At 40.7% G+C, this 48,682-nt stretch carries 43 protein-coding genes (1 of these 43 running past the window's edge); 21 read left to right on the top strand and 22 right to left on the bottom strand.

All coding sequences use genetic code 11. From position 1 onward, the window contains the following. The first annotated feature begins 213 nt into the window (after positions 1 to 213). Together Q0688_RS25400 and Q0688_RS25395 are read left to right on the top strand one after the other, a co-directional pair. Positions 214 to 549 (top strand): VOC family protein, encoded by a 336-nt coding sequence (locus Q0688_RS25400; protein WP_299084108.1) that lies wholly within the window; start codon positions 214 to 216, stop codon positions 547 to 549. Positions 550 to 574: 25 nt separating this feature from the next. Continuing rightward, positions 575 to 955 carry a hypothetical protein gene (locus Q0688_RS25395; protein ID WP_299084105.1) on the top strand — a complete coding sequence of 127 codons (381 nt, stop codon included), beginning with the start codon at positions 575 to 577 and terminating at the stop codon, positions 953 to 955. 59 nt (positions 956 to 1,014) lie between these two features. On the opposite strand, the gene Q0688_RS25390 is transcribed toward Q0688_RS25395, so the two are convergent. Continuing rightward, entirely contained in the window at positions 1,015 to 2,610 is a 1,596-nt protein-coding gene (locus tag Q0688_RS25390) for a diguanylate cyclase (RefSeq protein WP_299084114.1), read from the bottom strand. A gap of 78 nt (positions 2,611 to 2,688) precedes the next feature. Further along, positions 2,689 to 2,892: a hypothetical protein gene (locus Q0688_RS25385; protein WP_299084102.1), complete on the bottom strand. Its 204-nt coding sequence runs from the start codon at positions 2,890 to 2,892 to the stop codon at positions 2,689 to 2,691. Between the two features lie 198 nt (positions 2,893 to 3,090). Here Q0688_RS25385 and Q0688_RS25380 point away from each other — a divergent pair, with 198 nt between their 5' ends. After that, on the top strand, positions 3,091 to 3,249 hold the full coding sequence (locus Q0688_RS25380; RefSeq protein ID WP_299084099.1) for a DUF3012 domain-containing protein: 159 nt from the start codon (positions 3,091 to 3,093) through the stop codon (positions 3,247 to 3,249). Positions 3,250 to 3,358: 109 nt separating this feature from the next. Further along, positions 3,359 to 3,586: a DUF6500 family protein gene (locus tag Q0688_RS25375; protein WP_299084094.1), complete on the top strand. Its 228-nt coding sequence runs from the start codon at positions 3,359 to 3,361 to the stop codon at positions 3,584 to 3,586. A 49-nt stretch (positions 3,587 to 3,635) separates the two neighbouring features. Here Q0688_RS25375 and Q0688_RS25370 read toward each other — a convergent pair whose 3' ends face one another. Then, positions 3,636 to 5,486, bottom strand: a complete 1,851-nt coding sequence (locus tag Q0688_RS25370; protein WP_299084090.1) for a diguanylate cyclase — start codon at positions 5,484 to 5,486, stop codon at positions 3,636 to 3,638. A 274-nt stretch (positions 5,487 to 5,760) separates the two neighbouring features. Here Q0688_RS25370 and Q0688_RS25365 point away from each other — a divergent pair, with 274 nt between their 5' ends. The 3 genes from Q0688_RS25365 to Q0688_RS25355 all read left to right on the top strand — a co-directional run bounded on the left by Q0688_RS25365 (position 5,761) and on the right by Q0688_RS25355 (position 8,310). Then, positions 5,761 to 6,576: an SDR family oxidoreductase gene (locus tag Q0688_RS25365; RefSeq protein ID WP_299084087.1), complete on the top strand. Its 816-nt coding sequence runs from the start codon at positions 5,761 to 5,763 to the stop codon at positions 6,574 to 6,576. Between the two features lie 35 nt (positions 6,577 to 6,611). Further along, complete coding sequence (locus tag Q0688_RS25360) at positions 6,612 to 7,361, top strand: SDR family oxidoreductase (protein ID WP_299084084.1); 750 nt, start codon at positions 6,612 to 6,614, stop codon at positions 7,359 to 7,361. 76 nt (positions 7,362 to 7,437) lie between these two features. Then, positions 7,438 to 8,310 carry a bile acid:sodium symporter family protein gene (locus Q0688_RS25355; protein ID WP_299084082.1) on the top strand — a complete coding sequence of 291 codons (873 nt, stop codon included), beginning with the start codon at positions 7,438 to 7,440 and terminating at the stop codon, positions 8,308 to 8,310. A gap of 49 nt (positions 8,311 to 8,359) precedes the next feature. Here the strand turns inward: Q0688_RS25355 and Q0688_RS25350 are convergent, their stop codons facing one another. The 4 genes from Q0688_RS25350 to Q0688_RS25335 all read right to left on the bottom strand — a co-directional run bounded on the left by Q0688_RS25350 (position 8,360) and on the right by Q0688_RS25335 (position 13,274). Further along, entirely contained in the window at positions 8,360 to 8,740 is a 381-nt protein-coding gene (locus Q0688_RS25350) for a VOC family protein (RefSeq protein ID WP_299084079.1), read from the bottom strand. Positions 8,741 to 8,970: 230 nt separating this feature from the next. Then, positions 8,971 to 9,984 carry an alpha/beta hydrolase gene (locus Q0688_RS25345; protein ID WP_299084076.1) on the bottom strand — a complete coding sequence of 338 codons (1,014 nt, stop codon included), beginning with the start codon at positions 9,982 to 9,984 and terminating at the stop codon, positions 8,971 to 8,973. 5 nt (positions 9,985 to 9,989) lie between these two features. Next, the gene (locus tag Q0688_RS25340; protein ID WP_299084073.1) at positions 9,990 to 11,195 is read right to left on the bottom strand and encodes an alanine--glyoxylate aminotransferase family protein; all 1,206 of its coding nucleotides are present in this window, start codon (positions 11,193 to 11,195) and stop codon (positions 9,990 to 9,992) included. Positions 11,196 to 11,306: 111 nt separating this feature from the next. Beyond that, complete coding sequence (locus tag Q0688_RS25335; protein ID WP_299084069.1) at positions 11,307 to 13,274, bottom strand: choline BCCT transporter BetT; 1,968 nt, start codon at positions 13,272 to 13,274, stop codon at positions 11,307 to 11,309. Between the two features lie 272 nt (positions 13,275 to 13,546). On the opposite strand from Q0688_RS25335, the gene Q0688_RS25330 reads away from it, so the two are divergent. The 3 genes from Q0688_RS25330 (at position 13,547) to Q0688_RS25320 (ending at position 18,464) form a co-directional block, all read left to right on the top strand. Next, positions 13,547 to 16,186: a TonB-dependent receptor gene (locus Q0688_RS25330; RefSeq protein ID WP_299084066.1), complete on the top strand. Its 2,640-nt coding sequence runs from the start codon at positions 13,547 to 13,549 to the stop codon at positions 16,184 to 16,186. A 103-nt stretch (positions 16,187 to 16,289) separates the two neighbouring features. Next, entirely contained in the window at positions 16,290 to 18,263 is a 1,974-nt protein-coding gene (locus tag Q0688_RS25325; protein WP_299084064.1) for a tetratricopeptide repeat-containing sulfotransferase family protein, read from the top strand. A 9-nt stretch (positions 18,264 to 18,272) separates the two neighbouring features. Further along, positions 18,273 to 18,464, top strand: a complete 192-nt coding sequence (locus tag Q0688_RS25320) for a DUF3185 family protein (protein ID WP_299084062.1) — start codon at positions 18,273 to 18,275, stop codon at positions 18,462 to 18,464. 31 nt (positions 18,465 to 18,495) lie between these two features. Here the strand turns inward: Q0688_RS25320 and Q0688_RS25315 are convergent, their stop codons facing one another. The 6 genes from Q0688_RS25315 to Q0688_RS25290 all read right to left on the bottom strand — a co-directional run bounded on the left by Q0688_RS25315 (position 18,496) and on the right by Q0688_RS25290 (position 26,355). Further along, a complete protein-coding gene (locus tag Q0688_RS25315; protein WP_299084059.1) occupies positions 18,496 to 19,236 on the bottom strand; it encodes an alpha/beta fold hydrolase in 741 nt (246 codons plus the stop codon). A 244-nt stretch (positions 19,237 to 19,480) separates the two neighbouring features. After that, positions 19,481 to 19,849 (bottom strand): VOC family protein, encoded by a 369-nt coding sequence (locus tag Q0688_RS25310; protein ID WP_299084056.1) that lies wholly within the window; start codon positions 19,847 to 19,849, stop codon positions 19,481 to 19,483. 240 nt (positions 19,850 to 20,089) lie between these two features. Further along, positions 20,090 to 21,973, bottom strand: a complete 1,884-nt coding sequence (locus tag Q0688_RS25305) for a CocE/NonD family hydrolase (RefSeq protein WP_299084052.1) — start codon at positions 21,971 to 21,973, stop codon at positions 20,090 to 20,092. A 175-nt stretch (positions 21,974 to 22,148) separates the two neighbouring features. Beyond that, positions 22,149 to 22,622 carry an N-acetyltransferase gene (locus tag Q0688_RS25300; RefSeq protein WP_299084049.1) on the bottom strand — a complete coding sequence of 158 codons (474 nt, stop codon included), beginning with the start codon at positions 22,620 to 22,622 and terminating at the stop codon, positions 22,149 to 22,151. Then, complete coding sequence (locus tag Q0688_RS25295; protein ID WP_299084046.1) at positions 22,619 to 25,873, bottom strand: hypothetical protein; 3,255 nt, start codon at positions 25,871 to 25,873, stop codon at positions 22,619 to 22,621. Before Q0688_RS25295 ends, Q0688_RS25300 begins: the two co-directional genes overlap by 4 nt. Before the next feature lie 131 nt (positions 25,874 to 26,004). After that, on the bottom strand, positions 26,005 to 26,355 hold the full coding sequence (locus tag Q0688_RS25290) for a DUF4870 domain-containing protein (protein WP_299084043.1): 351 nt from the start codon (positions 26,353 to 26,355) through the stop codon (positions 26,005 to 26,007). Between the two features lie 344 nt (positions 26,356 to 26,699). Between Q0688_RS25290 and Q0688_RS25285 the strand changes: the two genes are divergently transcribed. Next, positions 26,700 to 29,534, top strand: coding sequence for a pitrilysin family protein (locus Q0688_RS25285; protein ID WP_299084041.1), 2,835 nt, complete (start codon positions 26,700 to 26,702; stop codon positions 29,532 to 29,534). A 122-nt stretch (positions 29,535 to 29,656) separates the two neighbouring features. On the opposite strand, the gene Q0688_RS25280 is transcribed toward Q0688_RS25285, so the two are convergent. Further along, positions 29,657 to 30,031 carry a hypothetical protein gene (locus tag Q0688_RS25280; RefSeq protein ID WP_299084038.1) on the bottom strand — a complete coding sequence of 125 codons (375 nt, stop codon included), beginning with the start codon at positions 30,029 to 30,031 and terminating at the stop codon, positions 29,657 to 29,659. Between the two features lie 299 nt (positions 30,032 to 30,330). Here Q0688_RS25280 and Q0688_RS25275 point away from each other — a divergent pair, with 299 nt between their 5' ends. Beyond that, complete coding sequence (locus tag Q0688_RS25275; RefSeq protein WP_299084034.1) at positions 30,331 to 30,615, top strand: damage-inducible protein J; 285 nt, start codon at positions 30,331 to 30,333, stop codon at positions 30,613 to 30,615. After that, the gene (locus Q0688_RS25270) at positions 30,612 to 30,890 is read left to right on the top strand and encodes a type II toxin-antitoxin system RelE/ParE family toxin (RefSeq protein ID WP_299084032.1); all 279 of its coding nucleotides are present in this window, start codon (positions 30,612 to 30,614) and stop codon (positions 30,888 to 30,890) included. The genes Q0688_RS25275 and Q0688_RS25270 overlap by 4 nt, the downstream gene beginning before the upstream one ends. A gap of 85 nt (positions 30,891 to 30,975) precedes the next feature. Here Q0688_RS25270 and Q0688_RS27715 read toward each other — a convergent pair whose 3' ends face one another. From Q0688_RS27715 to Q0688_RS25260, 3 genes are read right to left on the bottom strand one after another with little or no spacing between them, the layout of a single operon-like run. Continuing rightward, entirely contained in the window at positions 30,976 to 31,689 is a 714-nt protein-coding gene (locus Q0688_RS27715; RefSeq protein WP_367179840.1) for a DUF3667 domain-containing protein, read from the bottom strand. 3 nt (positions 31,690 to 31,692) lie between these two features. Further along, entirely contained in the window at positions 31,693 to 32,379 is a 687-nt protein-coding gene (locus tag Q0688_RS25265; RefSeq protein ID WP_299084029.1) for a LytTR family DNA-binding domain-containing protein, read from the bottom strand. Further along, a complete protein-coding gene (locus Q0688_RS25260; protein ID WP_299084026.1) occupies positions 32,376 to 33,845 on the bottom strand; it encodes a sensor histidine kinase in 1,470 nt (489 codons plus the stop codon). Before Q0688_RS25260 ends, Q0688_RS25265 begins: the two co-directional genes overlap by 4 nt. Positions 33,846 to 34,066: 221 nt before the next feature. On the opposite strand from Q0688_RS25260, the gene Q0688_RS25255 reads away from it, so the two are divergent. The 3 genes from Q0688_RS25255 (at position 34,067) to Q0688_RS25245 (ending at position 38,209) form a co-directional block, all read left to right on the top strand. Continuing rightward, complete coding sequence (locus Q0688_RS25255) at positions 34,067 to 34,942, top strand: ABC transporter ATP-binding protein (protein ID WP_299084023.1); 876 nt, start codon at positions 34,067 to 34,069, stop codon at positions 34,940 to 34,942. Further along, a complete protein-coding gene (locus Q0688_RS25250; RefSeq protein WP_299084018.1) occupies positions 34,926 to 37,973 on the top strand; it encodes a hypothetical protein in 3,048 nt (1,015 codons plus the stop codon). The genes Q0688_RS25255 and Q0688_RS25250 overlap by 17 nt, the downstream gene beginning before the upstream one ends. Positions 37,974 to 38,041: 68 nt before the next feature. Next, the gene (locus Q0688_RS25245; protein WP_299084013.1) at positions 38,042 to 38,209 is read left to right on the top strand and encodes a hypothetical protein; all 168 of its coding nucleotides are present in this window, start codon (positions 38,042 to 38,044) and stop codon (positions 38,207 to 38,209) included. A gap of 56 nt (positions 38,210 to 38,265) precedes the next feature. Here Q0688_RS25245 and lysC read toward each other — a convergent pair whose 3' ends face one another. Further along, positions 38,266 to 39,627: a lysine-sensitive aspartokinase 3 gene (lysC, locus tag Q0688_RS25240; RefSeq protein ID WP_299084010.1), complete on the bottom strand. Its 1,362-nt coding sequence runs from the start codon at positions 39,625 to 39,627 to the stop codon at positions 38,266 to 38,268. Positions 39,628 to 39,847: 220 nt separating this feature from the next. Here lysC and Q0688_RS25235 point away from each other — a divergent pair, with 220 nt between their 5' ends. After that, entirely contained in the window at positions 39,848 to 41,380 is a 1,533-nt protein-coding gene (locus Q0688_RS25235; RefSeq protein WP_299084007.1) for an amidase, read from the top strand. A 9-nt stretch (positions 41,381 to 41,389) separates the two neighbouring features. Here the strand turns inward: Q0688_RS25235 and Q0688_RS25230 are convergent, their stop codons facing one another. Then, positions 41,390 to 41,833 (bottom strand): DUF192 domain-containing protein, encoded by a 444-nt coding sequence (locus tag Q0688_RS25230; protein ID WP_299084004.1) that lies wholly within the window; start codon positions 41,831 to 41,833, stop codon positions 41,390 to 41,392. A 35-nt stretch (positions 41,834 to 41,868) separates the two neighbouring features. Beyond that, the gene (locus Q0688_RS25225) at positions 41,869 to 42,102 is read right to left on the bottom strand and encodes a hypothetical protein (RefSeq protein WP_299084000.1); all 234 of its coding nucleotides are present in this window, start codon (positions 42,100 to 42,102) and stop codon (positions 41,869 to 41,871) included. Between the two features lie 123 nt (positions 42,103 to 42,225). Here Q0688_RS25225 and Q0688_RS25220 point away from each other — a divergent pair, with 123 nt between their 5' ends. Both Q0688_RS25220 and Q0688_RS25215 read left to right on the top strand, forming a co-directional pair. Continuing rightward, complete coding sequence (locus tag Q0688_RS25220; protein ID WP_299083995.1) at positions 42,226 to 43,113, top strand: LysR family transcriptional regulator; 888 nt, start codon at positions 42,226 to 42,228, stop codon at positions 43,111 to 43,113. A 140-nt stretch (positions 43,114 to 43,253) separates the two neighbouring features. Then, positions 43,254 to 43,610 (top strand): VOC family protein, encoded by a 357-nt coding sequence (locus Q0688_RS25215; RefSeq protein WP_299083992.1) that lies wholly within the window; start codon positions 43,254 to 43,256, stop codon positions 43,608 to 43,610. Positions 43,611 to 43,673: 63 nt separating this feature from the next. Here the strand turns inward: Q0688_RS25215 and Q0688_RS25210 are convergent, their stop codons facing one another. Continuing rightward, positions 43,674 to 46,481: a bifunctional aconitate hydratase 2/2-methylisocitrate dehydratase gene (locus Q0688_RS25210; protein ID WP_299083989.1), complete on the bottom strand. Its 2,808-nt coding sequence runs from the start codon at positions 46,479 to 46,481 to the stop codon at positions 43,674 to 43,676. Between the two features lie 188 nt (positions 46,482 to 46,669). Next, positions 46,670 to 47,791 (bottom strand): PQQ-dependent sugar dehydrogenase, encoded by a 1,122-nt coding sequence (locus Q0688_RS25205; RefSeq protein ID WP_299083985.1) that lies wholly within the window; start codon positions 47,789 to 47,791, stop codon positions 46,670 to 46,672. Positions 47,792 to 47,918: 127 nt separating this feature from the next. On the opposite strand from Q0688_RS25205, the gene Q0688_RS25200 reads away from it, so the two are divergent. Further along, on the top strand, positions 47,919 to 48,368 hold the full coding sequence (locus Q0688_RS25200; RefSeq protein WP_299083982.1) for a hypothetical protein: 450 nt from the start codon (positions 47,919 to 47,921) through the stop codon (positions 48,366 to 48,368). A 156-nt stretch (positions 48,369 to 48,524) separates the two neighbouring features. Further along, positions 48,525 to 48,682: the 5' portion of a hypothetical protein gene (locus Q0688_RS25195; protein ID WP_299083979.1), read on the top strand. The gene runs 1,387 nt beyond the window's last position; 158 of the gene's 1,545 nt are visible here — the first part of the coding sequence; it begins with the start codon at positions 48,525 to 48,527; the stop codon falls past the right edge of the window.

The following is a 48,682-nucleotide window of genomic DNA, read 5'->3' as shown; positions in this document are numbered from 1 at the left end:
TTGCTTCATTCGAGCGCCTTGATTAGGTGCTTTTAAATCTCGCTGAGTGATCAATTATTAGGATGAATTGGTATTATTTCACGTCCCCTGTAATCAGTCTATCTTGACCTTTCAACTCACTCTCATACCAAGACAGCGCTTCACTTTTAGGCTATTGTTTTGATACACATTCTTAGTCATCACATTTAACTAAATGAAAAATTAGGAGAAACCATGAATTTTGGTCAATTTTCAGTCAGCTTAACCGTTAAAGATATCGCCAAATCAAAAGCATTTTACGAGACACTAGGATTTACAACCCATCCTGAATGTGGATCTGTCGTCGATAAGTGGCTTATATTGCAAAAAGACACAACAGTCATTGGTTTATTTGAGGGTATGTTTGAAGCTAACATCCTCACCTTTAACCCAACAGATGTGCGCACTATTGAGAAACATCTACAACACAATAACATCGAGATTGACACACCAACTCAAGGAGAATCTGGGCCGACACATTGTGTGTTAAAAGATCCTGATGGCAATGTAATCATGTTCGATCAACATTGATACTTTTTAATAACTGAGGAACCACATGGTTGATAAATTTTATTGTTGGCAATGCAATGCCCAATTGGAAGGCGTTATTCTTCCTATGTCGCGACGAGAAGAGTGCACAACATGTGGCAAAGATATACATGTATGTAAAATGTGTGAGTTTTATGATGAAAATAAAGGCTGCACAGAAGATCGAGCCGAACATCAAAGAGAGTTAGAATTGGCCAACTTTTGTGACTACTTCAAGCCAAGCAAACACAAATTCAAGGCACCCAATTATTCTAAATCTGATCTCGCCAAGTCCAAATTAGCCGCTCTGTTTGGCGATGAATTACCACAACAAAACCTAGATACTGAGCCCCTTTCCGCGGCAGAATTAGCAGAGAAAAAATTACGAGACATGCTGAACAATAATTAATCACCGCTACTTGTATCTCAAATAACCTTATTGTGAGCTGTACTTATAGGCAGTTCAAGCTAGCTACAAATTCGGTTTCTACCCTCTTGCTTACCATGATATAAGGCTTCATCAACTCGCTTAAATAGCGATTCAAAGGTATCTTCATCATTGACCTGAGCAACCCCACCTGTCACAGTGACATTCACACCTATAGGTTGACCTATAGGCTTAGCGTTAATTGCAACTTTAAGCTTATTCGCAATGGCTAATGCCCCTTGCAATTCCGTGTCTGGCAATAAAATGAGAAACTCTTCTCCTCCCCATCTCGACAATTTATCTTGTTCACGAATGCTATCCTTAATTAACTCAGCACCAGTGGCCAATACAATGTCACCTAGATCGTGGCCGTAATTGTCATTAATTTCTTTGAAATGATCATAGTCTATCAATACCAAGCAAAAGGATTCTTGTGAACGACGATATCGCTCAAATGCGGCTTGAATATGTTGATGTAAACCGTATCGATTTAGGGTATTGGTAAGGAGATCGCTACTTGCCCTAGCTTTTAATTCTTTATTGGCTAATTTGAGATCAAGGGTGCGCTGTTCGACTTTGGTTTCAAGTAGCTCACTCATCAGCACCAAGTCAGCGTTTCGTACTTTTAGCTTATCTGAGAGTGTCTCGTTCTTAGAAATTAAATAATTAAACCTGCTATTTGTCACAAAATTCTGACAAAAGATAAATCCAATAATACCGAAACTAAAAAATCGACCTGTTGTTATCACGCCGTTCAGATTTAATATATCGTTAACAGCAAATACAAAAGCAATCAAAGAACCAAGCAGCATAATGCGCGCGCCCCGCAATTTAATATTGATCGCTACCCACATTCTTTGCAATATGTAGCTCATAACAACTAATGCAATAATGTTAAAGATACTTAAAGAGAGACCAAAATAACGAGTAGGGAAAAACAGAATAAATATCACAAAAACAATACACACTATATAAATCAATCGGCAAAACTGAGTGTGAAACACTTTTAAAAAATAAAGTTGATAGAAATACAAAATAGTAGGAATAATTGCATAATAACTAAAGAAATTTATTTTGGTTATCATCACAAACCCACTTGCTATAGAAGGCAATAAAACACTCATGTGATCTAGGGTAAACTCCCTAAGAAACAACAGCATACAAATACATGCAAAGACTACAGGAACACGGTCTTGGGGACGTTGGAAAAACAAAGTAAGAGAGTTGAGCGCAGTTATTAGCAATGATCCAAGCAGAAAAACACTTAGCGCGACCTTGTCTCTATGTAACATATTTAAAGAATCGGCGTCCCCTAGAACAATAGGTTGCCAAATCCCGCCCCAACCAGAATGAAAATTAGATACTTGTATAGTGATAGAGAACTCTTTAAGTCCGTCTGGGATCTTTACTGTGCTATTGCTGTAACTAGGTGAAGCCTCAGATTCAGAGTCGGTCACCACACCACCTAACGCCTTGAGTTCTGAATTCAAATAAAATTTGTAGGCACTTTCTATTTGAGGAATTTGGATTGCCAAATTACTTGAAACTTGTTGCAAGGCTACTTCCAGATGATAGGTAGCAAAACCAATTGCGTCATAGGTTACATCAGATTGATTGGATTGCCAGCCGCCACTCACTTTTATCAAAGCAGGGGGTATGGTTGTTACTTCTATTTGTTCAGGATCAAGTAAGTGCTGCCAATAGAATGACCAATTTCAGGTTAGTGCTAAGGTTTTTCTTTCAGAAAAGTCTGACGGTTGAATTGTTACTATGCCCTCATCGGCAACTTTTGCAGCAGGTTTCAAGGCCACGCCAAAATGATAAAGCAGAGGTAGAAATATCAACATAGTCACAATAAACAAAGCTAAAGACAACGCTTTAGCCCAAACAACCATGTGATGCTTATTTACCTCTTCCATATGCGCCTTTAATACAGCTAGTAACTGATTAACTATTTATGACCTGAACTAGATTAACAATTTGAGTACTTGAATGTTGGAAATCGCTAAGTTATTTTACATACCTTGGTATTTAATTTGATACCACTTAACCTAACTACAATTACATGGCTCCCGTTAAATGGGGAGATCAATAACTGCTTTAAGGAATTACAATTTATGAAAAAATTAATAGGTGTATTTGCGGTCGCTTTATTTTTAACTGGTTGCGCGCCAGAAGTTGGCAGTGAAGAATGGTGTGCAGATCTAAAAGAAAAGCCAAAAGCGGACTGGACTGCTTCAGAAGGCGCTGATTATGCCAAACATTGTATCTTCTAAGACTTTTTAACAGAGTCTAGAAGTGGGTTTAGGATATAGACCCCAAATGTTTGTATCCTAAACTAATTTGTACTTATACAATTGCGGCAGCGTTAACATGAGGATCACCTTGCAACACAAACTTAGAGCCAAAATGATTGAAGTGTGTGACAAAAAAATTGCAGCTAAAGGCCCTTCTGTTGGTTTGTCTTTCTACGCGTTTTTTGCCAACAAAAATGACAACCCAAGGCTGTTAATGGAAGCTGCCACTTGGTGGATTGAAACCCAACAATTAGATCACTTCGAAAAAGCTACTAAAATCAAAAACTTACTTATACCAATTCATCTTAATAATTGATATTAAATAGCGCCATCCAATTCATCATATCATTCTGAATTTCCTTCACTTAACCTGCAACCACCACCCGATTTTTACCTTCAGCTTTCGCCTTATAAAGCGCGTCATCTGCTAGTTTTAATAACTGGTCTGGATTTTTAGCTTGGTTGTAAGTGACTTCAGACACACCAAAACTTGCAGTCAACACTATCTGTTGTTGTTCTGCAAATAACTCAATTTGACTTAATCCATTACAGATTCTTTGGCTAATTTCCTCGGCCCGGGTAATATCAGCACCGTTTAAGATAATAACGACTTCTTCACCACCATACCTGGCAACAAAATCATCTTTACGTAAATTGGCTTGACGTAGATAGTCAGCCATAGCTTTTAAACAGTCGTCACCCACTTGGTGCCCATAGGTGTCATTAATTTTCTTAAAGTCATCGACATCTAAAATCACCAAGGCCAAATTTTTTGAATACGCAATAGCTTGAGAAAATGTCAGCTCTAAATAATTGTCAAAGGTTTGGCGGTTATACAAGCCTGTAAGGTGGTCAGTTTCTGACAACTCCTTAATGCGATCATGTTGAAGTTTCAGATTATCCGCTTTATCTTGCAATTCACGATTGCGAATGGATAGCTGGTTAGTCTTATCAGCGACTTCTTGTTGCAGGTTATCGGTTAAATGCTCAGCCACATCCAACGCCGCTACAAACCTAAAGGAATGATACTGAGTTTGCGCAAACAAAAACAGTAACAACGAATACTCGGCAAGGTATAAACTGTATGCACTCGATAAGGATGCATACACATCGTTTATCACACCACAAACTAACACAACACAGCTGATTATCATTAACGCGGAGTGTTTAGATTTCACAAATAGCGACCTTATGATCAACCAAACCACATACATGCTAAATAACCCTAATGTGATTTGATAATAGAATAGGCTATTGACGAGTTGTTTAAGTGATAATACCAATGAAAAACCTACTACTAACACCATCACTAGGTAGCCTAATTTCACCACTATGTCAGAGAACTTGGCTGGATATAAATACGCAAAAAAGTGAACCGCCGCCACAGCTGGCCAAACAATAGTGATATATTCCAGCCTTAAAAGAAAATCAAAATTGCTAGGGTCACTTAAAAGATAATAAAGGTAATCATTAGATACTGAAGCTCGTAGCAAAATAGAAAACGCAAACACGGCTAATAGCAATAACACGCGCTCTTTGGGGCGAAACAAATAAAATAAAATATTTTGAAATACAACCAGCAAACCAATAGCAATCAGCGCTACTCTTCCTGCCAAATCTGAAAATTGCGACTTTCTAATGGAGTTAAGTTCACTTACTTCAAACTTACCATACATACCGCCTTTGTCGTACAATTGTGTTGATATATAAATGACTAAGGTTCCAGCGTTAGTCTCAAGTGGGAGTTTCAAAATACCGGTTTTAAAACGCATATATTGTGTGGTTTTATCTGTTGAAATTTTCCCCGACTGCCCTAAAAATTGGGTATTTCCAGAATCATCAACCCACCAGGCTTGCCACGCATCGCTGACATCACGCATCCGAATTGCGGGCTCTTTGAAAACGTTATGCAAGTTATCCAGCCTGAGAATATAAGTCCCGTACTTACGCTCTTGTAGGGCTTGTTTATCTACCATAGAGTTAACAAAGTTAGGTAGTTGCACAGTTTTAAACTGAGCTTTAGATGTGGCAATATCGGCCAGAGGTATCCACTCCCCCCAACGTAATGCCCAATCGCCCGCAAGGCTCGTTTTGCCGTTTTTGAATTGATTTTTCACGTCGACTGTAGGAATTGCTTGCGCTGAGAAAATACCTGCACTGAAGGTGCAACTAAAAAAGCAGAATAGTAGCGCAATGAACTTACTTGGCTTCAACATTATCTCACTTACTGTCACTGTTTAAATGATTAGCGTCTGAACAAGTCCCTTTTTCAAAGTTTATTAAGTCATGATAACCCTATAATCACCAAAGTAAACAAGGATTTAAAACAATCATCTTATACCATTAATCCATCCTAACAATTGATATTAGTGGGGTTTTGAACGAATTGAGAAAAAATTCCAATGGGCAGGTTTCAAACCTTGCGCTTAGCACAGGGTTCTGATGAAGTAAGCAAAGTCATAGTAGCCCGTTTGGAGTTGAGACAAATAAATGAGTAAAAATGTATTAATAACCGGAGGTGCTTCAGGTTTAGGTGAAGCGCTGGCATTACAATATGCCAAACAAGGCTTTGAAGTCTGTATTGCCGATCTTAACCCTGATCGTGGTAATAAAGTAGTAGCAGCCATTATCGAAGATCATGGCAACGCCTTTTTTTTACCATGCGATATTACCAGCGAAGCAGATATTGAAACCCTGAAACAACAACTGCAATCTCGTTGGAGCGAAGTTAGCGTATTAGTTAACAATGCCGGTGTGGCCACAGGTGGTGCATTAGAATTTGAAGACTTAGAACAGTGGCAATGGGTACTGAATATCAATGTTTTAGGCATGGTACGTATGTGCCGCGCTTTTGTACCTTGGATGAAGCAACAAGACGGCGGCAAAATAGTGAATATTGCGTCCCAAGCAGGGATTACGCCCGCGCCAATGATGGCCAGTTATAATGCCAGTAAAGCCGCGGTAGTGAGTTTTTCAGAAACCATGCAGCTTGAGTTAATGGATAATAACATTCATGTGAGCGTAGCTTGTCCAGGATTTTTCTCGACAAACTTAGACGAATCACTGCGCAGTAAACAACCTGGAGTGGCGCAGATGGTTAAGAAAATGTTGCATACGTATTCTGATATCACCGCAGCTCAAGTAGCCGCTGCCATCTACCAAGACAGTGAAAACAACAGATTTATGACTATCACCCACAAAGATGGACGCCTTGCATATCGAATCAAGCGTTGGTTATCCCCCACGCGTTATTTTAAGATCATGCACAACCAACTAAAAAACTTTAAACCCCCAACAGATACCTAAGCAAAGAAAATAATAATACAAAGAGAAGTAACAATATGATTAGACAGAATATTTTAATTACAGGTGCCAGTTCTGGTTTAGGTAAAGGCATGGCCGTTGAGTTTGCCAAGATGGGGCGTAATTTAGCCTTATGTGCTCGCAGAGTAGAAAACTTAGAGTCCCTTAAACAAGAGTTATTGGCCATTAACCCTGACATTAAAGTGGTTATTCGCCCATTAGATGTCAACGACCATGAGCAAGTATTTGAGGTTGTTAAAGCCTTTGCAGATGATTTAGGCGGCTTAGATCGGATTATAGTCAATGCTGGCATGGGCAAAGGTGCTTCTTTAGGCACCGGTTATTTTAAAGCCAACAAAGAAACCGCGGTAACTAACTTTGTGTCGGCTTTGGCTCAGTGCGAAGCGGCCATGGAATTATTTCGAAAGCAAAACACTGGGCATTTAGTGACTATATCTTCTGTTAGCGCAGTACGTGGAGCCCGTAGAGCCATGACAGTGTACGCCGCGACTAAGGCCGCTTTAACATCACTTTCTGAAGGTATTCGTATCGATGTGCGCGATACGCCCATAAAAGTCACCACTATTCATCCTGGCTTTATTCGCACTGAAATCAATGCAAAAGTCAAAGCCGTGCCTTTTATTGTGGACTTAGAAACAGGCTGCAAAGCCATAGTGAAAGATATTGAAAAAGAAGTGGCCAATAGTTTTGTACCCAAATGGCCTTGGGCTTTGTTTAGGTATATTGCCCGTATCGCGCCATTAAGCCTGCTGGCAAAAATGAGCTAGAGAGCAAATATTTAGCACAAAAGCGGATCACTTTTGTGCTTTAAAACCTTTAGCTTTAATTAGGAATATCGCGGTAATGACAGAATCCGTTTTAACCCAAATCATCTTGCCTTTAGTATTGGGGCTTATCATGTTTGGCATGGGATTAAGCCTCACTAAGCAAGACTTTTTAGAACTAGGCAAAGAGCCTAAACCTGTGATTGTGGGATTATTCGGGCAGTTAATATTACTGCCTATATTAGCCTTCGCGGTAGCCATACTCTTTGGTTTAAGCCAACATTTAGCTATCGGCATTATGATTTTAGCCGCATGCCCGGGTGGCACTAGCTCTAATATCATCAGCCACTTAGCCAGAGCAAATCTAGCCTTATCTGTTAGTTTAACAGCCGTGACCACCTTGATTTGTGTGTTTACCACACCATTGATTATCCAGTTTGCGGTTAATCAATTTGATCGCAACCCTGCCGAGTCCTTTTCATTATTAAGCACTACGTTAGGGCTGATTTTTATTACCCTACTGCCAGTTCTTTTAGGTATTGTTCTGCGCCACAAATACCCTAAACAAGCGATTCGCAGCGAACCTTTCTTCAGGCGTTTAGCCACTGCTTTTTTGATTTTTATGATTATTGCTATCACCTATCAAGAGCGCGCCAATATTATTGAATCGTTATCTCAAGTGTTATTGCCATCTATTTCACTGAACTTAATCGCGATTGCTGTAGGAGTTGCACTAGGCATTGTCTTTAAGTTTGTAAAACGTGATTGCGTGACTTTGGGAATAGAAGTGGGGGTGCAAAATAGCTCAATGGCGATTTTAATAGCGGTATCGTTTCTAGACAGGCCAGATTATGCCATTGCAGCAGGCGTATATGGACTTGCCATGTATCTAGGTGCAGGTTTGTTAATTTTTGGCGCCAAGCGCGTACCACTAAGAAAACTAAGGGTATGATAGTAATATGGCTGGAGACTCCAGCCATATACAGTTGTCCTTACTGCAGCTAACCTACGCGTTTCATGGCGCAGATTTTATTGCCAGCAGGATCACGAAGGTAGGCTAAATATAACTTCATCTCGCCACCATCACGCACTCCAGGAGGATCTTCACAGGCCACACCACCATTAGCTAAACCTGCAGAGTGCCATGCATTTCCTTGCTCTTCGCTTTCTACCGCAAAACCTAGCGTACTGCCATTGCCATGGCTAGCAGGTTGACCATCAATAGGTACGCTTAATCCAAATACACCCGTTTTAGTAAAATAAAAACAACGGCCTTTAGGATCAATCTTTCCTGCTTCATAACCCAAAGTTCCTAAAATAGCATCGTAAAATTTCTTGGACTCTTGAATTTCTCTCGCACCTAACATCACGTGACTAAACATGTTTTTCTCCGTTGAAAATAATAGTTGTTAGAAGTTTACCTGCTTTTTACTGCGGCAAACTTTTTGATATTTATAATTTGTTGTAAGTTTCATGAACAGAGCATGATGCGTTTAGTGTTTATACCATTCTCCATAAATAAGTGAGCACTTGTTTATGGAGAATGGTATTACACTTTGCTTTTGAAGCACAAAGGCCTGTCGATCTATACTGCAAAAGCATGCAGCAAGAATCAACAAGCCCTGTTTAAAGCCACAAACTCGGTAATCTGCCGATTGACAATCTCGGCTTGATCAACATTTATGAAGTGCCCACTATCTTTTATAATATTTGTTTGAATACAAGGAAGAGCCTGATTCGCACGATTTATACTATCTTGACCATTAAATAAGTCGTTATCTCCTATCAATAATAAAACTGGCATAGGTAGATTAGATAGTTTTTCATTATCGAAGGGCTTCATGTCTAACAGTAAAGGAGATATTGAACCCGATTTAGAGGTTCTAAGAAAATGATCGATATACATACTTTCGATACTTTCTACATGATTAGATAAGGTCGATAAATACTCATCTAATCCTTCACGTTCTGGATTTAATGTGAAAATTAGGCTCGATAAAAGATCGATACTTGGATCTAGCCAAGTAAATGTTTGAGCAGGGCTAAGTAAAACCAAATGATTAAATTTATTGGGATGACTTATGGCTAGATTTGTCGCTATCCACCCACCTTGAGAAGCACCAATAATCGAAGGTTTTTCTAATTCCAACAAGTCAAATACTTCGAAATACCAAGACACTAAAAATTCTATTGAGTCATCACTAGTGTTTAGTGTTGACTTACCTGGTCCCAAAATATCATCAATAGCATAGACTCTAAAATGCTTAGATAACGCTTTAATATTGGGGTACCACATAGTCGAATCAACATTCATACCATGCAGTAAAACCAAAGCATCACCATCTACAGGCCCAGATACAATAACATGTGCTGAACCAGTAGAAGTTGGCAATTCTAGTTCTCGATACGGCGTATCCCATAACGTCAGCAAGCGATTATAAAGCTCAACATTGCTTAACTCTTTAGCCGGGCGAGTTACAAGTTGGTGGTATTTTGAATGGCTATTGTCTAAAGAATAATCTTTGCTAACTTCATCATCGAATTTAGCTTGCTCACACCCAGCAAACAAGCCTAAAAAGCCCCCAAAAAAAAGTAGTATTGATATATGCCTTTCAATCTTGAACATTTAAATTAATCAACAACCCCAAAATGATCTAGTGAGCTTTCAAGGGCCGCCATACCCGCTGGTAAATCAAGTTGTTGCCCAAGCAGATTAAAACTCGCACCAAAAGCATGCAGGGTGCGAAACAAGTTATGAGCGCGGCATTGCTCGCCCATTTGCCCTATCCGCACAATATTGGCGCCAAAAGATCCTGAAATCTCAACCTTATAGCGACTGGACATAGTGTTAAGTAGTTGCTTGCTTTCAATGCCAGTTGGCACTTGAATACCTACCACTGAATTTAACCGCGCCTCTGGTTTAACAAATAGTGAGAGCCCCATGGCTTCGATACCTGCTTGCAGTGCTTGGGAACTACGTAAGTGTCGATCAAATCGCGCTTTTAGGGTTTCGGTGCATACCAGTCGTAGCGCTTCATGGATTGCCAATATCCCAGATACGGGCGCAGTGTAATGGTAGGCTTTTTTATACCAAAATTGATCCGCTAGTTTGGCGTCAAGGCACCAATGTCTAAGCTGATCAGTTCGCGATTGAATATGTTGCCAAGCCTTGCTGGAAAACCCAATAAGTGACACACCTGGTATACAAGATAAACCTTTTTGACCACCTGTTATTACTGCATCAATGCCCCATTTATCCATATCAAATTCCATGGTACTTAAAGTACAAACGGCATCCACTATCACTAAACAGTTGTGAGCTTTTGCAGCGGCCGCTATGGCTGCCAATTCATTGTTACACACAGTACTTGAGGTTTCGCCTTGTACTATGGTCAAAACTTGTGGTTGATGCTGTTCGATATATTGCGCCACTACGCTTGGGTCGGCGCTTTGCCCTTCACCTACCACCAAGCGCACCACATCAGCTTCAACACGCTCAGCCATTTCGGCAAGGCGATTACTAAAAAAACCATTGCATACACTGAGCACTTTACTACCTGGCACCACAAGGTTCGCCACCGCCATTTCCATTGCGGCTGAACCTGGGCCAGCTACCCCTAGGATATGCCCGGTTTCGGTTTGAAACACATAGCGTGACATCAGCTTAACTTGCTCAATGATCTGCGCCATAGTATCGCCCAAATGATTGATAACAATGCCGTTTGCGGCGGCCACTCTGGCTGGAATGGGTACAGGCCCTGCGCCCATCATCAATAAAGGTTCTTCGGGTAAGATACTATCTAAAGACAAAATGCCTTGGGGTGATTTAATTCGCACTTTTATGCCTTATTCAAAATGCTTTGATTTTGTCTTGAGTATACTGAAAACATCCATGTTTCCGATGCTTTTTATGACCTATTATTTGCTAATACATAGCTAAATTGCATATCAACGCAATAGATGTAAAAAGTGTTGATGTTTATGGTATTGATCAATTACATCATTGATCACCCCTTGCTTCGACCAACCCATAATATCGTAATCTTGTCCCCCTTCTGCTAGATGCACTTCTGCGCGGTAATAGCTATGGTCGTCGGTCACTTCATTAGATTCTTCGTTATCTGATGAATAACTAGGCTGTAGGTGTTTAGCGCATTTCACTCCAAATACGAAAGAATGTTCGCTACCATGTTGAACGCTCAAGCTCAACACACCTGAGTCATTCACTATTTCTGATTCAACTTGATTTTTAGCCAATTCTTTCCTGACACTCTCCATCGCAGATCGCACTGTGGTATCAATAAATTGCGTCACTGCTGTTTTGTTTGGAAATTGAATGATAGTGGCAAGACGCTGTTCCCAACCTTCATCTTGACCAATTGGATGAGGGTGCAAATTCATTAACAAACTGGCTTTCTTATGGTTTTCGATACGCAATGCCTTTATTAAGCCGACTAACGAAAGCAACAAAATAATGGCAAAGGGTAAAGCCGTTGCAATGGTCATAGTTTGCAGCGCATTAAGACCACCAACAGTTAACAAAATAGCAGCTACTAGTCCCACCCCCACGGCCCAATAAATACGTTGCCAAATTGGGGTGTCGTTTCTACCGTGAGAGCAGAGCATATCAACCACCATTGCCCCCGAATCGCATGATGTGACAAAGAACACCACCACCATCAAGGTTGCGATAAAACTCAATAGCTGTTGAAACGGGAAGTGCTCTAAAAACACAAACAGTGCCACAGGGGCATTACTGCTGACCATATCCCCTAATTTGTCCACTCCTTGGGTATAAATGAGATCAATAGCCGAATTGCCAAACACTGTCATCCAGAACAAGGTAAAAGCAGTAGGCAGTACTAACACACCCACAACAAACTCACGTATGGTTCTGCCCCGCGAAATGCGCGCAATAAATAGCCCGACAAAAGGTGCCCAAGCTAACCACCAGCCCCAGTAAAAAATGGTCCAACCGCCTATCCAGTCGGTTTTATCGTAGGCAAATAGATTAAAAGTGTTACGCACAATATCTGACAGATAAGCCCCTGTATTTTGCACATAGGCGGTTAGCAAGAATACCGTTGGCCCTAAAATTAAAATAAATAGTAACAAGGCAATGGCTAGCAACATGTTGAATTCGGATAGACGGCGTATCCCTTTTTCTAACCCAGTTGCCACTGACACAATAGCGATAGCGATAATGCCTACCATCAAATAAATCTGTACCGGTATGGATTCTTCAAGCGCAAATAGATAACTTAATCCCGAGTTAATTTGCGCTGCACCTAACCCAAGAGATGTCGCAATGCCAAAGATAGTGCTAACCACTGCTAGGATATCCACTGTATGTCCCGCCCAACCGTAAATACGGTCGCCTATCATGGGATACAAAGCCGAACGCAAAGTCAGAGGTAAATTTAACCTAAAGCTAAAATAAGCCAAAATTAACCCTACTACTGCGTAGATAGCCCAGGCATGTAAACCCCAGTGAAAAAAGGTCATTTTCATGGCCTCTCGCACGGCATCGGTGGTCCCTTGGGGCGCAGTTGGAGGTGACAGAAAGTGCATTACAGGTTCCGCCACTCCAAAAAACATCAAGCCTATACCCATACCCGCGGCAAACAACATAGATAACCAAGTAGGCAGAGAAAAATCAGGTTTACAGTGGTCAGGACCAAGGCGTATTTCTCCAAAACTAGAGAAACCAACATATAGTACAGTAAGTAGAATGACCGCCACCGACACCACATAAAACCAACTGCCGTTATCAATAATGCCTTTTTGCAAATCAGCAAAAAATACATCTGCTGTTTGTGGCGCGATCAATGCAAATACCACTAAGACTAAAATCGACAATGAAGATAAATAGAAAACCGGGCGGTTAAGATGTTGATCTATGCGTGTTATAGCCACTTAATTAAACCTAAATATTTATTTAAACCGCAATATAACCTATCCCTTAATGCTTTTAAACTTACGCATATAGTTAGAGTACTAATCATTAAACTTATACCTCACCTCAGTTGCACCTAATAACACCTTAGAAATCAACATCAAAACCTGATATGCTCATTTATGCTACATTAACAAAAATTTGTATTGAAATTAATTGTTGTATGTATTGGGTCTTTCCGCAGTATTTCCCTTGGCAGTGCATACAAAGAGCTAAAAAGGGCACTTATCAAATGGACAGAACAAAAATTAGCTGTGCCGTATTCGCAGCACTTACACTTACCCCTGCAATCGCACAACAACAAGCCACAAAAGCACAGATAGAAACGATTCAAGTTACCGCTACTAAAAGATCTGAGTCGATACAAGATGTGCCTGTGTCTGTTTCAGCCTTAAACGGCGAAGCCTTAGAAAACCTCGGCGTTGAAAGTTTTAGCGACTACGTAGAATTTCTGCCTAATGTTGTATTTCAGGGTACAGGCCCAGGTCAAAATGAAATTTACATCCGTGGTGCGGCGACCTCTCAAAGCACCATTGCGGTATCTTCGGTGCAAGCATTACAACCTTCCGTTGCCTTTTATCTCGATGAGCAACCGGTTTCTATGCAGGGCAGAAACTTAGACGTTTACGCGGCAGATATGCAACGCGTCGAAGTATTGCCTGGCCCTCAAGGCACTTTATTTGGAGCCAGTTCGCAATCGGGTACAGTGCGCATGATCAGTAAAAAACCCGACCACAGCGGTTTTTCAGCGGGACTGGATGTGAATATTGGCAGTACTAGTGGTGGCGAAATGAGTAATGCCGTAGAAGCCTTTATGAACTTTACCCCAACCGATGAACTGGCATTGCGGATAGTGGCTTACAACGATAAACAAGGTGGCTGGATTGACAATATTCTCAACAAACCAGGAGAAGGTGGCTATATTGGTAGCGCGGTTGTAATTAGCAGGATCTCGGGCAATGTGTTGAGCGACCCACTCAATACCCCTATTGTTTCCCCTAAAAATGACAGCTTGATAGAAGACAATAGTAACGATGCGATATATGCGGGCGTGAGATTCGGCATGTCCTATTTGTTTAATCAAGACTGGTCTTTACTGTTGCAGCATACCGCCCAGTCCTTGGAAACAGAAGGGGTGTTTGCTTACGATCCCAACCTCGACGGTGAGAGCTCTGTTAATCGATTTACTCCAGAAGACAATGACGATGAGTTTGGCCTGAGCACTTGGACCTTAGAAGGTCGTTTGAACAAACTTGAAGTGGTATACACAGGCGGCTATCTAGATCGTGAAATTAACTCAACCATTGATTACACTGGCTATACCAATGGCGGATTATTCTCTGCCTATTATGTGTGCCAATACGGCTCATCAATAGAGGCTGCAGACGAACGTTGCCTAGATCCTACTAAGTACTATAAGGAAAATACCGATACTTCACGTCTTACTCATGAACTTAGGTTCAATACCGACGCCGACAACACTTGGCGTGTCACAGCCGGTATTTTCTACGATGATCAAGAACTCGCCACTGTGGGTAAGTTTAAAATCCCCAACACAGAAAAGTATCCTAATTTAAGCACTACCCTAAAAGGCACTGAAGGCATTAATTCTAATGGTGGGCCTTTCGAATCAGAGATTGGATTTGTAAACGATGTAACCCATACCATCGAACAAATCGCAGTATTCGGGCAAGCAGAGTATGACATTACCGATAAACTCACCGCGACCTTAGGGGTTCGCTGGTACCAAATTGATGACACCTATAAGGGCTCAACTTCTACCGTTGATGTTAGCCGACGGATTCGCGCCTTTGGCACTTTAGATGCTGCAGAATTAGTCGCAGTAGGTGAAGATCCAGCCTTAATTGATCAAGCCATCGCAAGCGGACAATTGGATGTGAGTTTATTAGATAGCAACGGCACATTAACAGTCGATGATACCATTTTCAAAGCATCGCTAGATTACAAAGTGAGCGACGAGATACTGCTTTTTACAACTTATTCCGAAGGCTTTAGGCCACCAGTGACTAACCGTGTAGGTGGAGGCCAAGCAACAAACCAAAATGGTGCCTTTGAAGGATTCAGAATACCGGTTTATTCGACAACCGATAGTTTAGATAATTTCGAACTGGGCATCAAAGGTGACTTTTTAGATGGAATATTAAGGGTCAATGCTACGGCTTATTATTCGGAAATCACCGACTTACAAACCTCACGTTTTGACCCTACTAACATCAGCTTTTTAGTTTTTACTGATAATGTAGGTGACGCCGAAATAAGAGGTCTAGACGCCGATATTACTTGGTTAGCCTCCGACAATTTAGTGATCAACGCTGCCTTTAGTTTTTTGGATACAGAGTTAACTCGTATCAATGCAGAGCTTGCCGGTATAGCGCCTGCAGTTGGCGCTCAACTCCCCTACTCAGCTGAGTTTTCAGGCAATCTTCGCGCACGATATTATTTCGAGCTAGATGCTGGTTACGAGGGCTATGTCAATGGTTCTATTAGCTACACAGGTGAACGCTTAGCTGGAATGGCCATGGACGCCTACGTCACCGAAGACGCGACACAACTGATATACGGAACCGGTTCTAACTTACCAATCCAAAAGGAAGCCGCGACCTATGCAGGTGTGACATATTCAGACTCTAATGGCGAGACATTTGCAGGAGGCCGTTATATTCAGGACAGTTATGCTATTGCCAATGTATCTGTTGGTATCACCAAAGACGACTGGAAAGTCGAACTATATGTAGATAACCTAACTGACGAAAGCGCAGTGTTATATATAGATACCCAGCAATTTACACCTAAGGTTGTGACAAGCCGCCCCCGTACAATAGGATTGAGGCTGTCTTACGATTTCTATTAAAGGTGGTTGCATCAAAAGGCAGGCGTTTAGCTTGCCTTTATTTTGCGCTTAAGACATTGCGTTGTAATCTCGACCCAAGAAATAATACAGGCAGGAGGTAAAGGTGGTAACTAAGGTCAGTGGTCAAAGCATAAAAATTGACAATATCAAACGAGCGCTACAATCAGGCGCTACTGACAAGGCAATATTACTGTCTCAACAAGCGCTTAACACTCAACATACCCCTGCAAATAAAATAGAATTACTGTACCTCTTAGCCGTTGCCCAGCGCAGCAAAGGTATCTTCAATGAGGCAATCAATACAATAAAAACGCTTATCGCTAGCGATCCAAATCATGCAAGAGCCCATCAAGAAAAAGGGTATTTATTGCTTAGTTCTGGCGAAAAACCTAAGGCTGTTAGTGCGTTTAATAGAGCTACCCGGCTTAATCCAGCATTATTATCCAGTTGGCACAAGTTAGTGATTCTGTACTCTGAGTTAAACCATAATGAAGGGCAGAAGTTGGCCGCTGAACGCGTCAGCTACCTTACGCAATTGCCCGCTGAAATCCGTGGCGCCAGAGATTTAATGTATGAAGGAAAGTTAGCCATCGCTGACTCTGTATGTCGGCAGTTTTTGCAACAGCACAAACACCATAGTGAAGCCATGCTGCTTTTAGCTGAAATAGGCATCGCACTCAAGCTCTATCATGAAGCAGAGTTTTTGCTAGAAAGTTGCGTTGAAATACATCCAACACATCAAGGAGCAAGAGCAGAGCTTGTGCAGTTGTTAACTAAACTGGGGAAATTTAGGCCCGCCAAACAACAAGCAGAGCATCTACTGACTAACCACCCAAACAACCATCAATATCTAGCAGCAAAAGCCAGCGCTATGGTAGGTATTGGCGAAGTGTCCTCTGCCATCGAGCTTTATCATCAGGTTATAAATGAGCGTAACGACCGACCGGGAATCCAGTTATTGCTCGGCCACGCATACAAAGCCAATGGCAACATTGCACAGGCAATAACCGCCTATCAGCAAGCCTATCAAATTCGCCCTGACTTTGGTGACGCCTATTGGAGTTTAGCGAATACCAAAACCTATCGATTTACCGAAAACGAGCTATCTCAAATGCAGGCGCAATTAGAGAAAGGCGATATAGAGCAGGACGACAAGGTCCATCTTGAGTTTGCATTAGCCAAAGCCTTTGAAGACAGTAATCAGTTCGACAAGGCTTTTAACTACTATCAAAAAGGCAATGCTTCTAAGAATCAACACTGTCACTACTCAAAGAGCAAGCTAGACGAACAAATTAGCGCCCAAAAAGCCATTTTTAATACAGCATTTTTCGCTGAACATCAAAATTTGGGGGACTCATCACCCGACCCTATATTTATAGTAGGACTACCAAGAGCTGGGTCTACCTTATTAGAGCAAATTCTCGCCTCTCACTCTCAAGTCGATGGCACCATGGAGTTACATAATATTCTTGGCTTAGCCGCAAGACTAAGTGGTAGTAAGAGTGGTTATCCAAAAGTAATCAATGAAATCGATTCCAGCTATTTTGACCGCTTTGGTCAACAGTTTATTCAGGACACCCGTTGCTACCGTCAAGAAGGGGCTTTTTTTATCGATAAAATGCCCAATAACTTTATGCATATTGGCCTGATAAAAACTATTTTACCCAATGCCAAAATAATAGACGCTAGACGTGATCCTATTGCCTGTTGCTTCAGTGGCTACAAACAGTTATTTGCCGAAGGGCAAGAGTTTTCCTATGATCTAGACAATCTTAGGCATTACTACCAGTCTTACCAATCATTAATGTCCCACTGGGATATTGTGTTACCCGGTTTTGTTATGCGGGTACAGCACGAAGATGTAATAGATGATCTTGAAACGCAAGTAAGGCGTATTTTAGATTTCTGTCAGCTGCCCTTTGAATCATCCTGCTTGCATTTTTACAAGACTAAACGCACTATTAAAACTCCCAGTTCTGAGCAAGTGCGCCAACCCATAAACTCGAATGCTAGAGAACAATGGAAGAATTTTGAAACGCACTTATCTCCTTTAATTACAGCTTTTAACGGATCCTAAGAGGAAAATATGAATAACAAAATTATTGGCATAGTTCTAATTGTAATAGGTGTGGCCTTAGGCTTTTGGGGTTATGACGTATATGACTCGGCCAGTTCACAAGTTAGCCGAGCATTTAGTGGTGATACTCCCATAGAAGCATGGGCTGGTATGGTAGGCGGCGTTATTTGTATTGCACTTGGAATTGCTAAGATAAAGTAATACCCAATAATGACTTATACCATATATGGTATTAGTGCAACTGGCTATCGAACCAGTTCACTATGCTTGTTGCAAGATGCGTATCTTGAGCCAACAACGGGTAACCATGGCCCTTTCCTTTATAAGATACTAATTTACTATTCTCATGTAGTGCATATTTAAATAGGTATTGAGCACTAGTAAATGTACCGCCATCACCTTCAGCGGCGATTATCAGTGTTGGCGCATTTGCAAGCACACTTTTATAACGCATGATATTTTCTTCTCGTTGTCCAGAGGAGAAAAAGCTGATGGCCTTAATTGGACGACTTTCTGCTAAGGTGATGGCTTGCGTTCCCCCACAACTTGCTCCAATCACACCAATAATACCGTCCTTTGATACTTTGGCTCTGAGATAATCATAAGCAAGCTGAACGTCTTGAGGCCAGCTAGCAGACATAACTTGCCATGCTTTTCTTCGTTCCTGTTGTGGTAAAGCCTGAAGTTTTTCAGCATCATATTCTTCTGTCACACTGTCGCCAAAACCGCGAAAATCCAAACTCAAGGCATGGATACCTTGCTTAGCAAGTTGCTCGCCAATATTGTCATACATACTTCGATTGTAATTACATTGGTGTAACATCAAAACGCCACGCTTGCTGTTTTTATTACTTTGGAAGTAATCAGCTTTAAGCGTTAAAGCATCGTCTGTTTTCAGCTCTAGTGGCGCTGCCTGTGACGCCACAGTACAGGCGAGTAGCCCTATCGATACAACCTTAATAAATGTATTCAAGAATATTTCCTTTGGGATTTAATGTCAGGATAACCTAGCCCATCAAAAAGCAGATCAAAACATCAATGGGATGAAAGGGAGAAAAGCTAAGACACAATACAAAAGGGGCACAATGCCCCTTGAAATTTTTATTTGACCGGATGTGATGGTCTCCTCCCTAATTCGGCATCTAAGCGTAAGCTATGTGCCATGATTGAATTGAAACATACAATCAAACGGGAGAAGACCATCACATAAGGGTTATTTAGGTCATGCAGAAAAAATTAAGTTTATTGCCATCAAGATCACGGAAATAACCGGCATAAAATCCTTCACCTCTTGGTCCAGCAGCGCCTTCGTTGGTCGCACCTAATTCAAGTGCTTTAGCATGGAGTGCGTCAACCTGTTGTGAATTTTCGGCCAACAACGCAACCATCACACCATTGCCCACTGATGCAACATTGCCATCAAAGGGTTTACTGATGGCTACACTAGGCTGGTCTGGCGCAGTTGCCCAAGCAATAAAAGTGTCAGCTTCCATAAAACGTTTAGCACCTATTTCTGCCAAAAGTTCATCGTAAAATTTGGCACTGGCCTGTATATCGTTTGTACCTAAAGTCACATATCCAATCATGTTTGTTCTCCGTTTTTATTGAAAGAATTAATCCTAAATTTAACAGATACAGCATGACACAAAGAAACTGTATATAACAACAGTGTTTTGTGGGTTATCACATCTGACTTTGGCAAAATTTATAATAGATGTCATCTTCATTTGGCCTGCTCCCGTTTTGATTGTTTATTTCAATTCAATCATGGCACTAGGCTCACACCTAGATGCCTAATTAGGGAGTAGACCATGGGATCAACATAGTTAGTGAGCAATCACTTTATATCCTATCGAGCTAGGATACTGTTCACTGTGATACAACTTATGTTGAGCTTTAACAAAGTCTTCTGGTTTGGCTTCAAAGATATTATCGACATATTTTTGAGGATTCATATCAATAAAAGGAAACATACTGCTTTGTATTTGAATTTGAAGCTTATGACCCCGTTTAATAGTGTGCAATACGTCTAACAGCTCAAATTTAACCAAGGTTGGTTTGTTAGGTTCAAAAGGCTCGGGGGTGCTCATGCTATTTCTAAAACGCCCACGCATTACGCTCCAACGGACTAATTCATGCCTGTTACCCGTTTCTTTATCGACTTTATTTGAAGTTTCATCTTTACCAGGAAACACATCCACCAACTTCACCACAAAGTCGGCAGCACTTTGATCGGTCGATACCCACAAATTAAGGTCGATGGCACCGGCTATGGTTTGATCTTCGGTGGCCACTTCGCTATTAAACACCAAAACATCCGAGCGACGGGCAGTAAAACGTTGGTCTTCTGCCATATAAGGACGATCCCAACCACGGCTAATATTAGCCGAATGAGGTACAGGTTTATTAGGATCGCTTATATACTCGCTAGCCCCGCCCTTTGATTCTTTATGGCTACTAAGGGTTTCATTTGCGCCCATATAAAGCACCACGTCTTTACCTTGCTTAGGTGGCCAGGTATCAAATTCACGCCAGCGATTAGCACCAGTTTCAAACATAGTTGCCTTTGCTAAGGCATTGGCTTTAGTGCCTTTTAGGTTATGTTTAAAAAACGGCAATAAAATATTTTCTTGAAACCACTCGCTGGTGTTAAAGCCAAATTGGGCTTCCCCCATTTTGCTGCCATCGCCTCTATTCCACTGTCCGTGATACCAAGGCCCCATAATAAGATGCACATTATCTTTCTTATTGGCTTTAGACATAGCTTGGTAAGTTTCAAGAGGTCCATATAGGTCTTCAGTATCGTACCAACCGCCTACCACTAAAGTAGCGGGTTTAACATTATTAAGATGCGGCAATACATTACGAGCTTGCCAATATTCGTCATAATTGGGGTGTTCTGTTAATTCATTCCAAAAAGGACGTTCACCGTGAAAATAATCTTTATTCACATTACTTAATGGCCCTAAGTTTCGGAAAAAATCATATCCATCTGGCGTAACGGCTTTCATACGCTCAGCGCCGTAAGCAAATTGACCTTCACGCTGTTTGTCGAATGAATCAAAAAATATAAAGGCCATAGGGGTCACAAAGGCGCCATTGCGGTGAAAGTCATCAAAAAACCAATCCGCTATCGGCGCTTGAGGTGAAATAGCTTTTAGGGCTTTGTGGCTATTGATAGCCGCAACCGAGGTATAATAACCGGGATAAGAGGTACCCCACATGCCCACTTTACCATTATTGTTAGGGATGTTTTTGACTAGCCAATCAATAGTATCGTAGGAGTCGGTGGCGTCGTCGGTGGCCTTTTTGCCTTTTTTATAGGCATCTTGGGGGCGCATATTAACGTATTCGCCTTGGGACATATATTTGCCACGAACATCTTGAAAAACAAAAATAAACCCCTCTTCCTCAAAAATCTCGCTTGGCCCTAATTTGGTTTTATATTTGTCGGTACCATAAGGAGCAACGCGATAAGGGGTGCGCTGCATCATAATCGGATATTCATTCGATTTATCGTAAGGTACATACACAGAAGTGAACAGTTTGACTCCATCACGCATAGGTATTTGATATTCATATTTTGCGTAATGAGAACGAATGTATTCAGCCCGCTTATCGGCTTTTTTAGTATCCGCAGCCTGAGCAAACGTAGCCAGCAAAATGTAGCAACACAGCGCAAACAAGCCCGAAAAAGTTTTTTTATTCATGAAGTTATCCTTTTTTGTAATACTTTATCGACAGTCACAAATATTACTATGAGCTAGATCAATATCCTAGCAAATAAAAATACCATGAAGGAAATAGTGGCAGCCCAAGCTGCCACAGAAAAATGCTGTTAACTACATCAATGCTTTATACCATTCTCCATAAATAACTGAGCACTTATTTATGGAGAATGGTATTAGACGCAGGCTCAAGTACCATAGCTACCTTTGGAATACCGTGGGAAGGCGTCCACTTTTTAAATTCAGTAAAACCATGTTTGTTGTACAAATTAATCGCTGGAATGTTAACTTCTGCGGTTTCGACAATTGCTTCAGTAAACTCGATTTCTGCAAGAATATAATTGATGAGTCTGTCTGCTATCCCTCTTCTAAAATACTTTGGGTCAACCGTTAAACTATGAATTTCTAGATGCTTATCTTCTATGACAATTTCTATAACAGCACCTAGATTTTGTTGCTCGGTGAAACCGTAAAATGCAGTTTTAGAGTGCTGTATATCTTGAGCACTTCGCGTTAGTGGCGGAAAATCAAGAGTACCAATAAGCTCTGCTTCGATTTTATAAGATCGTTGAAAAACTGCAAAAATTTGCTGCGCAACCGCCCTATCTGAATTATCAAGTTTGATTATCATCTAGAAATTTTCAACTCACCTTTATTATATGCTTGACCAGAGTTAGTTACCCTTTTCACTATTTGCATCGAAAAAGATAGCGTAAAGTGCCTATAAGTAAACAACCAAAGAATTAGACTTAGACCACCTCCTAAGATTTCACTCAACTTGATAAAAAATATCCGCTGTAGCGCAGTCAGTACTAGTAACAATATGGCCACCATCTCTAGACTTCCTCCACCACTTTCAGAGTTATTATTGTTAGGCGTTGGTTTATTAGGCACTTGAGGATTAGGTGCTGCATTTATGCTGCGGGAACTATCATAAGGATAGGCGTCTAACCAATCAGTGACACCATCATTGTCGTCATCTTCATCACTCACATCGTCAAAACCATCATTATCTGAATCACGCCATTGGGAGCCATCTAATGGGTAATAGTCATCAAAATCATTGATACCATCATTGTCATCATCTAAATCGGCATTATCACCTATGCCGTCTTGGTCAAAATCAGCATGCTCAGCTCGATGTAGCGGAAAGGCATCTAACGCATCAACCACACCATCTTTGTCACTGTCAGCTTCACCAAGTCGCGCGGTCACAAGCGGCCCGCCTAAACTATTTCTGGTAAAAATAGCTGTTTTTGGTGTCTCACCTTTTATCAATACTTTATTGTTGTTCATTACGACGGGGAAATTTCTAAACCCCGTGCTAGACGGCTGAGTATAGATAAGTTGATTGGTCTTTTTTGTCAAAGAATATTGGCGTAAATGAATTTCAGATGGTGCAGTAGGTTGTTGAAATATTGTGCCGTAGTAAATGTCGTTACTCGCTAGTCCATAGACTTGAAAATCTAAACCTGGCAGTTCAAAAAGGGCTTCAGTCCCCCCTAAGGTTCCATCAGACAACCAAAACTGAACCTTACCTACGCTATCTTTGGCTCCAAAAACAAACGCAGACTCATCAGGGAAGGTGTATAAGCCCTTGGTGTCTCCATAAGAATATCCAACTTGAAAATAGTCAAAAAAAGGCTCAGGCGTATCGCTGTTATTGGCTAGATACCATGCCGACTGCTGTGTATTAAAAATGATCCCATCTTTGAAGTTACCACTAATCCAAAGAGATTGATGGCCATTTGCTATAACCTTCAATTCTTCATTTTTAAAGCGCCATAATTGATACTCAAGTTCAGTATCATAGGTATAACTCGAAAAATAAACTACGTCTGAATTAGCACTTAAGCTGCCAATAGTAGGTGCATTGGTCAATTCAGCGCTGTTGATATTTACTAGCTCTTTTGTTCCTGCAACAGTGCCATCACTTCGCCAGATGCTGCTGCGCAGTTCAGACTCATCTTTTGTAGAATTAAACGAAAAATAGACGTAACTATCACTTTTATACAATTTCTGAATATCAACCTGATTATAAAATTGCTCATTCGAAAAATCGGTCAATTTAATGATGTCACGCCCATCACTTGCCCATAATTGACAAGTTGTGCCATCGTAAGCAATAAAAAATAAAGTATTGTTTAATACTATTTTAGTTGGCGTTCTGGCGTAATCTGCAGAACACCAAGATAAATAAGTATCGTCCGCATCAGTGAGTTGTGTTGTTTGTTGATTCGTAAAGTCATAGTAAAACAGACCGGGATCCCCATTATCTGCATGGTATTCTCTTTGCCACCAAAAAAAGCCTTGTTCCGTTCCTATGCCATCATAAACTTCATTACTTTCTAAATGAGGGATCTGAATTTGACTTTTATCAAGGGTATTGATGTCGTAAGCCCAAAATTCACTTGAGTATGCCCAGTTGTTTTGTATGTATTCACTGTGTTTTAAGGTGGCCACAAACTGATCACCCACATTAAACATTGGGCCTTGTTGCACTTTAGAAATGGCATAGGCTAGGTCATTTACTTGATGTGTACCTTGTTGCGTACCGTCACTTCGCCATAACTCACTACCATTTTGTTCTGTTTTTCCTGAAAAATAGAAAGCCTCATTAAACAAAACTAAACCACCTTGATCGGTCGCTTCTTCAGAAAGTTCAACATCTAATAAAACGGATGTACCTTCATCTGTACCATCGCTAACCCAAATTCTATTGCGAGATCGACTGGTATCCGTTTCATGTATAAATAGTTTGTTCCCTTTGGCAGCAACTATTTTAACTTTGCCTCCTATTTTACCCGTTACATTGTATGTACCCGCCACAGTACCATCTGTCCGCCATAAACTATCACCTCTGGCTGTTCTTTGTTTCCCTGCGAAATAAGTGACATTTCCATGTGAGAACATATTATCGGCTTCAACATCTACGTTTTGTACGTTAGCTTTTCCATTTTGAAATGAAACCAAATACAAATACCTATCGACCACTGCTAATGAATTCGGCAAAGCATGTACAAGATAAGGATGAAGGGTTACACCACCATTCGTTTTAAGATCCAATGTTTCTGCTTGCCCACTTCGCGTTTTTTTCTTGAGCGTGCGCTTACCTTCGTTCACTTTAGAAATGAAATAAATATCATCTTCTAAAACGGCTAACTCATGCTCCAAATCGCGGGAAAGATAATAGTCTGACGCTATTTCTTGTGGATGCCCTTGGGCGTCAGTCATCCATATTTTGGTCGTTCCATCATAATCAAGCGTTGTAAAATATAACGTCCCCGCGATGCTCTTAACACGCCCCAAAATCTCTTGGCAACCAGTAGGACAGAGTTGAATTTGCGAAGTACCTGCAGAGGTACCATCTGTTTTAACCAGTGAAAGCCTTCTATCATTCGATTCAGAGTAAGCATAATAAACAAACTTTCCATTATTAACCAAATCCTTAAGGGGATAATACAACACACCAAAGTCGCTAATTTTTAGTTCATTTTTCCCTGCTAAATCAGCAGCAAATAAGCCATCTTTTCGTAATCTAATAAGCTGATTATTTAAGATTGAAAAACGTTTGAAGCTCCAATATTCATTACCATCAACATCCGTAATGCTTAAGGTTTCACCGGTTTCACTATCAAACCGCAATAAGCGTTTTCGATTTGCATAATCTGATGTTCTTTCGAAACAGCATCCCCTTCCCTGATTTCCAAGCGTTGCATAAAAAAGGTATTGTCCAGCCACATCAAAATATGCAGGTGTACTACTAGGCGCTAAGTTTACGTCCCTATCGGGATCAAGCTCATAAACGGCTTGCTGTGCGACTGCTTGAAAACCTAACAGACTAATAATAAGAGAAATGGAAAAACATATACGAGCTAACATCACTAAATCCTTGACGATACGGTAACCTAAGGGCATAAACGGTTTATTAAAGAAGTAACAGGAACAACACCCGAGTGTCGATCCGGGTGTTAGTAGGTCAACAAAGGATTCTGTAGACCTTGAGAGTCAGGTTATTTAATCAGACGGATTGCAAATGGCACACGATATTGATTTCCTTTAGAGGTGGCGACTGTTCCCATAATGCAAAAAATCAAATGGCAAATGCCTACAATTGGAAAAACAATCACACCGATAACAATAAAACTAAGCACAAAGCCAACCACATACCCAATAAGCACAGTAATAGACCAGTTTAAAGCTTCTTTGGACTGATCATAAATATATGCATCATCGTTTTTGATTAAAAACATAATGAGTCCAGGAATAAAGCCAAAAAACAACGTGCCTATCCACAAAAGCAATGCCATGTTTTTAGAATCTTGGCTGTTAACTACGGTTTTTTCTTCTACATCATTATTCATGTCTCTTCCTCGTAAATTGCCCATAATTCAATCACCCCTTACCTAAACAAGGTAGGAGGAATTTAATACAATATGCCAGCGGAAGTGCCCAAGGCCAAGTAAAATTTTACCTTGAAGCCCAACCTACTTGCATTGTTACATTTAAAAATACAACGTGCTGTACCAACACAACCTTAGGCCCACGCGTTTATATACTTTGGAAAAGGCTAACCTATGGTCAATGGGCACATATGAGGTTACTTGCCCAAATAAAACGACCCGATAAAGGTTACCATTGTTTTATTTACCCACAAACCGTGTAAAAATCATTGCCATTATCTTTCCAAATGAGTTTGTTTATTTACATGAAAAAAGTCACCGCGTATTTATTTTTCTTTAGTTGCGCTTTTAGTTTCTCGAGTCACTTAATTGCCCAATCCAAGGCTGAAAAACCTAACTTACAGGTCAATTATCAAAAGTTTGTATTAGACAATGGTTTAGAAGTGGTATTTCACATTGACCGTTCTGATCCTGTGGTGGCGGTAAACCTTACCGCACACGTAGGTTCAGCACGAGAAACCGCAGGGCGAACCGGCTTTGCACATCTGTTTGAACATCTGTTATTTCTTGAATCAGAAAACTTAGGAAAGGGTGGTCTTGATAAATTATCAGCCAAAATTGGTGGCTCTGGGGCGAATGGTTCCACGTCAAGGGATAGAACTAATTACCTGCAAACTGTGCCCAAAGATGCCTTAGAAAAAATGCTGTGGGCAGAGGCTGATAAACTAGGTTGGTTTATTAATACCGTGACTGTTCCTGTATTGGAAAAAGAAAAACAAGTCGTTAAAAATGAAAAACGTCAAAGTAGCGATAACGCGCCTTATGGTCACAATTGGTTTGTCATTGACCAAAATTTATACCCAGAAGATCACCCCTATCATTGGCAAGTGATTGGTTCATTGACCGATTTACAAGCCGCAACCTTAGAGGATGTAAAACAGTTTTTTAAAAAATGGTATGTCCCAAATAATGTTACTTTAACCCTAGCTGGAGACTTCGATCCTAAACAAGCAAAAATCTGGGTTGAGAAATATTTTTCCGAAATTAAGTCCGGTGACAAGATCACCCCTCTTAAAAAACGCTCCGCAAAGCTAAATAAGACGATAAAACGCTATCATCAAGATAACTTTGCTAATCTTCCGCAAATTACTCGAACCTACCCCACTGTAGAGCAATACCATGCAGATTCTTATGCTCTTAACGTATTATTCGAATATTTGTCCAATGGAAAATCTGCGCCACTTTACAAAGTCATTGTCGAAGATAAAAAATTAGCGCCAAGTGTCGATTTATTTCACCATACCAGTGAGTTAGCTGGGCAAGTGTATTTGATCGCCAGAGCCTTCGCTGATGTAGATTTAGATGAAGTAAATAACGCAATTGATATCGCCTTTAAACAATTTGAAAAAGAAGGCATCTCAAATCAAGACCTAAGTCGAATTTTAGCGACGCAAGAAACCAAATTCTACAATCAATTATCCAGTGTGTTAGGTAAAGGCGCACAATTGGCCTATTACAATATTTACACTGGCGACCCAGGTTATGCTGAAAAAGAAATAGCCGCCATTTTGAGTGTCACCACAGAAGATGTAAAACGCGTTTATAATCAATACATTAAAAACAAACATCAGGTGATTACAAGTTTTGTTCCAAAAGGAAAAGTGGAGCTAGCTGTTGCAGGCTCAACAAAAGCCATAGTTATCGAAGAGCAAGTTGTGCAAGGAGCTGAAAAACAAGTAAACCCCAATATAGCCACAACTTATGCCAAGACTCCATCTACATTCGATCGCTCTGACGAGCCACCTTACGGCCAAACTGCAAGCGCCGTGGTTCCAGATATATGGCAATCTCAACTTGGTGCGATGCAAATTTTCGGAATTGAAACGGACGAAGTACCTTTAGTCAATGTTGAATTTGTAATAGACGGCGGACAGCTATTAGAAGCATTGTCAAAGACCGGTATAGCAAACATTCTGGCGAACATGCTAACCAGTGGCACAAAAACTAAAACACCAGCGCAACTTGAAAATGCCATCAAACAAATTGGTGCTTCAATTGAAGTAGAAGCCAACAAAGAAGCGATAGTTGTAAGCGTGAACACCTTAGCCAAACACTTTCAACAAGCCATGGATTTGACCAAAGAGATATTGCTTGAACCTCGCTGGGACAAAAACGAATTTACTTTAATCAAACAAAAAACAATTTCATATCTACAACAGCAACAAGCCAGCCCTAGGAGCATTGCTGACAATAGCTTTAATGAATTGATTTATGGAAAAAATAATATCCGTGCTAAAAACGTGCTTGGCAGCGTAGATTCGATAAACGCTATCACCCTAAAAGAAGTTAAAGACTTTTATCATAAAAATCTGTCTGCGGATTTAACCCGCGTACATGTGGTGGGAGCGATCAACAAAAAAGCCGCTGTGGCAGCACTGGCTGAGTTAAAGGCCAATTGGCATGCAACAGATGTCAGCATTCCTAAAGAAATAGCCGCCAAAAAATTCCATCAGTCAAAAGTCTATTTTTACGATGTGCCCGATGCTAAACAGACTGTGGTCAATATTGGTTATTCAGCGCTCGGTGCTACCGACCCTGATTTTTATCCGGCCACTATCATGAATTACATTTTAGGAGGAGGCGGATTTGCCTCTCAATTGACTCAAAACTTACGAGAAGGAAAAGGGTACACCTATGGCATAAATTCAAGGTTCTCAGGCACACAAGCAGCAGGTACCTTTAGAATTTTTAGTCAAGTTCGCTCAAATGTGACTTTAGAGTCAGCTCAGTTGATCAAAGAAATCATTGAAAACTACGCAACAAATTACTCAGCGCAGGATTTAGCCGTGAGCAAAAGTTCATTGGTAAAAAGTAATGCTAGGGCATTTGAAACAGCCAATGCCAAGCTTAGGCTGCTCAACAATATCAGCAAATACAATTGGCCAAATGACTACATTAAGCAGCGAGAAGAATTGGTTAAAAACATCACCCAAGATCAAATAAAAGCTCTAGCTAACAAATACCTAAACAAACAACCTATGGTGTGGCTATTTGTTGGTGATGCGAAAACCCAGTTACCCCGTATGAAATCGTTGGGATATGGCGAACCGATACTTTTGAATCCAGCTAAAATCGAGTAGCTCTAGAGCAAAAACAGGTGAACCACATTGAACGTTGTTCACCTGTTTTTGAGGAGTAACAGGTGAGAATTATTGAAATTTCTTTTACAAAAATGAAATAAAATTTAGATGACTGAAGTTGGTCAATTACTCATGAACAGCTTGCTGTCCTTTGCAACTGGAATATAAATACATTGCCAAGGTACAGTGCCAACCACCTTTGTAGTATGCCCCTGCCCTTCAGTATTTTCAGCCAACAACAGGCTACTAGCACTAAATACTCTTCGCTCGCCATTTTCAAGCTCTACCTCAATAGCCCCTTGAAGAGTGACCACCCATTGTTTCTGCGGTGCATTGTGCCAACCAAAATCATGACCAACAGCAGTTTCAGCGAACTCTATGGCATCACTTGCATCAAAACTGATTAGGCTTTCGGCTCCACTGACATTCAAAGCTAACTCGAAGTCTTCAAATGCAGCTTCACCATCAACATTAGTAAAAAGTCTAACTGCTTGCATCCTATCTCCTTAGGCATTAGTTAGGAATAAATCAAAATCGAAAATGAACAATACAATCAATTCAAATAATTGCGAAGAAATACAAGGGTAACTGCGATGATAATTGAGACTATCTTTGTGATTGTCTTCCTTGGTTTACACAGCAACGCCCCGCAAAGGGGCAAATAATAGTTGCTTAAAATAAACGCCGAAGGAGCAAAAAACCATTGTTTTTGTTAGTGTAAGTAACGTGATAGTTGCCTTGAAATAATGTCAGTGCTAACATTTGTGCACACACCATGAATTTAAGGTGAGTCATTGTGGACACACGAATACAATTTAGAGTTGACGAAGAAACTAAACGCTTAGCTCAATTAATGGCCGAAAGCCAAGGGCGAACTTTAAGCGATGCATGCCGAGAACTTACCGAGGGCTTAGCTGAGGAACAACGAAAATCTATGAATCATAATGCATGGTTATCAGAACAAATAAACGCAGCATTTGATAAATTTGATAACGATCAAGCTAACTTTATAGCCCATGATGATGCAAAAACCTTGATGGAAGCAAGAAAACAAAGAGTACGAAATAGAGATAAGGCATGATTTTTTGGGAAGAAGAATCACTGAATGATCGTGAGAAGATATTTGAATTCCTCTTTGACTTTAATCCAAGTGCTGCAGAAAAAACCGACCAAATCATTGAAGCTAAAGTTGAGAGCCTTCTTCAACATCCTTTGATGGGTGTTGAAAAAAGCATTTTTCTTGGAAGAGTCTTAATCATTCCAGAAATATCAATGGTTGTTTCTTATTGGGTTGATGGTGCAACTATTAAAATAATGCGTGTTTTACACCAAAAGCAGAATTTTCCTCCGGGATAAGGCAACCAACAAGGCTATATAAAAAATCGCTTTTAAACTTTCCGCTTATTGCCTTACTAACAACACCGGACTTAGTCTCAATGGTCTACTGTTTTGTTTTCAATACTATTTCTAATACAAAAACCAAGCTGGATAAGTAAATTGCATAAACCCCTAAAAAATTGACAGTAGTTATCATCCAAGATTTGCCAAAAAATTTCTTCATAGCAATGATTATGTAGACTAATAAATAGATTATTAAAAATATGCTTGCTAGAACTATTATCAAATCGTGCGTTGCGAGGCTTTGCGCAATTAATGCCGAGGTTAATAGTAAATTACTAAGAGAATGTATGTGTAAAGAAAAAATGAGATTATAGATATAACGCTTATCTTGGTGAAAAAACTGCAATATGCAGGCATATATCGGCAGCATGACAAACATAATCCTAGATAGCTGCTCTAATATTCCCTTAGGAACGAGAAATATTCCTACTTGATCAAACGTTTGATTAGGGGTTGACTGGAATAGCTCTATTGTTATAAAAAGTATGAGACTAGAAACCAAATACATTCGCAGAGGCGGAGAATAGGATTTTATTTTCCCGATACTGTATTCGATAGAAAGAAAAGCAGGGCTAAATAGTAATTTTTTTAATGTAGTGGCTACTCGACCATCGATATCAAAAATTTCATAGGTTGACCTAACTAAAACCTTTTTAAACGACTGGTTGAAATTGCAAGTAGACTGACCACAGTAACAACAGTAAGAAGCGTCCTTACGGGTAAGTTTATTTGTGCAATTCGGGCATATATCCATATATCAATTAGCCTTTACTAGTTGTTTAATATCGCTGATATACAATTTGCTTAGCTTGACACTTTGGCCACAGGTGAGACGCACTTCCCTTGCGTGAACTTCTTTCACATGAGCCTTGGAAATAATTGAAGATTTGTTTACCTGAACAAAATATTCCAAAGGGAGCTCATCTAAAATTGATTTAAGCGTGCTATTGGCTAAGTCCATGTGGTCTCCTTGCCACACTTTTACATAATTTCCATAGCCCTGAATGAGCGTAATCTTGTGTAACGATAAAACTTTAAAACCTCTATCCTGTTTTATCGTAATAGTGTTTGCTCTTTCGGGTTGCTTGTTTTTCACCAGGCTTTGAAACTTTAGTATTGCTTTATCAAAACGCTCTTCATCGATAGGTTTGAGCAAGTAATCCAATACATCCAATTCAAATCCTTCGAGTGCATATTCTTTATGGGCGCTAACGATAATGACATTCAGTTGTTTTGAAATCACTTTTAGCATATCAACCCCGCTTAACTCTGGCATATTAACGTCAAGGAATATGAGATCTGCAGAGTGATTAACCAGCCATTTCATCGCTTCGGTGGCGTTTTTCATTTGTGCTACTAAATCGATGTCACCGTGGCGATCGATGTGATACTTCAACACCTCGTGGGCCAAAGGTTCGTCGTCTACAATAATGGCTTTTATCATCTAGTTAACTCTAGGGTTAATGTCACTTTCCAACACTCGTCGAACTTGCCATATTTTAGTTGGTGGTTATCTGGATAAATTATATTTAACCTTTTCTGTAAATTGGATAGCCCAAGTCCACTTGCCTTGTTTTTGACGTCAATACAATCAACAAAGGTGTTTTCGCATGTCAGGTTTAATTGATTTTTATCTATAGACAAGTTGATGGCAATCGCACAATTACCTGAAGTTTTTTCAATAGAATGCTTAAACGCATTTTCAATGATAATGATTAAGAGTAACGGCGCGATAACAAGAGACGAGTCTTGGTTTTCAGGCCAGGATACTTTTAATGTCAAATTGTCTCTCGCTCTTAATTTTTGTAATTCGATAAAGTTTTTTAAAAATTGAATTTCATCAGACAATGAAACATGGCTTTTTTGCCCTTCGTACACAGTGTGCCTTAGCATATTGGCAAGACGACTAATTAATTTTGGGGTTTTATTTGAGTTGCTAAGTGATTGAGCATAGATGTTATTTAGCGTGTTAAATAAAAAATGAGGATTAACCTGCTGTTGTAGCATCATCATTTCTGAAAGTTTTTTCTGTTGTGACAACTCGTTGATTTCTTGTGTTTGTTTCTGCTTTTCAAACAACAAGATTAGCGGTGTAAAAACCAAAAAGGTCACCAAAACCATTTGGTAGTTATTTTTATGATAAATAGATAGCGTTTCTGATAACAATGCGTTGTGTTCGACATTAGCTATCGGTAAAAACGAAATCAATGAAAAAACAATGGGCGTTAACATGATCGTGCAAATAATGACACTGCATAAAAAGATATACACTCCATGGCGCGACAACATGTATTTAATTAGGTATCGACTATTGATGTAGTAAATGCCAATAAGTAAAGACGATAAAAACAAACACTGGAGCAGCAAACTGAAAAAATGGGAAGCACTAATCACCCCTGCATCGATATTCAGAGTGAAACCAAAACGAGTTACTTCCGTAAATTGTGGATCCGCGCTTAAAATGAAAGCTATCAAAAATGAGCCTGAGATCAGCATAAACAGCATGACATTGAACAAGGTAACTGAGTTTGTCATTTTTTTACTAGCTTGAATCAGGCGAAGCCTTAGTAACCAATCCCGAATGTTTGCAAAAAAGTAACATGCAAAAAATATGGCAAATTCATCCACAGACCAAACATAATTGACTATACCAACCAAAGAGTCTTGCAGCGCGAGCATCAATAGAGGATAAAATATAAACCCCGCCATCAATACGAAATACCTATTAAAACCCTTAGTCACGTCCGAAAAATAAGCGGATAAGAAAAACGGGATACTAATTAGACAAGAACTCAATAGCGACGATAGATAACTACCAGTAGTTAAGTTACCTGATTTGAAAAATAGAATATGTGCCACAATCACTAGTGCGGTAATTAACGGGACATATTTACTTATTGCTAGCTTCATAAAATAAAGGGCTTAGTAATTTGTCTGATAAAAATGTAGTCGATGGATATTAAACACAATTTATCGATTCTAGTCAGAAAAATGACAAAACATCAGAATTTCATGACAAAAGCTAATTTTTCAAACTTATCATCTTAACCAACCATCTCATCATTGTTCTTTAGTCAATCCATCAAAATGCATCTAGAGTCGTCGTTATCGAAAGCCATAGCGGAACTCACATGCTAAAAATTAGCCAAATTGATAAGAAGTATTCAGATAAAACTCATGCTTTAAAAGACGTTTCTTTGAGTCTGAACAATGGGATGGTTGGGCTGCTGGGGCCAAATGGTGCAGGAAAATCTTCTTTGATGAGAACCCTAGCCTGTCTGCAGTCGCCGGATAGTGGGCGTTATAGCTTTGATGGAATTGACTGCCTTGAAAACCCTCAACGTTTGAGAAGAACGCTAGGTTATCTTCCACAACATTTTGGTGTTTATCCTAATATGTCTTGCACAGCTCTGCTTGAGCACATTGCCCTGTTAAAAGGGCTTAGGCGAGCAGATTATGCACCGCAAATAGACAAACTATTAGAATTAACCAATCTTGCTTACGTGGCGAATAAAAGTGTTGCGTCTTTTTCAGGTGGCATGAAACAACGTTTTGGCATAGCGCAAGCCCTGCTTGGCAACCCTCGTTTATTGATAATGGATGAACCTACTTCCGGCCTAGATCCTGCTGAACGAGAAAGACTGCATGATGTTCTAGTCACTATAAGCCAAGATAAACTGGTCATTTTATCAACCCATATTGTTGAAGATATTGAAAACCTTTGTCATCACGTGGCGTTATTGATTGACGGAAGTATCATTGAAAGTGCAGATGTTGAAACCTTGATTGCGCCGTTAAAGGGAGCAATTTGGCACAGCGAACAGCGTCCTGCTGAAAACCAAGAGATATCAATACTAAGCAAAAGTTACCGATTTGGCGTACCTGCTTGGCGTTTACTGAGCGAATCTAAACCCACTTCCACTGCTGTACTTTGTGAAGCCACATTGCAAGACAGGTACTTTCTTGAGTTGAAGAATAAAGGAGGTCAAGATGTTGCTACTAAATGAAATTAAGTATGTGATCCGCCAACCAAGCTTGATAGTGACTTGTCTACTCGCTTTGTTGTTCATTACGATCATAGGGTCGGCTGCCACCTCTCAAACTGACTTGTTGCAGTCATTGTCTCTTGTGCAAATGCTAGTATTACCATTTTTAGTCTCTATTGTTGCGGCAAATATTTTCCTTCGCGATCCTAATTCCAATATGTCTGAACTGATTGATTGCACGCCTCAATCTAAGGGTTCTAAGTTATTGTGGAGGATGACTTCCCATCTCATAGTTACAACGACTCCCTTCTTTATTGGCTTTTTAATTATTGCCGTCATGGTAGCGTCTGCTTCAGAGAGTTATGCCGTACAAGATTTACTGTTTAGCTTTTTTGTACTGGTTGTCCCTAATGTGTTTTTTGTTTCTGCTTTGGTGATTTATGTCGCTCGGTACACAGCAAACAACTTTTCAATCTATGTGTTTAGTGCGCTATTTGGTGGCGGCTATATGTTACTGGGTTCAATGCTAGGTTTTCCGTTTCTCGCAGGAAGCGCTGTAGTCAATGAATCATTTTATAGTTTAATGCTATGGCTTGACCCATTGGGCTTTACTCCCTTATTACATAACCAAAATGTTGAACAAACAGTGTTCAGTCACGAGCTGCTATTGAATCGCTTATTGTCACCTTTATTTAGTTTCATCATTATTATGCTTTCTGCAAAAATTCCGCAAAAAAATCGTGTAAAAACCAAAAAAGCCAATAACAAAGATATTGTTTCTCGAAACAGCTTATTGCTAAAAAATAGGTTTACCGAAATGGTGCGTATCGCAGTTACTAGCTCCTTAAAATCAAAAGCCACTTTGGTGCTAATTCTTCTATGGGCTGGGATAACGTTCAATGAGGTTATCTCTGGATTGTATTCGCTACGACAAACAGGTAGTTATGCACTAAATAGCTTGGATGCGATTAACTTTGTAGCGAATGATTTGCTGTTGGTCTATGGCGGTATATGCATCGCTATGTGGAGCTGGTTAGTATGTTGGAACGAAAAAAAGCAAGGCTTCTCAGAAATTATTGCCACTACGCCAGTCAGTAACGCTTTTAGATTATTAACACAATGCAGCGCTTTGTTTATTTTGATTTTTATTCTTGCTTTTATTGCAGCGGTTTCTTCGTTAATCGTAGAGTTAATAGTAAAAACTGATATTGTTTTAGCTCACTATGTTATTCAATTTGCTCTTTCAAGCTTGCCATTAGTACTCTTATCCATTGGCTTTGTGTGTATTCATAATATCGTTTCGTCTCCAGCTAAGGCAGGAATGATTATTAGCGCAATACTCATTGTTAAATTTACCCCCATTATGTCTAGCATGGGAATGACGCACCTTCTTTGGAATTTTGCAGGCTCACCATTACAAGAGACAAACCACTTTTGGGGAATGGATGGTAGTATCTCGGCATTTTTACCCTTTCTATTGTTTTGGCTACTGGTCAACCTAACGCTTTATTTATTTGCTGAAGTGCGCAGTCACCGAGGTACAGGTTTGGTAGCGGTAATATCGAGAAAGAAAGCGATATTGCCCTATTCCCTTGCCCTAGTGTGTGTGTTTTCTGTTGTGTTGATTAATAATCAGCTTATTAAAGAAAAACCATTAACTTACATAGCTCAACAAGACAATTGGCGAATCAGTTATGAACAAAAATACGGTATTTGGCAAGGTAAGTATCAACCAAAGCTCATCCATGTGGAATCAAGGGTAAACTTATTTCCAATCAAAGGTACTGCAACTGCCGACTTGAAATATACCCTGTTTAATGACGGGCAAGTTCCTGTATATGAAGTATTGCTGGGACGATATGGCAACTACACTAACTGGAATATTCAACAGAGTTCAAGCTTCGAAGTGATTGAAGATTTTAAGTTACAACAAAAAATCATTAGGTTTAGTCAACCCATTCAACCCAATGAAAAAATAGTTTTAAACTTAGATGTGAGCTATGCACAGCCACTGTTATGGCCAGCGAATTCAAGTGTGGTTGTTAAAGAAAAATTCACCAACATTTTAACCGAAAAATTTCTTCCTCAAATTGGCTACCAATCAAGCTTTGAGTCAGACGATAAACAAATTAGAGTGCAAAATGGTCTAAATGCGGAGATGTCGCAAAGACAAGATCGCCCAAGGGTTACATTTTCAACCGTCATCAGTACGCAAAAAGGATATATTGTTGCTACTCAAGGAAATCTTACAAGTCAATGGCTTGAGAATGGTCGAGTGTATTCAAAATACGAGTCGTTAGACGCTACGCCATTTCAATTTGTGTGGGCAACAGTGCCAGATGAAAGCTATCATCACTTTCCCTCGGTTAGCTCAATAGAGCTATATGCGCCAACCAACCAAGCTAGATCTCAAGATATCATTGATGTTGTAAACGACGTATTAACCTCGCTACCAACAAGCTTGGGCGTGCAGTCCACTAAAAAGTTAAAAATACTCGCAGCACCAGAGGTTGCAAATTCGTCATATGTTGCTCCAGGAATGTTAGTCATGGACTTTGACCGCGTTTTACGCAACATCTCTTACTCAAATGAAAATTTAGATTTACTTTACAAGAAGGTTGTTGAGCCCATAGTCGAAAATGCACTACTAAATAGCGAGGTCAACAATGACCGCCACCTCGCTGAACTAATAAAAGGATTTATGCTTCTGGAGATGTATGAGCAAAAACTGGGCGTCAAATCTAGAAGTAGGTTACTAGAAGTATCAGCTAAAGAATATAAGTTACTTGTTATATCAAATACACAGCGGCCCATAGCCTATTTCGATGAAAATGATCCTCATAAAACCTCCCTAAGAGCGCTTGAAATATTGGCTTTGTTACAAGATCTAATGGGTAAAGCAGCCCTAAAAAGCGCGCTCGCAGACTATATATCTAATCCAGCCAAGCTTGGCCAAAGGCATTTCCTTGAGCGGCTGAAACAAGGATTAGCGCCAGAAAAAAGTAAGCAAGTTGAGAGAATGTTCGGCGGGAATACTAGACACTTGCAATAAAAACCCAGCAAGGTTTTATGACCACACTGAGCATTTTAAAACAATTCAACAGGTCCTAGGAGGACAATGTGAAAAATAAATTAATTTTACTAATAACAGTCATTTTATTGTTGCTTTTATCAGCTTTAATGAAAGACAGAAGCGCAGCAGAGCATATAATCACAAACCAAAAAATTCCCCATACAATGTTAGTCAGCGCAATGGAGCACTCACAAAAGCGACTGTCAGAGTTTTAACTGACAATTTTACAAGCGATTTGCTAGCAATGAGTAGTCGATTTTAGAAGTGCCTGCTACTCAATCAAATCCCGATGCAGCGCACAAACTACTTCTCGGCTATCAGTATCATTTACTAACATCGAAAGATTATGAGGATTGGCACCGTAGCAAATCATGCGCAGATTGTAGTCAGCCACAGCAGCAAAAATCTTACTCGATACTCCTGCTGCGCTGTGCATATTGTTACCTACTACTGTCACCAAGTCGTAGTTTTCTTCTACGAGCACCTCACAAAATTGGCTGAGCTCTTCTATGGTGTCTAAGTTTAGGCGCTCCAACACCGAGTTGGCGGGGTTGTCTAAGGTAAAAGACACTGAAATTTCTGATGTGGTGATCAAATCCACACTGAGTTTATGTTTGGCTATTATGGTGAAGACTTTCTGTAGAAAACCCTGAGCGTACATCATCTTAGGGGTTTTAACTGTCACCATTACTTGTTCTTTGCGGCGGGTGATAGCACGATAAGCGGGTTCGGTTTCACAATCACGGGCAATCCAAGTGCCGCCTTTTTCTGGCTCTCTGCTTGAGCCTACAAACACTTTAATATCTTGCCTTAGGGCCGGTTCCATAGTGGCGGGATGTAACACTTTAGCGCCGAAGGTGGCCATTTCAGCAGCTTCTTCGAAACTTAATTCGGGTAGCGGCCGTGCAGTGTCGGTGATCCTTGGGTCTGTGGTATATACCCCAATCACGTCTGTCCAAATTTCGCAGGTTTGGGCGTTTAAGGCTTCCGCTAACAGGGCCGCAGTAAAATCTGAGCCACCTCTGCCCAAGGTTGTGGTATTTCCTTGCTCGTCGGCTCCGATAAACCCTTGGGTAACCAGTACAGTATCTTGCAAGGTAGCTAACATTAATTGTGTGGCTGCGGCCTTTATTTGCTCTAGATCAGGAACAGCCTGACCAAATTCACTGTTGGTTTTAAGCACTTTGCGCACATCAAAGTTTTCGGCTTTAACACCAATTTGCATAAGAACAGCGCTGAACAACAATGACGACATTCTTTCGCCATGAGATAACAAGGCGTCTTTTAAATCGGCTCGGTGTAATAATTCTTCGTGTAGGGCTAACTCAGACAATGAGCTTTGCAGCTGCTGTAGCTTTGGTGCAACCAACTTAGCTTGTGTTAATTCCTGCAAAATAGCCCGTTGAATCTTATCTATCTCGGTCAACTTTTGTTGGATTTGCTGTTTTGACATGGCGGTATGAGCAATATCCACCAGCAAATTCGTGACGCCGGCCGAGGCACTCACCACCACCACTTTTGTTTTTGGGTTGTTTTTAATGATACTGGCGCAGTTTTGCATTGCGGCATAATTGGCCACACTGGTGCCACCAAACTTGGCGACATTAAGGCTATTCACTAGATTTTCAGACACGGTCACTGCACTCTTCACACTAAAGCTGATGGATATAAAAGTATCAGTTTTTATTTATAATTAAAAAGTAAAAATAGCCCCATTAAACTGCTTTTTTGGAATAGTATATTCATCTTTACGCACCGCCTTAAAGGTTTAAAGAAAAAGACTCAGTGCAAAGCTACCTATTTGCGCTGAATTTCGGCACTATGAGGTAATTATCAATTTACAAGGTTCTTCCATGGTGCGTAATATCGCTGTACTCTTAGTGTCTACTTTTCTTATCTTTGCTTCACCCGCTTATTCTGACGATAAAACAGACTTATCCAATTTAACCCTCGCTAAAACCCAAGCTATGTTAAAAAGCGGCGATGTCACCTTAGTCGAAGTGTTGGATTATTATCTCAATCGCATCGAACAATTCGACCAAGGCGGTAGCAACATCAATTCAGTTGCACAGCTTAATCCTGCGCTAAAACAGCAAGTCGCCGCATTGCAAAATAAGCTAGATAACAATAAAAATCTTGGCAGTTTATTTGGTGCATTTGTGTTATTGAAAGACAATTTAGATGCCAAAGGCATGGTGAACAGTGCCGGCTCTTGGTTATTACGCGAGCATCAACCTAAGCAGGATGCCTTTGTGGTGGCCCGCTTGATTGCAGAAGACGCCATTATTTTAGGTAAAGCGAACTTGTCGGAATGGGCCAATTTTCGTTCATCAAAATCATCAAGCGGTTGGAGTAGCTTACATGGGCAAACGCTTAATCCACACGATGTTACCCGTTCGCCATGTGGTTCAAGCGCGGGATCGGGCGCGGCTATTGCGGCAGACTTTGCGTTATTGGCAGTCGGCACAGAAACCGATGGCTCTGTCACCTGCCCTGCTGCGGTTAACGGTATTGTAGGTATCAAACCCACTTTAGGGTTACTGAGCCGAAGCGGTATTATTCCTATTGCCCACTCCCAAGATACCGCAGGCCCTATGACCCGCACCGTTACCGATGCGGTTATTATGCTAGAAGCCATGATGGGCATCGATGCATCAGACAAAGCCTCACTTGCGGCAATGAATCTACGCCAACACCTTAAAATGGGTGGCCTAAAAGGCAAACGTATTGGCATAACGCGAAATATGATGGGCTATCACCCTGACCTTGATCAGGTATTTAACCAACAGCTTGCCGTGTTTAAGCAAGCGGGCGCCATCATAGTAGACAATGCCAACATTGAGACTAAAGGAAAGTGGAGCAAAGACGAATACACAGTATTACTAGCAGAATTTAAAGCGGACTTAAATCAATATTTCGAGCAATCCAACGCCCCGCTAAAAAGTTTAAAGCAGGCGATTGCCAAAAACACTGAATTTGCGGCCCGCACTATGCCCTTTTTCGAACAAGAGATATTTATTGCTGCCCAAGCAGCACCTAATCTGAATGAAAAACCTTATATGGATGCCTTGGCAAATAGTAAAAAGCAAGCGGGCGTGTTGGGTATTGATGCCACTTTAGCCAAGCACAATGTCGACTTTCTCATCGCACCCACCACAGTACCCGCATGGAAGATTGATCATATCAATGGTGATAACTATATGGGTTCGGCCAGCTCGGCACCGGCAGTAAGTGGTTATCCACATGTCACTGTGCCTATGGGTAAGGTGCAACACATGCCTGTAAATATTAGCTTTATTGGCGGCAAATTATCTGAAGCGGTATTAGTGCAAGCCGCCTACGAGTTTGAGCAACTGACTCAGGCAAGGGTCACACCTAAGCTCTAAAATCACCCGCTACTTAGCAGAAATGGTAACGGTATCCCCGACTTGGATACCGTTTTTTGCAAACCAGCCTTGATTCATTTCCCACGCGTAGTACACAGGTTGCGAGGCATTAGTTGTTGATAAATCATGGGGCTGCATAGCTTTAATGTCAGTAATGATGCCATCGGCTCGAATAAAAGCGATGTCTAGGGGGATCAGAGTATTCTTCATCCACATGGAAGCCATTCTGGCTTGTTGGAAATTAAATAACATACCGCAGTTTTCACACATTGACTCTCTGTGCATCAAACCTTGAGCTCGTTGTTCAAAGGTATGGGCATATTCTAGCGTATAAGTATTATTCTTAACTTGCACAGCAGTCTGAGGAAAAACTACCTCAGTTTGATTGGCAACGGCAAGACTAGACAATAAACTAAAAACGAAAAATACTGCAACAATAGGATACTTTGGCATATCTTTTAATTATTGAATAAAATTAGGCACTTAGGTTACAACTTTTTGCACGAACAACCCACTTTTTTATCGCTGGTTTGCCAAGTTTGAAAGTCACCTTGTACACAACGCTGTTGCAAGAGTCTACACGCCTGAGGATCGTATCTAACTTGTGTATCTGCGCCATCAGCAACTGCACTACCCAACACTTGCCTAATGTTATTTTTAGTACAACCGTTGGCTAACAAAACAACTATTGCTATTAGTAATCTTCTTTTTAATACCAGCATTTTTTCTCTATTTGAAAGTGGCCACTCAAGCGATTCTGATTTTATAGCAAGGTTACAGTATATTGATATTAATGCTGATAAAACACGCTGCGAAATTTTCAACATCACCTATAGGATCATTGCATGGATAGACGCGCTATCAAGTTTGATTGGAATCGAGCACGGGCATTTCTTGTGACAGCAGAAGAAGGCTCGCTATCGGCTGCTGCTCGGGCATTAGATATGACCCAGCCAACTGTGGGCCGACAGGTATCTGCGCTTGAAGCCGAGCTGGGTGTGTCATTGTTTGAAAGAACAAATTCAGGATTAGTGCTGACCCAAAGTGGCGCCGACTTAATGGCGCAAGTAAAAACCATGGCCGAAGCGGCAACCCAGTTATCTCGTTTAGCGTCGGGCCATGCAGATACAGTTGCAGGCAGCGTGTGTATCAGTGCCACAGAGATGATTTCGGCCTTTGTTCTACCACCTATCATAGAAAAATTACGTAACCAGTGGCCAAAAATTGAGATAGAAATAATAGCCACAAGGGATACTAGCGATTTGGCCCGCCGTGAGGCAGATATTGCGATTCGTAATTATCGCCCCACCCAGCAAGAACTTATCGCCAAACGAGTAAAAAATACTTGTGGGCATTTATACGCATCGCACCATTATATTCAAAGCCTTGAGGCAAGGCAGTCTCCCCAAGATTTGAATAACGCGATTTTTTTTAGAGAAGATCGTTCTAATGCCATTATTTCCTACCTTAACAAATTTGGTTTTCAATTAAGCGAAGGTAACTTCCCGGTTATTGTGGCTAACCACTTGGTCCAATGGCAAATGGTTAAGCAAGGCATAGGTATTGGGTTTATGACAACAGATATAGGTGATGCCGAGCCTTTAGTGGCAAGAGTGCTGCCCGATTTCCCCGCTTTTGAAAAGGAAACTTGGCTAGTCGCCCATAGAGAATTAAAAACCAGTCGTCGATTACGCGTTGTATTTGAATGTTTAGCGGCACAGATGAACAAATAACACACAGCCAATCAATTATGCCATGCATTTATGTATAGCCAGCATGCAGTTACGCGCATTGTTGGCTTATAGCGCGATAGATATACTTCTCTTTACCCTTTGGGGGTAACGCCCTCTATTACAGATAAGAGAAATTAACTATGAAAATGGACTATTGTGTTCTTGGCACAAATAACATGGCTGCCGCTATGCAATTCTACGATTCACTATTTGAAAAAACAGCCCTTAAGCAAGTGTTAGCCACCGACAGAATGACCTTCTGGCAATGTGACGATTTTGCCTTTGCAGTGGCCATACCTTTTAATGAAGCACCCGCCACTAACGGCAATGGCACCATGATTGGTTTTAATGTTGGCTCAAAAGAAGAAGTAACACGGCTGCATAACAAGCTGATTGAATTGGGCGGCACCTGTGAAGGTGAGCCGAATCAACGGGGACCTAAATTTTCTGCTTATGGCAGAGACTTAGATAAAAATAAAATCGTTTTTTCTGCTTAAAAACTTAACAAAGTAAAACAAGCGTTACAGCTTGTTTTACTTTGAATAAGATAACCGAAGCCTTTAGCTAGGATCGGCAATTCTAACAGCAACCGCTGGCGCTGATGTGAGTGCATGAGTAGGTGGCGCAAAATCAGTAAGATTAATGCCATCAACCGCTGCGGTGTACTCATCCATTGATGGGAAACGTCCCAACATAGTTGACAGTACCACTAGAGGCGTAGAGCCTAACAACGACTCGCCTTTTTTCTCAGCAGAATCTGCAACCACACGACCTTGGAACAAGCGCGTTGAGGTAGCAATAACGGTATCGCCAGGTTCTGCCTTTTCTTGGTTACCCATACATAAGTTACAACCTGGGCGTTCTAGGTACATGATGTTGTCGTACTTAGTACGTGCCGCGTTTTTAGGTGATGCATCGTCAAATTCGAAACCAGAATACTTCTGTAGAATTTCCCAATCACCTTCAGCTTTAAGCTCGTCAACAATGTTGTATGTGGGCGGAGCAACCACTAGCGGCGCTTTAAACTCAATTTTTCCGTTGTTCTTTTCAATGTTACGGAACATTTGCGCGATAATTTGCATATCACCTTTATGCACCATACACGAACCAACAAAACCTAAATCAACGGGTTTATCGGCATAGAAAGATACTGGACGAATAACGTCATGGGTATAACGCTTAGACACATCATCGTTATTCACATCAGGATCGGCAATCATAGGCTCATCGATTTGATCTAAATCAACCACTACTTCTGCAAAATAATTAGCATTGTTGTCTGGAGTGAGTGCTGGTGTTTCTCCCGATTTAATACCTTCGATACGCTTATTGGCCATATCGATTAGACCCTGCAAGGTCTTGGCAGGGTTTTCCATACCTTTATCAATCATGATTTGGATACGGCTTTTGGCGATTTCTAATGAGCCAATTAAGGTCTCATCTTCAGAAATACAGATTGATGCTTTGGCTTTCATCTCTGCAGACCAGTCAGTGAAAGTAAACGCTTGGTCGGCTAACAAAGTACCAATATGTACTTCAATTACGCGGCCTTGGAACACGTTTTCGCCACCGAACTGTTTGAGCATTTGCGCTTGGGTGGAGTGCACCACATCACGAAAATCCATATAACCTTTCATTTTACCTTTAAAGGTGACTTTGACTGACTCGGGGATAGGCATAGCCGCTTCACCTGTTGCCAGTGCCAAGGCTACTGTGCCTGAGTCAGCACCAAAGGCCACACCTTTAGACATACGAGTATGTGAGTCACCACCAATGATGATAGCGCGGTCGTCTACCGTAATATCATTCAAGACTTTGTGAATAACGTCAGTCATGGCTGGGTATTGACCTTTAGGATCGCGGGCCGTAATCAGACCAAAGGCATTCATAAAGCTCATCAATTTTGGAATGTTCGCTTTGGCTTTGCTATCCCAAACAGACGCGGTGTGACAACCCGATTGGTATGCACCGTCAACAAGTGGAGATATAGTCGATGCGGCCATGGCTTCTAATTCTTGGCACGTCATTGGGCCTGTGGTGTCTTGTGAGCCTACAATATTGACTTTGACACGAACGTTAGAGCCTGCATGCAAAGGAGCCTCCGACGCTACGCCTACTGCATTACGGTTAAAGATTTTTTCAACGGCAGTTAAGCCTTGGTTTGCAACAGAAATTTCTTTCGAAGCGGCATAAACCACTGGCGCTTCAACCCCTAGGGTTTCGGCTGCAAATGTTTGTAGTTTCTTACCAAATACAACAGCGTAAGAACCGCCAGCTTTCATAAACTCCACTTTTTGCGGTGTGAAAGCAGAAGATACGTCTACTAATTCTTTGTCACCGTTATAAAGCTTCATGGCTTTAGTATCTATGGTTAATACTGTACCCGTTGCTACTGAATAGGCTTCTTCAAGTACAGCATCGCCATTATCGTCAACAACCGTTTTACCGTTAGCGTCTACTTTTTTCACCCAGTTTTTAAGGTCAAGACCAATACCACCAGTTACATCAACAGTAGTTAAGAAGATAGGTGCGATACCATTTGTACCTGCAACTACAGGCGCAATGTTAATAAATGGCACATAAGGACTAGCTTGTTTACCGGCCCACAACGCCACGTTATTCACACCCGACATACGCGATGAACCTACACCCATAGTGCCTTTTTCGGCGATTAACATCACTTTGGCGTTAGGGTGCTTAGCTTGTAAGGCTTGAATTTCTTGTTGTGCTTCTGGGGTGATCATACATTGGCCGTGTAACTCACGATCGGCACGAGAGTGGGCTTGATGACCGGGTGACAATAAGTCAGTTGAAATATCACCTTCACCGGCAATATAAGTGACTACTTCAATTTTTGAAGCGACATCAGGTAGCTTGGTAAAAAACTCAGCTTGGGCGTAACTTTCTAGCAAATCTTTAGCAACGGCATTGCCTGCTTTAAACGCGCTTTCAAGGCGGGCTGTGTCTGCGTCGTATAAAAACACTTGAGTTTTTAATACCGCTGATGCTTGAGCAGCTAACGCAGCGTTGTCACCTAATGCAAGGTCAAGTAACACTTCAATTGAAGGACCACCTTTCATGTGTGATAACAGTTCAAATGCAAATTCAACTGAAATTTCAGCAACCATAGCTTGGCCAAGAATAATTTCTTTTAAGAATGCTGCTTTTACACCAGCAGCACTAGTTGTGCCCGGCAAGGTATTATAAATAAAGAAGTTTAGTGATTCTGCTCGGTGAGCATGGTCTGTATCTTTAATTTGCTCAATGATTTCTGCTAATAGTTCAGCACTATCAATTGGCTTAGGCGCTAGCCCTAACTCATTTTTACGTGTTTTAATTTCTTCGATATATTCTAAAAACAAACTCATTTACGCCTCCCAAGGGCTATAACTTGCTAATCATATAAAATCAGCACTATGGAATTTAACCGGATAATTATAAGGGTTATTGAACAAAAGTGATATTAGCGATTGCTTTAGTTTGCTTATAATCACTATATATTTAATTTATAAGTTATTGAAATTTACAGTTTTTTAACATACTAGACAGAAAAAAATTAATTTGCGATCACTCTGATAATTTTCCCTGCTTTACTATCGGTCAAAATATAAATTGAACCATCGGAATGCACTCTTACATCACGAATTCTTTGTGCTAATTCTTTAAACAGTGAAGTCTGCCCTACAACTTCCAAACCATCCAATCGCAGCCAGCGTACTTCTTGAAACTTGAGCACACTCACTAACAAGTCACCATTTAACTCACTAAACATCTCACCTTGATGAACAGCCATTCCCGATGGCGCAATAGAAGGTGTCCAGTCTACAAAGGGTTGTTGCATATTGGGGTATTCGGTAAACGGGCTAATTCGCCCACCTATGTAGTCATTGCCATAAGTAATAACTGGCCAACCATAGTTTACGCCTGCCTGAATAATATTTAATTCATCGCCACCATCGGGGCCATGTTCATGTGAAAAAATCACCTCACGCACTGGATCGTACAAAATGGCTTGGGGGTTTCTATGTCCGTAGCTAAATACGTAGTGACTAAGTGCATCTGCATTGTCAGTTAAAAAGGGATTATTTTTGGGCATGCTACCGTCGTCATTGATACGAATAACCTTGCCCAACAAACTATCTAAACGCTGCGCGTCTTCTCGGTAGTCAAAACCATCACCGCTGGTGATAAGTAAGGTATTATCAGGTAAAAATGCCATACGCCCAGCATAATGTACTGGTGTTGATTTAAACGGCGCTGCAGTGAAAACAACTTGCTGCTCTTCTAGTTTGTTGTTTATTAACCTTGCCCGTATCACTTTCAAAGCATTTTTATCTGCACGTCCTGAGGCATAAGAAATATATAACCACTTATTAGCCGCAAAATTGGGGTGTAATACCACTTCAAGTAAACCGCCTTGGCCCTTAACAAAAATATCTGTTGGCAGGCCAGCAATAGGCTCAGAGATGTTGCCATCACTGATTAATCTTAAGTGACCCGCACGTTCGGTCACCAATAACCTTCCATCGGGTAAAAATGCCAAAGACCAAGGAAAATCTAAACCACTGGCGACTTCTTGTATTTGATAGTCGGGAAACTGTGGCTGCTGCGCCGCCAAACCATTAAAATTGCTACCAAAGAGGATGATAAGCCCCAATATAAAACCCTGATGTCGCATAAATATATTATCTCTACATTTGAAAAAGATCCGCTTGGCGGAGCATAGTTTTATTGATATTAACATCCAGTTCGCTCATTATCGCCCCCAATCTATTTTGCGCAGCTAAACCAAGTAAGAACCCATTATGAATTTTAAATTTTTCCTTAGGCTTTGTTCACATTTTCTTGTCGCTGTGATTTTTGCGTTTGTATTAGCAAGCTTGTTTCACAGCCAATTTGTCATGGCTGAACTGACCCAAATAGGTGTGGAAATTTCACTCAACGACAGACTCAGTATGAGCCTTGATGACTTATTAGGTTTATGCCCAACCTACGGCGTAGTGATTGCCCTAAGCTTTTGCATCGCCTTTATTGTGGCAAACTTAATCGTTAAACGCGTGTCGTTATCACCGTACATTTTATATGCCTTAGCGGGTGGAACGGGCGTATCCATTGCGCTTTTAGCCATGCAGCCCATTTTAGACATCACCCTTATTGCTGGTGCTCGCAGTACTTTTGGCTTTGCCTGTCAAAGTTTGGCCGGTGCCATAGGTGGTGGCGTGTTTACTTATCTTAGAAAAAATAGCTTAGCCTGATAGCGATCTGAAAAATGCCTAGCTGATTATTGATACTGCCCTATACTGAATTTTCTATTGTTCTTTTATTGTGCATTTAACTAGGTGTCGGTTTCCTTCATTATTAGGTCATTAAGCTTGTGATGCATTGATACATATTTACCAAGGTAGGGATTTATGTCATTTGGAAAGCATTTTCATATACTCTGGATCGCCGTTTTAGCGTTGTTTTTTAGCTCTGTTTGTTTTTCCCACGAAGGACATAAAGACGATGATATTATCCTCAAAAAATTAGGGTATTTGGGTGAGGTAGAATTTGCTATTTCATGCCCAAA

The sequence above is a fragment of the uncultured Paraglaciecola sp. genome (assembly GCF_937123705.1).
GTDB lineage: Bacteria > Pseudomonadota > Gammaproteobacteria > Enterobacterales > Alteromonadaceae > Paraglaciecola.
Note: the sequence above shows the minus strand (reverse complement) of the source record. Positions and strands in the feature narration are given on the sequence as shown.

Coding starts and splice junctions, on each gene's coding strand:
- Q0688_RS25400 (WP_299084108.1), top strand. CDS start 214: ATGAATTTTGGTCAATTTTCAGTCAGCTTAACCGTTAAAGATATCGCC.
- Q0688_RS25395 (WP_299084105.1), top strand. CDS start 575: ATGGTTGATAAATTTTATTGTTGGCAATGCAATGCCCAATTGGAAGGC.
- Q0688_RS25385 (WP_299084102.1), bottom strand. CDS start 2,892: ATGGAAGAGGTAAATAAGCATCACATGGTTGTTTGGGCTAAAGCGTTG.
- Q0688_RS25380 (WP_299084099.1), top strand. CDS start 3,091: ATGAAAAAATTAATAGGTGTATTTGCGGTCGCTTTATTTTTAACTGGT.
- Q0688_RS25370 (WP_299084090.1), bottom strand. CDS start 5,486: ATGTTGAAGCCAAGTAAGTTCATTGCGCTACTATTCTGCTTTTTTAGT.
- Q0688_RS25365 (WP_299084087.1), top strand. CDS start 5,761: ATGAGTAAAAATGTATTAATAACCGGAGGTGCTTCAGGTTTAGGTGAA.
- Q0688_RS25360 (WP_299084084.1), top strand. CDS start 6,612: ATGATTAGACAGAATATTTTAATTACAGGTGCCAGTTCTGGTTTAGGT.
- Q0688_RS25355 (WP_299084082.1), top strand. CDS start 7,438: ATGACAGAATCCGTTTTAACCCAAATCATCTTGCCTTTAGTATTGGGG.
- Q0688_RS25350 (WP_299084079.1), bottom strand. CDS start 8,740: ATGTTTAGTCACGTGATGTTAGGTGCGAGAGAAATTCAAGAGTCCAAG.
- Q0688_RS25345 (WP_299084076.1), bottom strand. CDS start 9,984: ATGTTCAAGATTGAAAGGCATATATCAATACTACTTTTTTTTGGGGGC.
- Q0688_RS25330 (WP_299084066.1), top strand. CDS start 13,547: ATGGACAGAACAAAAATTAGCTGTGCCGTATTCGCAGCACTTACACTT.
- Q0688_RS25320 (WP_299084062.1), top strand. CDS start 18,273: ATGAATAACAAAATTATTGGCATAGTTCTAATTGTAATAGGTGTGGCC.
- Q0688_RS25310 (WP_299084056.1), bottom strand. CDS start 19,849: ATGATTGGATATGTGACTTTAGGTACAAACGATATACAGGCCAGTGCC.
- Q0688_RS25305 (WP_299084052.1), bottom strand. CDS start 21,973: ATGAATAAAAAAACTTTTTCGGGCTTGTTTGCGCTGTGTTGCTACATT.
- Q0688_RS25300 (WP_299084049.1), bottom strand. CDS start 22,622: ATGATAATCAAACTTGATAATTCAGATAGGGCGGTTGCGCAGCAAATT.
- Q0688_RS25295 (WP_299084046.1), bottom strand. CDS start 25,873: ATGTTAGCTCGTATATGTTTTTCCATTTCTCTTATTATTAGTCTGTTA.
- Q0688_RS25290 (WP_299084043.1), bottom strand. CDS start 26,355: ATGAATAATGATGTAGAAGAAAAAACCGTAGTTAACAGCCAAGATTCT.
- Q0688_RS25285 (WP_299084041.1), top strand. CDS start 26,700: ATGAAAAAAGTCACCGCGTATTTATTTTTCTTTAGTTGCGCTTTTAGT.
- Q0688_RS25280 (WP_299084038.1), bottom strand. CDS start 30,031: ATGCAAGCAGTTAGACTTTTTACTAATGTTGATGGTGAAGCTGCATTT.
- Q0688_RS25270 (WP_299084032.1), top strand. CDS start 30,612: ATGATTTTTTGGGAAGAAGAATCACTGAATGATCGTGAGAAGATATTT.
- Q0688_RS27715 (WP_367179840.1), bottom strand. CDS start 31,689: ATGGATATATGCCCGAATTGCACAAATAAACTTACCCGTAAGGACGCT.
- Q0688_RS25265 (WP_299084029.1), bottom strand. CDS start 32,379: ATGATAAAAGCCATTATTGTAGACGACGAACCTTTGGCCCACGAGGTG.
- Q0688_RS25260 (WP_299084026.1), bottom strand. CDS start 33,845: ATGAAGCTAGCAATAAGTAAATATGTCCCGTTAATTACCGCACTAGTG.
- Q0688_RS25255 (WP_299084023.1), top strand. CDS start 34,067: ATGCTAAAAATTAGCCAAATTGATAAGAAGTATTCAGATAAAACTCAT.
- Q0688_RS25250 (WP_299084018.1), top strand. CDS start 34,926: ATGTTGCTACTAAATGAAATTAAGTATGTGATCCGCCAACCAAGCTTG.
- Q0688_RS25235 (WP_299084007.1), top strand. CDS start 39,848: ATGGTGCGTAATATCGCTGTACTCTTAGTGTCTACTTTTCTTATCTTT.
- Q0688_RS25230 (WP_299084004.1), bottom strand. CDS start 41,833: ATGCCAAAGTATCCTATTGTTGCAGTATTTTTCGTTTTTAGTTTATTG.
- Q0688_RS25225 (WP_299084000.1), bottom strand. CDS start 42,102: ATGCTGGTATTAAAAAGAAGATTACTAATAGCAATAGTTGTTTTGTTA.
- Q0688_RS25220 (WP_299083995.1), top strand. CDS start 42,226: ATGGATAGACGCGCTATCAAGTTTGATTGGAATCGAGCACGGGCATTT.
- Q0688_RS25215 (WP_299083992.1), top strand. CDS start 43,254: ATGAAAATGGACTATTGTGTTCTTGGCACAAATAACATGGCTGCCGCT.
- Q0688_RS25210 (WP_299083989.1), bottom strand. CDS start 46,481: ATGAGTTTGTTTTTAGAATATATCGAAGAAATTAAAACACGTAAAAAT.
- Q0688_RS25205 (WP_299083985.1), bottom strand. CDS start 47,791: ATGCGACATCAGGGTTTTATATTGGGGCTTATCATCCTCTTTGGTAGC.
- Q0688_RS25200 (WP_299083982.1), top strand. CDS start 47,919: ATGAATTTTAAATTTTTCCTTAGGCTTTGTTCACATTTTCTTGTCGCT.